The sequence below is a fragment of the Candidatus Protochlamydia sp. R18 genome, assembly GCF_000648255.1.
GTDB lineage: Bacteria > Chlamydiota > Chlamydiia > Chlamydiales > Parachlamydiaceae > Protochlamydia > Protochlamydia amoebophila.
In genome coordinates this window covers 1-57671 of sequence record NZ_BASL01000795.1, presented here as the reverse complement: position 1 = coordinate 57671, position 57671 = coordinate 1, and the positions used below count along the sequence as shown (strand labels likewise).

Genomic DNA, 57671 nt, shown 5'->3' with positions numbered 1-57671 from the left:
CAGAACTGCCAGAAATTTTTTAATTAATCGATTAGCTGGGATTGTTGCTTATCCTCATCAACCTAAAAAGCCATCGATAAACTTGACAGAGCAACATCGCCTATTGTTAATAATTGCTTAAAACCCAAAATTCAATTTTGTATTGTTAAACCGATTATGGTTCTTTCAAGCTTTCAGCCAGCTTAGCGCCATGAGGAGTGATTGAAATGTCAGACACATTTTTCTTTTTAATAAAATTGGCTTGAGCAAGCAAATTACAAATCGTATCCACAGCAGTTTTTTGAAGTCCCGCTAATTTTCCAATCTGATAACGATCTATAGGATCTTCTATTTCTTCTTGTTTTAAAGCTTCTTCATAAAGACGCATCATAAACATTTCATCTTTTGTTCTTGCGCGATTGGACATTTTTATTTCCTTATTGTTTTTTTAATCTGGTACCTTGAGGAGTGTCTTCAATCAAATAGCCTCTTTGATGAATGAAATCACGTAATTCATCGGAAAGTGTCCAGTTCTTCTCTTGTCTCGCCTGTTGCCTTTTAGCAAAAGCTTCTTGTAAATCTTCTGGAATGCTTTCTTCTCTTTTATCAAATGTCAATACGCCTAAAATAGTATCAAATTTTTTCATAAGATTTATCACTGTCTCGGCTTCTTTTTGACTGACCTGATTGACATCACATAAACAATTGATTTCACGTACAAAATCAAAAATAGCAGCTAAAGCGGAAGAAATATTCAAGTCATCTGCGAGAGCTTCGGCAAATCGTATTAAAGCATCATTGACAAGTAAGTCAACCTGACCGTCTGATTGAAGTGTTTGAATATTATAAATTCTTTGAATAAAGTCATTAAGGCGTTGCAATGAACTTTTGACTGACTCAACACCTTGAAATGTAAAATTTAATTGCGTTTTATAATGTGTTTGAAGAAGTAAATAGCGGACTTGAATACCTGTAAAACCTTTATTTAACAAATCACGCAATGTGTAAAAATTTCCTAAACTCTTGGACATCTTTTTTTGATCAACGACAAGATGTTCTGCATGCATCCATAAATTTACAAATTTTTTACCGGAGCAGGCTTCAGATTGGGCAATTTCATTTTCATGGTGAGGAAACATATTGTCTATTCCTCCCACATGAATATCTATCGTTTCTCCAAGTAGGTGCATGGCCATTGCTGAACATTCTAAATGCCAACCCGGGCGACCTAAACCAAATGGACTCTCCCAATAAATTTGACCATCACGCTCAGGATCATAACTTTTCCACAACACAAAGTCTGCGACATGTTCTTTTTCGTATTCATCAGCAGCCACTCGTTCAGAGGCTCCTGCTTGTAAGTCTTCTAAATGCAAGTGAGATAAACAACCATAGCGAGGGAATTGGTTAATGGCATAATAAATGCTCCCATCCCCTCCTTTATAAGCGACTTTTTTATCTAAAAGAACTTTAATCATCTCAATCATAGCTGGAATATAATCAGTAGCAGCTGGATAATACTCTGCTGATTGGATATTTAAAGTTTTTAAATCTTCAAAAAAAGCATCCTTATAAGGCTTCGTATACTCATCAAGAGTAATACCCTTAGCAATAGCTCCTCGAATTGTTTTGTCATCCACATCGGTAAGATTCATAACCTGTGTAATAGAAAACCCAAAAAATTGAATTGTTCTTCTTAGTAAATCTTCAAAGATGTAAGTTCGAAAATTTCCAATGTGTGCATAGTGATAGACGGTTGGTCCACATGTGTAAAGTTGTATATGGTTGCCTTTTATTGGTTTAAGCTCTTGCTTTTGACGCTCAGCCGTATTATAAAGCCTGAGGGGAATATTTTTTAGGGCATGTTCATTCATAAAGGTATCCTATCGATCAGTAATGTCTTTATAACTTAAGTTGCGAATTTATCTAGTTGTAAAACCAATCTCTATTCAACAGCATTTTCTAAAATTTACTTTTATTTTTTAACCAAGTCAAATTTCAAAAGGAATTGTTAGAGGATAATTTCCAGCAGAATCTCATTTATATCAGCGATGTCAAATAACCTTTGCGCACGTAGACTATTTAGCATGCGTTTCTAAATTTTTTTTTAATTCACGATAATTAATTTTCCCTGTTCCCATCAAAGGAATTTCAGGTAATTGAATTACTTTAAAAACTTTAACTAAATTACTAAATCCTGCTTCTCGCAAAGCTTTATTAGCTTCATCGACAGAAGCTTCAAAACTGGTGAAAACAAATATTTTGGCTTTTTCTCCCGCCTCTTCTTCCGGGATGACAGCTAAGATGGGTCTTTCTTCTTGTTCATTTTTAACTTTCTCTCCAATTGTATGGTGTAAAGCTTCTTCAATTGCTGTTAAACTAACCATTTCCCCACCAATTTTAACGAATCTTTTTAAACGTCCACATATGATTAAATTTCCTTCTGAATCCAGGTAGCCTAAATCTCCTGTTGAATACCAAACCTCCTGATTAACTGTAATAAAAGGGGAAGAGATCCCTTTATTAAGATAGCCCGAGAAAATATTGGGCCCTTTTGCTAATACAAGGCCTTGTTCTCCTTGAGGTAAAGGTTGATGTTGATCAAGGCTAACAACACAAAGAGAGACTTGTTTCATAGGCTTTCCAACACCATAAGCTGGATTTCCTGTGGTATTAGCAGTTAAGATAGGAGAGCATTCAGTAATTCCATAACCTTCAATTAAACGACAATGATCAAGCTGTCCAACCATTTGAAATAATTCTTTTGGGGCTTTTTCTGCTCCCGTTATACATATGCGAAGAGTTTTAAGTTGGTCAGGATTCGCGTTTTTAAAAATTCCCCTCAAAAATGTCGGTGCCCCGCAAAGAATTGTAACAGCCCATTTCTCAATAGCTTTCGCAAGCCCTCTTCCATCAGTAGGATCGGCATAATAAGCAACTCTTAATCCGCCTAGTAAAGGTAATAAACCACTTGCTGTGAATCCATAAGCATGAAATGGAGGTAACATCCCTAATAACACGTCATCTTGAAAAATTTCGACAGATTCAATAGCATCTCTTTGGTTATTTAAAATATTTTCATGCGTTAAGGGGACTCCTTTAGGCAAACTTTCAGTCCCGCTAGTGAATAACAAAACGGCCTTCGAATCTTTTGTTAAACTCTGAATATCAAATATTGATAAAAGTGTTTTTGTTTTCAGTTTTGAACGAATAAATGCTTTTAATTTATCTTTCCAAGAAAATTCTCGACGGGCATCTTCTAAGGTAATAATGAGTTCTTCTATCTCTGTTAAATCAACATTATCCAAACGATCCAAAAATGCCCAAGAAGAAAGCACAACCTGAATATTTGATAAAGATCGAACAGACTCCAAATGACGGGCTCCTGCTGTCCAATTGATTAAAAGAGGAACCTTTCCAGCTAACTGGCAAGCTAAGATCGTAAAATAAGTCACAACACTTGAAGGAAGTAAAATTCCGATATACTCTCCAGGAAGCTTCTTAATGTAATCAGTTAATAATAACACGCGTAGTTTAGCCTGTGCATAGGTCACGACTCCAGAGCGCAGGTCTCCACAGGCAACAGTATGCCCCATTCTTGCACAATTATTTAAAAAAACTTCAGGAATTGTTTCTCCCTCAGGAAATGTCGCACGTTTATGAGGGAACGATGAAGCGAACCAACGAGTTAAATCACTTTCTTCCTCTTCCACCTCTTCTTCAAAAGTAATTTGCTTAGATGCAAGGGCCATCACTTTACCAACAGTTGTTAATTCGCTGACAGGTACTCCAGTTAAATCAAAATCATTATCAAGAAAAGCAATAAGTTCAGCAACATCGAGTGAATCTAACCCTAAATCACTACTTAAATTCATCTCAGGTTTAATGAGAGAAGGATCCATATTTGTTATTTCTGATAACTTTTGTTTCACTTTAATTTGAATGTCTGTAGAGATAGCTGCTAAATCAATTTGTGCATTAGATTTATTCTCAATATGAATTGTGGGCAATTCTTCTCTCCACATGCTATACGAAACCAGATAAAGATCTTCCCCCTCCTCTTTGTTCTGCTTTAGTCGACTTGGCTGATTATACCAATTTTCTAAATAGCGGTTGAGTTCTAAGCGTGAAGCTTGATAGGGAAAATCAGCTGGGGCAGGCATAAATTCAATGATCACTTCTCGTCGAGGAGTAAAGAAAATTAAATTTTTAAAAGCAATTTTGACTCCCTCAAAAATTGTTTTGAACATAGGAGGAGATTTCCCAATTAAGGCTCTCGAAAAGCTACTTCCCCATAATCCAGTTGTTCGGACAAGCACAATATTCGCTTCAGGAACAGCTTGAATAATACGATGAACACCTGATGCCGCAATAATTTCTTTGGCCTGGTTTTTAACTTTACCTGCTGGGTAGATAAGGAAATTTTCTTTCTTCCTTAAATCTTTAATGACTGTTTCTATGACTTGATCAACTTTTTTTTTCTTCAAGCTGTTGCTTGAAGAAACAAAATTTGGAATAGGTATAGCTCGCATGAATTTCATAAAGCCATGCACGATAGGAGTATAATACATATACTCAACGATCAGGGGGCGAATGAGGTATTTTTTCCAAATAGCTAAAGTAACCAATGTGGGATCAACAAAAACAGTGGGGTGGTTCGGTAAAAAAAGAACACCACCTGGTTTATTTAAAACTTTAGGGTTTACGTTTTCAATTCCTTTAATCGTAACTCTATAACGAAACCATAGAGTAAATCGCATAAAATAAAGTAATACTAAGCCTAGTAGATGTCTCACTGGAATTCTCCTCATTTATCTATTGCACTTACAAGTAAATTTAAAAATTCGTTGTTACGTCTTCAACATTTGAATCTAAATATTAACCAATTTAGCTCAAATCCTATTTTTTGAATTCTCTTATATCTAGCAATCAATTGATAAGTTAGATTTTGTGTAGCAAATGATAGCATTTTCTAGAAATAAAATCATAAATTCAAAGAGTTCTTCATCAAAACAAGTCGGATTTTATATAAACGAGGCTAAAAAAATTAAAATGTGTGTTGAAAAAACTAATGAATGCATTTCAGATACCTAGTAATTGGTTGAATGGATCATCCAAACATTCTACTTAATCAAGATTGAGAAGTTTTAAAACGGAATGGCAAAGCTTTTTTCCTTCAGGAAAAGAAATTTTTTCACACGCCTCAGAAAGCAAAATCCACTGACTCGACCGAATTTCTGACCATTGAATAACAACTTCTCCCTCTACTAAAGCAGCAAAATACGCAACAGTTTTATCAATGCGTTGTTTATTAAAGGTAAAAATATAATGTTCCAAAAAAACTTCTTCGGATAAATAGCTTGTGATTTTCAAACCTGTTTCTTCGAACAATTCTCTTTCAGCGGCTTGTTTTGGGGACTCATTGGCATCTGCATGCCCTTTAGGAAAAGACCAATGCCCCGCTTGCTGCTGAATGAGCAATACGTACCATTTATCTTCTTTTCTTTGAATGGGAATAATTCCGTAAGAATAATCTTTTTTTAAGGGCATTTTAGCGTCTAGGGTTCATAAGGAGCAAAAATAACAGAAGCATTATGACCTCCAAAGCCAAACGAATTAGAAATCGCACGTTTCACGATAAATCGTTGCGCCTCGGATGAAACATCAAATTCTAAATTAGGTTCTGGGTTTTCTAAATTAATGGTTGGATGAATTTGATGTTCAAGAATCGCTTTAATTGTCGCAATTGCTTCCACCCCACCTGCAGCGCCTAACAAGTGACCTATCATCGATTTTGTTGCGTTCATTTTGATCGAAGAAGGGTTTTTAAAAACTTTTTTTAGGGCATTAACCTCAGCCATATCTCCCGCAGGAGTAGAAGTGGCATGAGCATTAATATAATTAATCTCTTCGGGTTGGATACCTGCATCCTGTAAAGCTCTGCGAATACATAAAGCAACACCCTCTCCGTCTGAACGTGGCTCTGTCATATGATAAGCATCACACGACAATCCGCCTCCTAAATACTCAGCCAAAATAGGTGCTTCTCGAGCTAAGGCGTGATCTAAACTTTCCATCACAAGAACGCCAGCTCCTTCACCAAGGACGAAACCATCTCTTCCCTGATCCCAAGGGCGAGAAGCTTTAGCTGGATTTTCGTTTCGTTGAGAAAGGGCTTTACATGCGCAAAAACCTGCTAATCCCATCGGCATCACAGCCGCTTCTACACCTCCACACAGCATCAAATCAGCCTCTCCATTTCTGATGTGTTGAGCAGCAGAAATAATCGAATTATTTGCGGTAGCACAAGCTGTTGAAATAGAATAGTTAGGGCCCATAAAACCAATATCTATTCCCAGCAACGCTCCACACATATTTGTCAAAATAAAAGGAACAAAAAAAGGAGATACTTTTCGAGGACCTTTTTCAACTAATGTTTGCACTCCATCAGCAAACATTGTCATTCCTCCCATTCCAGAACCAATCAAAATACCGCACCGTTCTTTTTGAAGACATTTTAAGTTTTCTTCATTTAAATTAGCTGATTCTAGTGATTTTTTTCCTGCTACCATCGTATAAGCAATCGATTTATCCACTCGACGAGCCTGCTTTTTGTCTAAATACTCACCAGCTTCAAAATTGGGGATAATTCCAGCAAATCGCGTTGGATAATCTTCACATGGGAATTCTGTGATAGGTTGAATACCACTTTGACCGGCTAAAAGATTTTGATAAAAAGCATCAACATCGTTTCCAAAACATGAAACAATACCCATTCCTGTAATGACAATTCGTTTTTTGCTCATTTTCCTCAATCCTTTTAGATTGGTTTAAAAAGGTTAACTACTACTTTTCTCACAAACGGCAATCGTTTTCTTTTATGAATGCATAAACATGTTAAGCTCTTTTAAACTCTGGTCGTGACGTATCAATAGAAACATCTACAATTTTTCCCCCTTTCCATAATTCTTCAAGAGCATATTTTTCGCGCAGATCTGGAACAAACAAATGAATCACAAAGTCAGTATAATCTAAAACGATCCAATCACCTTCTCTTTCTCCTTCTATGTGATAAGGATGATGCTGGTGTTTAGCTAATTGATCAACAATTGTTTGACTAATCGCTCTGACGTGACGATCAACAGTTCCTTCAGCAATGATGAAATAATCGGTCATAGTACAGATGCCTTTGACATCTAAAACTAAAATATTGAAACCTTTTTTATCATAGATAGCTTGAGCAACTTCAGTTAATGTTTTTAAGTAAAAATCTTTCATTGTATTTTAACGATTAAATGTTAATAGGCTAGAAAAAATGACATTCTAACACAGTTCTAAAGATAAATACCACTTATTTAACCAAAACGCTTGGGGTATTTGCTTGGAAATTATTCAGCTCGGTTGCAAATCTTTTTAAATTTTTTGCAAAAGAATTTAATTTAATAGTTTCAAACATTACAAAAAATATAAAAAATAATTAGTTTACAAGCCTAAGATCCTGCTGATCAAATGATTTAGTCAAAACTCCATAAATTTCTGACAAATCAATAGCAACCTCATTTGATTAATCATTTTTATTAAATCATAAATAATAATTCTCGATATTTTGGAAAGGGCCACAAAGCATCATCACAGATCACCTCAAGGTCATCTACAATGGCTCGAAATTGTTCCATTTTAACAATAATTTTTTCACCAAAAACTCTAGCTTTTTCTTGAACTGTTAATAAAGTAAGTTGCTCTTTGAGCATTTCGAGCTCTTTGCAACACTTTATACTTTCTTCAATCTTATCATTAATCTCTTTAATCCAAGCATTTTGTTCTATTGAATGAAATTGATGAGAAGAAAGGGTTTGTTTGCATCTGAGATAACTTGTTGCGATTGTTGTTTGGTAATTAAAAACAGCAGGAAGAATTTGTGTTTTAAACATATCGAGCATTAAATTAACTTCAATAGTCATATTTAAGGTATACGTTTCTAATAAAGCCTCTTGACGACTTGCAAGCTCTTGAGAAGTTAAAATCTGATCAAATAAATGGATGGTTTTAGGATGAGTCAATGTTAAAAAAGCTTCAGAAGAGCATTTAAAATTAGGTAAACCTCTTTTTTGAGCTTCTTTAATCCAATCCTCATGGTAATTATCGCCAGTAAAACGAATCGCTTTTGCAATTTTTAAATATTTTTGTAATACAGGAAAAATAGCTTTTGATATCGCTTCGGTATTCCCTTTTGTTTGATCAGTATGAAATTCAATTTCATCTAAAATAAGGTGAAGACTTTCTGCCACAGCTAAATTAAGAACCGTCACTGGAAATGCGGGATTAGAAGAAGATCCAACAGCTCGAAATTCAAACTTATTTCCTGTAAAAGCAAATGGAGATGTTCGATTACGGTCTGTATTGTCTTTAGAAAGGTCTGGCAAAATAGTCCCTAAATCATAGCAATTTTTTGCAGAAATAAATGTAGAATTTCCTTTTTCCTCAATCTCATTTAAAAGAGTTTCTAACTCTTCTCCTAAATAAATAGACATAATAACTGGAGGCGCTTCATGACCTCCTAATCGATAATCATTTGAAGCGGATCCAATCGCAGCTCTTAATAAAGTCGAATGTTGATAAACACCATACAGAATGGCTGTCATTAATATGAGGAAATGAAGATTATTATGAGGGGTATCTGTCAAATCTAACAAATTAACACCTTTATCTGTTGACAAAGACCAATTAGAGTGCTTACCCGAACCATTAATTGCCATAAAAGGCTTCTCATGTAAAAGACAAGTTAATCCTTGCTTTTGCGCTACTTGCCTCATCAGTTCCATTAATAAAATATTATGATCAATGGCAACAGTTGATTTTTCAAATATAGGTGCTACTTCATGTTGAGCCGGAGCAACCTCATTATGCCTTGTTTTAACAGGAATTCCTAATTCAATAGCGGTATCTTCAAAGGCACGCATATAAGTTAAAATACGATCTTTAACAGAGCCAAAATAATGATCTTGTAGTTCTTGACTCTTCGGCGATGGAGCTCCAAATACAGTTTTACCAAGTAAAATGAGATCCGGCCTTAAATTGCGTAGTTTTCGGTCTATCACAAAGTATTCTTGCTCTAGCCCAAGTGTTGAATACACATACTCTGCCTCAAGTCCAGTTAATTGAAGCAGCCTCAAAGCCGCTTGATCAATTTTTCTTTCTGATCGTAAAAGAGGAATTTTTGAATCTAACACATCTCCTGTCCAAGAGAAAAAAACAGAGGGGATGCAAAGAGTTACCCCATCCCCCGCTTTCCAAAGGAAAATAGGAGAAGTTGGATCCCATCCCGTATAACCTCTTGCTTCATAAGTACTCCTTAATCCTCCGGAAGGAAATGAAGAAGCATCTGGCTCCCCTTGTATGAGTTGTTTACCATTAAATTTTTCCATAACACCATCCGCAGAATTCCATTCAATAAATGCATCATGTTTTTCAGCGCTTGCTCCTGTTAAAGGTTGAAACCAATGACAGAAGTGTGTCGCTCCATGACTCATTGCCCATTCTTTCACAACAATAGCAATGCTATCTGCATATTCTGCTTTAATTTTCTCGCGTCCGTTGATGGCATTTGATACGTTTTTGTAAATCTCTTCAGAAAGCATTTTTTGCATAACTGTTCTAGAAAATACATATTTCCCAAAATTTTGAGAATTCACAGTTTTTTTTCTTTTTGGAGGTTCGCTTATCTCACTCATTTCTTTCAAAATTTGCTTTCTCACAGTTAACCTTTATAACTAATCTAAGGGAAACATTTTCCCAATAATTTGGATGGAGACGATTCTTGTTTTCAACGCAGGTTATTTGCTCAAAATAATAAGAAAGAAGAAAAATTGATAGATAAATTCAATATTTAAATGATAAAAATGTTAAATAGATTTTAGAATATTTAACAAAATTTTGGTGGAAAGAATAAAATGGTCTAAACTAGTTGCATGAATGGACTATAAAATTTCCCAGCCTCTTTCCTGACAGATTTTTCTTAAATAACTATCAGGGACAACTCCTACAGCTTTTCCTGATAATTCTAGAATAGGTAAATCTAAATAGCTATCAGAATAAGCTGTAATAGCAGTATAGTCAATTTGCATTTGATTAATTAAAGATACAACATAATTAGCTTTATTTAATCCATCTAAAATAGAAGAAAGGTATTCTAATTTCCCTTCCTGATCTGGAGCATAAACACTTGCCCGCCAATTTTTAACATCTAATTTTTCAGCAATCGGCTGTACCAAAAAATCAGGAGATGCAGATAAGATAAGTGTGTAATCCCCTCTTTGTTTGGCTTCTTGCAGCCTTTGCAAAGCTGGCTCATAAAAAAGTTTGATCAATTCTAAATCTAAAAAATTTTTAACGTGTTTTTGAAGCTCTTTTAAGTAAAGACCTTTAAACAATTTCTGAAAAATTTTCTCGTGAAGTTTTTGCATCGACATTCCTAAGAATTTATGCCGAGCATAGTAAAACAGGCAATGTGAAAGAGTAAAAAAAGAAATGAATTTCTGCTGATAAAGATACGTACCAAATCGATAACTACTATTGACAGTAAGCAGTGTGTGATCTAAGTCAAATACACAAAGTTTCATCTTTTTTGGTCTTTATCAATTGTTAATTTTAATAATTGATGTTTAATGAATAGATTTTACACAATCTTCGTGACTCCAGCTTACACAGAAATTTATGATCGTTTAATTTTAGATTGTAGTTCAACAATTTTCTTTTCGATTTCTACAATTCCTTGGGTAGCTCTTTCAAAACGTTCCTTTTCTTCATGGATTTGAGAAGTAAACAGCATTGCTTTTTCAAAATCGAGATTAGAAGATCCGGAAGCTTTACGCAAGATTTCAAGTTGTTTTTTTATTTCTTGCCGGCGCTCTTTTCTCTGCCTAAGAACATCTTGCAGCTGCTTTAATGCATAACGATCATCATCTGAAATGGCCAACATAGCTTTTTCATTTTTTTCAGTAATGATATCTCGAAGTGGTCTCAAAATACGTTCAATATCTATTTTCTCACTTTTCGTCAATGAAGACTCTTGCAATTGTGCTAACAATTGGTCTCTATCAGAAGTTAATTTCATTAGTTCATACGATTCTGCTTGACTAACTAAATTATCGGCCAATTCTTTAAAAGTATTGAATTTTTCTTTTTTCTGACGATTACGCTCCTGTTCTTGCTGATAGCGTAGATCTTCTTCATGCTTTGCTTTATCGTGAACGATTTTGCGAATATGACTCAATTCTTCTTTTAATTCTTTTAGCTCATCACGACCAAGCTCTGTTCGCCGCATAAATGTGATAATTTCTTCTAATTTTTTTTGAGCTTCAACTATTGAACCTGTTTGTTCAACGAATGCTTTACAAAGTTGAAGTTGCCCTTTTATTAAATTTGCATTTTGCTTGAATAAAACCTTTTGATGAGCACGTTCTTTTTTACGTTCTTTTTCTTCAATTTTTATTTTATCCCAACATTCACTCAATCGAGTACGTGTTTGCGTGAATGAATTTGTGTTCAAGGTTAATTGTTTAGCTAACCCCTGCAATGCTTTAATTTCTTCTCTTAAAGCATAAAGTGAATCGTGAGAAGATTCTTGATTGAAATGAGCTTGTATAAAGTAGTTAACATCTTCTACAAATAATTGACTGATTTGTTTAATAAGCTCTTTCCGTTTAGGGAAAACCAGGTCTCCCGCTGCAGAAAGGCGTTGAAAGAATTTATTTTTATGGCGCACTCGCATTTCTGTCTTAAGTAATTCTTTACGTAAAGCATTAATGCGAGAAGCTTGGACATTTAGGACATTCAATTGTTTTTGAAAATTAAGATAAATTTGCAGTTTCGATTGAAGAGTTTGTGGAATGATCAGGTTGTCTGGTATAGTTGATTTAGCGACATTTTCATCAAACTGCTGAATGTCATTTTCTAAAGCTTGAATAGCTATTTCAATTTGCTCAACAGCAAAAGCGCTTTGCTCATCTAAAATTTCTTTCAATTGACGAGCTTCTTTAGAAAGTTCACTATAGCGATTCCAAAGCTGCCCTCTAAGAGCAGGTGAAATATTTTCTTTAAATAAAGGAAGGCAAAGCCGTCTAGCTTCCCAAAAATTGCGAAAATGGGGAGTCCCCCCTTGAGCTAATGTACTTTCCATAAAATCAATTGCGGATTGAAGCTTCAAATCTTGGCTAACTTGCTCCTCAAAATTTTTTCGAAAAGCCGCTAATTGAGGATCTTCAGATTCATCCATTTTTTCTGTTTTACGAGAAAATTCTTCTGATGGTTCTGGAATTTCCTCTTCTCGTTTCATGCTTGATTCCTCAACTAATTGTTGTAAGTTTTCATTCAAAGAGTCTGTTTGAATTTGTGATAAGATGTTTTTTTCTTTCGATTGTTTTTGTAAACTCATGTTTCAGACTCATTCATGAAGATATTTTTAAGATTTTGTGTGATAAGTAAGGCCGGATATTTAACTGATAATGCGTGCATTTGCGTTTATCTTAGCTATAATGTGAGTTGTTTCGATAAAACTTTAAAATTCGATTTAATCAGTTAATCATATTGCCGTATAATTAAGCTTTGCGTTTTCTTCTCCTTAACAATCCGGCAGGAGGTGCAGAAGATAACTCAAAACTTAGATTGATAGTCTTGCAATGCTTTTTACCAAATTCATTGATTCCACATTGGCAGCACTAAATTTTCAGTGAAATGATAGTGTATTGGTATTTTAAAAGTAAATCAAATTCAGTAAACTAATACAATACATGGTTAACAAAAGAGAAAGGATTTTTTTAACTTAAATGATTTAAAAATTTCAGCTTCAAACTTTAAATGATTGATAAGAGTTATTGAATCAGAGATACCAACTCATACAAATGAAAACAAAAATTAGATTACCTTTTACCTTTAAAATAAATTAAAGCAGTTCATAGTCTTTCATGATCATATCAAAAACAACTTCTGGATCATGCATATCGACATCCAACCAACGAAACAATGGTTCTTTTCGAAACCATGTAAATTGACGTTTAGCATAATGCCTTGTCGCTTGCTTGAAAGATCGAATAAATTCTTGGTATTGTGATGCTGTTTGCTCAGTCTTTAGAAAATTAAGCGCTTGTCTATAACCAATTGCCTGTGAAGCTGATGAGTTACCTCGAATACCTAAAGAATCTAGGCGTCGCACTTCATCCATAAATCCTTCCTCAAGCATCTTATCGCAACGTTTATCAATACGTTCATATAATTTTTCTTTTGGTCGATGAAGAAACCAACATCTAAAATCATAGTTTTGGGGTTTCCTTCTACCTTTCCAAGATAACTTGCTCACCTTTTTGTTGGTTAGCATCATAATTTCTAAAGCTCTCACAATTTTTTGTTTATCATTCTTTGTGATTGTTTTAGCATATTGAGGATCTAATTGAGAAAGTCTTTCATAAAGTATTTCTGATCCCAATCGTTCAATTTCATCTTCAAACGATTTTCTTACCTCAGGAACTGAAGGAGGGCCACTGGGGGGACCATATAAAAGAGCGTGTAAATAAAAGCCCGACCCTCCAGCAATAATCGGAACATTTCCTTGGTCTAAAATTTTTTGACAAGCCTGTCTAGCTTCATAATAAAAATCTACGACATTAAAACTTTCTTGAATATCTCTAATATCTATTAGATGATGGGGAACAAAAAGTCGTTCTTCTTTAGTTGCCTTAGCAGTTCCAATATCCATCCCTCGATAAACTTGCATCGAATCAGCTGAGATGATTTCTCCATCCATAGTTTGAGCTAAATTCAATGCTAAAGCTGATTTTCCACAACATGTAGGTCCTGCAATAACTATTATTCTTTTCTTATTTTTTTGAAAATTAGAAGGAAATTTTTTCTGAACTTGTAATGCAAAATTTAAAACAATACGTTTGATTTCATCAGTTTCACAAGAAAAGTTGCCAATCACATCACCCATCCAACGATTAGTCTGTTTTGAAACTTCGACAGCAATTCATTATCGAATAAAATTGTAATTAAATTTTTATTTAACAAATGAAAATTTAAATTGAAATTCCGAGGCATATCAATTCCAAAAAAATTGTAGAGCTGTTGAATCAAAATTTTTTTAAAGCCTCTTCTTCACTTTGAACTAATTCAAGAACATGATCAAATCCAGACATTTTTAATACGTCCATGACATTGACAGTCACTAAACAAAGAACTAATTTACCTGATAAAGTTTTTAATTTTTTGGTAATGGAAAGAAGCATACGCATGCCGGCACTACTTAAATAATCAATACCTGAAAAATCTAACAAAAGGTTATGCTGGCCATTATTAATATAATCAAAAACTTTACGTTCTGCACTAGGAGAAGAAATAGCGTCTAACCGACCTTGCATTCTTAAGACAAGCACATCACCTTTTAATTCTTCTTTGACGCTTACGAGACCTTCAATATTGCTCATAAACTCCTCGAATTTCGCTTTTAGTTTTAGACACGCTTAAATGATTGCTTAAAAACCAAGTTATTAATTCACTTGCCTATATCTTTAAATTAACGTGTTTTAAGTGAAATTGCAACAAAATTATAAGTATTTATATGTCAGTTTTTTCTTACCATAGGTTTATTAATTTACAAGGATGTAAAGAACATAATTTAAAAAACTTGTCTGTTCAATTACCTAAGCATGCCATTACTGTGATCACAGGAGTAAGCGGATCTGGAAAATCTTCTTTAGCATTTGATACTTTATTTGCCGAAGGACAACGTCGCTATCTAGAATACCTTTCCCCTCAAGTGCGCCCCTGGATCAAGCAAATGCCTAAGCCTGATGTTGATTTGATCGAAGGATTGTCTCCTACCTTAGCGATTGGACAGCATAGACAACCCCTTTACTTTTATGGGACTGTGGCGACCTATACAGATCTTTACGATTTTTTATCGCTCTTATATGCAAAAATTGGGGATCAATATAGCCCAGCCACCGGCAAAAAATTGTCCCGTTTCACGCGTCAAGAAATGATTGATTGGATTTTAAAAAATTATTCCGTGGGCTCTCGCTTACAATTAATAGCTCCTATCAAATTGATCAAAGAAAACGGACACCAAGCCATTACACGTCTGCAACAAATGGGCTTTATACGGATGCGAATCAATGAGCAAGAATGGTGCGGAGAAAATCCTTTTCCAATCAACAAAGCCATTTCAAATTTAGAAGTTGTTGTAGATCGTTTAGAAATTAGAGAAGGCATACGTGATCGTTTGGCCCCATCTGTGGAAACTGCTTTAGATTTGAGTCAAGGTATTTTAAAAATCCAAGAAGGAAAGGAAGGCAATACTCATTATCTAACAGAGATTTATGTATGTCCAGAAACAGGATTTTCTTTTGCACCTTTAGAAGCTGGGGACTTTAATTTTAATTCTCCAAAAGGAGCTTGTGCAGCTTGCAATGGACTGGGTGGGCGAGAACAAGTCAATCCTTCTCAAGTTATTTTTGATGAAAACGAACCTTTATTAGATCAAATTCAGGTGATTTTAGATCATCTTCCCAAAAAGGCAGCTTATTCTTTCAAGTCTCTTTTAAAAGCTTTATGGAAAATTTTAAATCTTTCGGAAGAAAATTTTATCAAAGACATTTCGCAGATGATTTTAAATAAAATTTTATTTGGTCATTCCCAAGAAATTGTTTTTAACGTTCAGATAAATGAAGAATCAGAACAATTAAAAGCGAAATGGAAAGGCCTTATTCCTGTTTTAAACGAAGCCTTGGAAGTGAAAAAAAACAAAGGGTCTTTAAGCGAACTTTCTTTTATTGATTGGCAAACCTGTTCATCTTGTTTAGGAGGAAGACTTAAACCAGAAAGTCTAGCTTGTCTTATCCAAGAAAATAACATCTATCAACTTTGCTCATTAACCGTAGCTGAGTGTTTAATAAAGATTAAAGCATGGTTATTTACCGAAAAACAAGAGGCCATTGTTAAAGAAATTCTTCCTCATATTCAATCTCGATTAGAATTTCTCGACCAAGTAGGATTGGGATACTTGACATTAACTAGAGAAGGGAAAACACTCAGTGATGGAGAAGCTCATCGAATTCAATTAGCATCTCAAATTGGAGCCAAATTATCCGGAATTATCTACATACTAGATGAACCCTCATTAGGACTGCATCGACAAGATATCCAACATTTGCATAAAGTCATTCATGAACTAAAAGCCTTGGGTAATACCGTTGTAATTGTTGAACATGAAAAAAGCTTAATTCAACAAGCTGATTATATTTTGGAACTCGGTCCAGGAGCTGGAAGCTTAGGAGGGCAAATTTGTTTTCAAGGAACTATTACAGACCTTCTTAATGACTCAAACAGTCTAACCGGAAAATGGCTTAGTGGTAAACTTTCATTACCTATCCCTCCAAGAAGAAAAATTCAACAAGATTGGTTAGAAATTCGTGGAGCGACTTTAAATAATTTAAATGATTTCTCTACAAACATTCCATTAGGCTGCTTTGTAGGTTTTTGTGGAGTGTCCGGATCGGGAAAATCTACCCTTGTTTTAGATATCATTGGACAACAGCTAAAAAATTTTCTAGCAAGAGGAATAATCCCTCATTTTTTAAATAAGTATCAAACAATCAAACGTTTAATCAGCCATGAAAAACAAACAGATCGCTTGTCGGCACGCTCGATTCCAGCTACCTATATAGGTATAATGACTCCACTCAGACAACTTTTTGCCGAAACTCGTCTTGCTAAAGCAAGAGGCTATACAGCTTCTCGTTTTAGTTTAAATAAGCGAGGTGGAAGATGTGAAGCTTGTGAAGGGCTGGGTTATATTGAAGTGAATATGCATCTTATGCCAGATTTTTTTATGCCTTGTGATATTTGCCAAGGGTTACGCTATAACTATGAAACGTTACAGATTACATGGGAAAATAAAAATATTGCTGATATTCTACGTCTGTCCGCTTTAGAATCTTTTCAGTTGTTTAAACATATTCCCTCTCTAGCACCCACCTTAGAACTGATGACTGAGCTTGGTTTAGATTATTTACAGTTGGGACAACCCTTCAATACTTTATCCGGAGGAGAAATTCAGCGATTGAAATTGATTGCTGATTTAGCAGGCAAAACACAAGAAAAAACATTATATATTTTGGATGAACCCTCGTCCGGACTTCATTTACAAGACATTGAAAAACTCGTTAAAATTCTTCATAAACTAGTGGGAAAAGGACATACAGTTTTTGTGATTGAACATCATTTAGACATCCTTTACCAAGCAGACTGGCTCATTGAATTAGGTCCAGAAGGAGGGCCAAAAGGAGGAAGGCTCATTTTTGAGGGCCCTTCAACTAAGATGATCAAAGCCCATACACCAACTGGAAAAGTTTTCTCTCAGTTTAATCAATGATAAATAACCTCCTATGATCTCTCAAACATTTTAAAGTTCTTTAGTTTATTACACTAATTTCTTCTGTTTTTTTGTTTAAATAACTCATAGTATTTTTTTGTAACCAATCGATATATTTTTTATTTCTCCTTCACTTTTAAACAAAGTAATTTCGGATACTTCATATTTACAGTTTTTATTCAATGATTTCTCTAACCTTGTCATCATTTTTTAGACGCGTTTTAAATACAATTTTACTTTCTTAAACCATTTCTAATTATTGCCCACACATCACGTAAACAGATTCAATTCAGGGAATTTATCTGTGCACAAGCCACATAACATTTTGGCACCAGATAACGAAAAATTCGTCGAGCCTCATTCTTAGCTTCTACTTGTCCAATGAACTTCCTGCAATTCTTTTTATAAAATTGAAAGTAAATTCGTAAAAAAAAATTTTTTTTGTCTCAATTTTTTATTTTTCATCTTGGGAATAAAAAGCAAGATGAGGAATTCGTAAATCGATAATTGTCATTCCATTATTTATTTTACTTTTAACATTTAAAACTTTATCTAACGAAAAAAAATTCACAATATTTTGTTTATAATGCTCTGGATTCAATCTCAAAAGGGTTTCTGCCGAGATATGTCGAGATAAAAAGTCTTTCCGATCTTCCAATTTAACAACTATTTGGCGCTGTCCATAGCTGTCAGCATAAGCCTCAGCCACATCTATTTGTTTGACTGCAATCTCCCTGGTTGCCACTTCTTTAAATATTTTTAATACATTTCGAGCTAACTGTAAACGATCTAAATTTTGCAAAGCCACCCCCCATTTCCCTTCATGCTCACTTAATCCTAAATAAAAGGTAGGGATAGATTTGGGAGTAAAAAAAGGACGAAAAGGAAATAAAATTCCATCTTCATCAATTGCCGTATTAGAATAATCTCCAACATAAGCAATAGGGCTTCTCATTTCATATTGAATATATAAAGTACCAGGGCGTATTTTCTTAATAGAAACTTTTTTAATTAAAGGGCTTTTTAAAAGCTTTTTTTCTCCTTCAAAGCTATCAAACTGGTAAAGATTTGCAGGCTGATCTAAAGATAATTCTAAAAGTTCTGCTAAATATCCCGTTTTCAAACTTTCTTGGTGAGGAGTCTCTTGAACAATAGCGACAATTTGATACTGTCCGCCATGCAATCTTTTTTCCTTGGCCGACTGATAATACAACCATCCCATCAATGCCGATCCTGAAATTAGTAAAGAAGAAAGTAAAATCCATAAACAGGCTCGTTTAAAAGGAATTTCTGGGTTAGGGTAAGATTTAGAAACCATAGATTTTCTGATTAAAAGAGGTTATTTTCAAGCGTAACAAAGTTAAAAGCGCTTTCCATTTTCAAGCAAGCTTAGTGTTTCGCTAGCCACTTTTGTGACATCTCCAGCCCCGAGAGTCACAATGACATCGAGAGGTTGAATAAATTCGCTAAGTTTATGTCCTAACGCCGTTCGAGGAACATATTTGACTGGAACACTAGAGTTCTCAGAAATTTCCTGGATAATTTGTTGTTGAGATATTCCCTCAATAGGCGTTTCCCCTGCCCCATAAACATCTGTTACAAACACTTCATCGGCATTATTAAAAATTTTTCCATACATTCCTAAACAATCCTTTATACGAGAAAAGCGATGAGGTTGAAAAACAGCAATCAGCCTTTTCGATTTAATAGCTTTTCGAATTCCCTCTAAGGTGGTTTGAATTTCTGTTGGATGGTGTGCATAATCATCTAAAAAAATAGTGTTTTCAAACTCACCCTTATACTCACATCGCCTTAATACCCCACAAAATCTTTCAAATGTGTGCCTAATCGAAGCTTCAGAAATATTTAAAGACATTGCTAATCCAAATACTGCAGCACCGTTGAGAAGATTATGTCGGCCAATTAAATTTAATTTAATGGATGAATACTTTTTTCCATTGCCTTCTAAATCAAATTCAAGATTGAAATCTTTCTGAAAAACATTAGAAATTCTCCAATTGCAATGCTCTCCAAAGCCATAACTTTGCCCAATACCATTGAGAAATTTTAAACGAGTGTCATCTCCACACCAAAAAAGGTGGTTTGGGGAAGAAATTTGGGAAGTAAACTGCTGAAAAGATTGTATTAATACATCTTCAGAATTTTCATAGGAGTTTAAATGATCGTTATCGATATTGGTCACAATAGCTCCGTAGGGAAAATACTTTAAGAAGCTTCGATCACTTTCGTCGGCCTCAAAAACAAATAAATCACCTAAACCATGTTTTGCATTACTTTGAAATTGAGGGATTACCCCACCAACGGCAAAAGAAGGATCGCAATTTGCTTCTAAAAGAGTTGTTGCTAAAAGAGAGGATGTTGTCGTTTTACCATGAGTTCCAGTAACAGCTAATGATTTTTTTTGTCTTGTTAAAAGGGCTAATAATTCAGCACGATGAAGTAAAGAACATTGCAAATTTTTTGCTGCAAGGTATTCAGGATTATCAGTTTTTATATCACTACTGTAAATCACAGTAGACCCTGAAGTAATATAAGAAGGAGAATGTCCTTTATAAATAGTCGCACCAGATTTAATTAATTCTTCAATAGTGTAGTTAAAAGCAATATCACTACCTGACACACTCAGATTTTGTTGAAGTAGAATTCGCGCAAGCCCGCTCATTCCTATTCCACCGATTCCAATGAAATGATAATGCCCTCTCATGGTTTTTTCCTTTTCTGTGGTGCTTTATGTAAACTTTTTAATTCGCTTGTGTCTAAAACAAGCTCGCAAAGCGTTGTACGATCTGGCCTACATTTATAAGAATGGATAGCACTTTTCCTTTTTTCTAATGCTATAGGGTCAATTAACAGTTGAATAGATTTAAGAACAATTTCTGGTTTAGCTTTCTCTTCAACAATTTTTATTCCACCCTTAACAATATCAACAAAAAAATCAGCATTTTTGTCTTGATGATGATCTGTTGCGTGAGGATAAGGAATTAAAATCCCTGGCACTTCAAATTCCATTGCTTCAGCAATTGTCGAAGCTCCTGAGCGACCTATAAATACTTCTGCTGCACGCCATGCTAAATGCATATTTTTTTCAAATGCTTTGACAGAGGCTTTTACTTGGTAATTAGCATAAAAAATTTTAAGGTCATCTGCTTCTTGTATACTTCCTGTAATATGAATGATTTGAATAGGTGTATTCTTCCATGTATTGGCTAAATTTCTCATCAATCTGTTAATGGCTAAAGCTCCCTGAGATCCACCAAAAACTAAAAGTGTAGAGTTATTTTTACTTAATCCAAAATAAGATAATGCCTCTATTTTATCAATTTGATCAAGCTGATACCCTTCTCTTAAAGGCATCCCTACTTCTATCGTATTTCCTTTCAACAAAGTGGCTGTAAAAGGAAAATGAATCCCTACTCGCCAAGCCATCGAAGCAAGCCATTTGTTAGCTTTTCCTGGAATACTATTTGCTTCATGCAAAACAATTGGAATACGGAGAATTTTTGCTGCAAGTAAGGGAGGCACTGTATAGTAACTTCCAAATCCAACAACGACATCTGGTTTAAATTTTCTAATAATTCGAATACTTTGCCAAACGCCTCTTAAAAGATTAAAAACACCTTTTAATAATTTAAAAGGATTTTTAGAAAAGAGTGGACTTGCAGAAATTTCTTGAAAAGGGAAAATGGAGCGATCAAAATATTTATTTGTTGAAAGGCCCCCCGCAACAAACAAAATAGAGGAAGAAAAGGTTTTTTTGATGAGTTCTTGTGCTAATCCTTGAGCAGGAAAAATATGCCCCCCCGTCCCACCAGCTGTGATCATAAACCGTTTAGACATACTTGACTCCTCTGATGAGCAATATTTAATAACAGTCCGAGACCTGCGATATTAGCCATTAATGAAGTCCCACCTTGGCTAAAAAAAGGAAGATTTAATCCTGTACTTGGCAATAAACCAGACACAACTCCAAGATTCATAAAAGCTTGAAAACAGATTAAAAAAGTAATGGCCGTCGCAAAATAAAAACCTCTTCTGTCTGAAGAAATATGAGCAATATAAAATCCCACATAACCAATCATCATATAAAGAATCACTAAAGCTGTTACACCTATAAAGCCAAACTCTTCCGCGTAAATAGCCGCAATATAATCATTTTGTGCTTCGGGAAGATAACTTAATTTCTGCAAACTATTCCCAGGCCCTCTTCCTAACAATTGCCCAGAACCTGCAGCTATTTTTGCTTGATAAGGTTGATGGCCTTTACCTCTCAAATCTAATTCCGGATGAAGATAAACTTTTAATCTTGCTGATACGTAAGGAAGATGATAAGCGGAAATTGCACCAATCACCATAAAACACATTAGTGGAAGAGCCCAATATTTAAATCGAATTTTTGTCATCACACACATGACTATGACAACAAGGCCTATCACACCCGCCGTCCCATTATTAGGTTCTATTAAGATAAGGAAAATAGGGGTTCCTACTTGAGCGATCAATTTAAGAAAGTCTTTTAATCCTAGCGATTCCCCCTCTATATTTTCCATTCGATAGATAAAATAAGCCGGAACAATGTATTTAACAAATTCGGAAGGTTGAAAAAAAAATCCTGCCACACCAATCCATCTCCTTGATCCATTAACTTCTTTACCCAAACCTGGAATAAGTGTCAGAACAAGTAAAAAACAGAAAAAAACTAACAAATAGGGACTAAAACTAATGACCTTCTGATACCCCAAATGCCATACACAACCAGCTAAGATTAATCCTATCAAACAATAAAAAATTTGTTTTAATAAGGCCTGATGGGTACTTTTATTAAGTGCAAGATCTAAAACTTCTGCTGAAGTGGTATTAAAAATCATAACTAGCCCCATCGCGAAGATCGAAGCCACACAAAATAATAGTAACGACCGATAAAATGTCATGAACAACTACTTAACGCGAATGCGATCCCCAATCTTCAAATTTCTAGCCTTTTCTTCATCTAATTGATTTAGCCTTAAAATATCCTCATATTTCACATTAAATTGTTTAGCAATTTTCCAAGGATTATCTCCGCTTTTAACAATATAATAAACAGCTTCGGATGAGTTTTGATTATTTTCTATTTGCTCTAAATCCTTTTTAAATATTTCACTTTTTGCTGCAATTGCCCCTTGAACTTGATTCAAAGGAATTTTTAAAACTTGACCTATTGACAACTTTTCGTTGGGAAGGTTATTTGCTTTCTTAATCGCATTAATCGTTGTCCCATTAGCACGAGCAATCTTTTCTAATACATCTCCTTTTTTAACGGTTATTTCAACAAAATTACCTTTAAAATTAGGTGAAGATTCAGATATTGGCTCATCATCTTCAGAAGAACTCGCCTGAACAACGATAGATTCAGGATTATAAGAATCAGAAGGATCAATTTTTAATGAATAAGAAGGTTGAGAATAATACTTTAAAACATTATCAACTTCGTCCACAATAACTGGACCGGTCGCGACAAGATGATTAGCCGGATCAGTTAAAGGAATTTCTTTAGCCTCCGCTAAAGAAGAATTGAATTCGCTTTGCTCCAGCACTTTTTCAGTATCATAAATGATAGCTGTCGCAAATAAAATCGCTAACAAACCAGCATTGATAACGACAGCAATCAGTATCGTATCCTTTCTTGTCATTTTATTTATCCTCTCTACTTTTTTTATTTCTCTTATTTATAGAAGTTTTACAAGCCTTTTAAACTCTTCTCCACGATGGATATAATCTTTAAACATATCAAAACTTGCACAACCGGGAGAGAGTAAAACAACGTCTCCTTCCTTAGCATCCTGATAAGCTTGCTTGACAGCGTCATCTAAATTTGCTTCGATTTGCACTCTAATATGCAGTGATAATTCTTTTTGAATTTTATTTGCCGCTTGCCCTATGGCATAAACTTTTTTTACATGACCTTTAAAAACATTTAACCAAGCCACATAAGAAGCCCCTTTATCCACTCCTCCAGCGATCAAAAATATAGGACGATTGATCGATTGTACAGCTCGCATAACTGCATCAATATTCGTTCCTTTGCTATCATCGTAGAAATGAATCCCATTCTTTTCTAAAACAAACTCGACACGATGAGAGGGCTTTTGAAAAGTCTTTAGAGCCTGTAAAAATTGCTGAGGTTTAATTCCTCGTCGTGCGCAAATGGCATAAGCAGCTAAGAGATTTTCTAGATCGTGATTTTCTTTCCCTTGCCATTCTAGCGGTAACTCAAACTGCTGCATTCCCTCTAAGAAGACCGAGCGTAAATCCGTATAAGTATGGCAAGAAGGTAAATAACCATACGTCGAATGAGGAAAATTTAAAAGATGCTGGTATTCGACGGCAGCTTTCCTCTCGACAAATAATTTTCCCGACTTTTTTAAACATTTTCCAATTTGAAATTTCGATTTTGCATAGTTTTCCATTGTCTCATAGCGCTCTAAATGATCAGGAGTGATATTCAAAACAACAGCTTCGTCCAAAACCTGTTGTTGAAAAGTGTCAAGCTGATAGGAGCTAAGCTCCAAAACGGCAATTTCTTGAAGATCGAGTGTTAAAATTTCTCTTGTTAAGGGAGCCCCTACATTACCTAAAGCTTTAGCTTTTAATCCATTTGCATTCAAAATATGTGTAATTAATAAAGTGACCGTTGTTTTGCCATTAGTTCCTGTCACACCAATAATCGAATGGCAAGACGCGCGGCATCCCAATTCAATTTCTCCAATTACCTCTTTTTTATGTTCGTGCGCTTTTTTAATTAAAGGGTGATTCGAAGGAATTCCAGGAGAAACGACGATTAAATCAAATGTTTTTAAATCAATGGTTTCACAATCTGCCTGAATTACCAATCCCTTTGCTTTCAGTTCTAAAATTTCAGGATGATTTTCCAATTGAAGATAATCTCGATCCACCCCTAAAACTTTTACTCCAGATGTTTGCAAGAAAGAAGCCGCGGCTCTTCCACTTATCCCTAATCCAATGATGAGCGCTTTTTTTCCAAAATAATTTTCTATCGGCATCTGTTATCAATCCTTTATTGAAATTTTAAAGAGGCAATGCCAATAATTGCAAAGAGTAAACTCATGATCCAAAATCGAATCACAACTTTAGTTTCGGGCCATCCTTTATATTCGAAATGATGATGCAAAGGCGCACAAAGGAAAATCCTTTTTTTATTTCTAAGTCGATAGCTAGCCACTTGAAGAATAACGGAAAGTGCTTCGGCAACAAAAATCCCTCCAACAATCCCTAAAAGAAACTCTCTGCGCAACAGCACTGCTGAAACGCCTAAAATTCCCCCTAATGTCAAAGAACCTGTATCTCCCATAAAGACTTGTGCAGGATAACTATTATACCATAAAAATCCTAAGCTTGCTCCGATTAAGGCGCAAAGATAAATGGCTATTTCTCCACTTCCTTCGATGTAAAGGATGTTGAGATAACGAGCAATATCCACATGATTGGAAACAAAAGCGATCAAGCAAAGGGATCCTGCCGCTGTAACCAAACAACCAGCCAACAATCCATCTAAGCCATCGGTCAAATTAGCGGCATTTGAAGATCCTGTGATCACAAAAAAAATGAAAAAAGCCATGAGAATAAGAGAAATACCTCCAAACGTAACAACAGGCTCTTTAAAAAAGGGAATGTAGAGTCTCGAAGCGTATTCTTTCAAACTAATGCTTTTAGTTTGGGAAGGCATCTCTTGTAAAGTTTCAGAATTTTTAACAACAATCTGCTCTTTAATTACGGGAGGTTGAAACCATGTCCACTTCTCAAACATTTCATTAACTGGACTCAATAAAAAATAAGAAGCAATTGCAGCGGATAAAACAAATTGAAAAAATAATTTTCCTCGTGCTGACATCCCTTTGGTATTTTTATATTTCAATTTGAGATAATCGTCTCTTCCTCCAATCAAACCTAAAAATACAGTTGTGACAAACAAAATGAGCGTGAAAATATGTGTTAAATCCATCCATAAAACTAATGAAATCAACATAGAAGAAAGAATAAGAATTCCTCCCATTGTGGGAGTGTTTTGTTTCTTCTCATGTAATTGTCCCAACAAGGGGCAATCTTCTTTTCGAATTGATTGACCGATTTTTAACTCATAAAGTTTACGGATAAAATAAGGCCCTAAAAAAATACTCAATAGAAGAGAAGTAATTGCGGCAAGAATCATTCTTGTAGAATAATAACTAAAGACGCTTGGAACTTTTAGAGTCCAAACCCTTTCCAAGTAATCAATTACAAACAAAATCATAAATAAAGCTCTTTAGTTATTTTTTACAGTTCTTCTAATATTTTCCACAACTCTTTGGATCTAGACCCTTTCAATAAAACAACATCGGCGGGTTTTAAGTTTTTTTTTAAAGTTGAAATTAGCTCAGAACGTTCCATAAATAATTCAACAGGTCGATTTGCTTTTTTCCAAACCTCAACAATAGGTAAACACTCAGCACCAAAACAGTACATTTTATCCACATAATTTAAAGCAAACTCACCAACACGTTGGTGACATTCATCTGAAAAATGTCCAAGCTCCATCATACTACCTAAAACAGCAATTTTATAACCTTTTCCCGTTGCATTTGGCAGCGTTTCTAAGGCAGATTTGACCGATAGTTCCGAAGCATTATAAGAATCGTTTAAAAAATAAATACCCTCTTTTTGAACGAATTGTAGGCGCCTCTCGGGTAATTTAAGAAAAGGGATAGCTTGTTTAATTTCATTCCAAGTTAGCTCGAAATACCTCGCAACAGCAATCGCAGCAAGTAAATTGTGAAGATTGTGTTTACCGGGCAAACACATTTTACCAAGAGAAATACTCTGTCCTTCTGTTTTTAATCTAACTTCTTCATTAACAGTTTCTAAATGATAATCAGCACTAGAGCTTACTGTCGAAAAGGATATTTTTTTGCATTCTCCTATTTGAGCAATTGTTTCATAAGCTTCTATCTCTCGATCAACCACACCTAATCGAGTATGCGAATGAGAGAATATTTCTGCTTTTGTTAATGCGATATCTTTTAATGTTTCAAAGCGACAAGCATGGACTAAAGCAGCTGTTGTCAATACAGACACTTCTGGATGAGCAATATTAACTAATGTACTCAGCTGCCCAGGTTCTGTCATTCCCATTTCTAAAACTAAGATATCTTCCGTCCCAGTCGTATGATTTAATACAGTTAAAGGAAGACCTACCTGTGAATTGCTATTTCCCTGGGAAGCAGCGGTGACATATCTCTGCTCTAAAAGTGTTTTAATAAACTCTTTTGTGGTTGTTTTCCCTATCGAACCTGTTACAGCTACAATACGGCTCGTTTTTTCAAGACATTTTTGAGCTAGCATTTGGAGAGCTAGTAAAGGATTTTCTGTTCGAAATAAATGCATCCCAAATACAGGCCCTTGATAATTTTGATCGACGATTGCCGCTAAGGCTCCTTTTTGCTTCACTTCATTCAAATAGGCGTGCCCATCGACATGCTCTCCCCTTAAAGCGACAAAAACCTCATTTTTTTTTGTTAGCCGACTATCTACACAAAATCCTTCAACCACACCTTCTACTTCAGGCAAAGAAGAGTTCAAGATTTTAGCAATCTGTTTTAAAGTCATTATTCTCATTGATGCTAATCCTATTTAAAAAACCTTAGTCCGGCTTTATCTTTATTAGCTTCTTCTCTTATCCCAAATAAAGCATGGATTGGATAAGAAATCGCAGATTTGTGAACATAATGAGGCAAAACAATGTAAACGGAATGAAATATTGGAGTCGTCATTTCATGAAATGCCAAGGTAAAAATAAGGCAAATAACTCTACTTGGAATCTTTTTCACTATTGAAATAAAATTTGGCACTGACCGGTCAGACATTTCACCTGCCGCTTTTCGAAATGCTGCGATAGTTAGTTCAAATTTTGTTTTACTTATATGATATAAAACAACGGTTTATTTCAATTATATCCATCTATATTGGATCAAAACTTAAGAAAAGTCAAAGGTTTCATGGGTTTTATATAAAACCATCGAAATTTCTTATCATGCTAATATTTGAATGAACAGAAAACAAAACCTTCTTACTTTGCCATTGACTCGCTTGAAATCCCTAAATCGTTTATGATGATTCTTTTCGCGAAAAATCTTTGGAGAAAAAAATGAAAATTAAAGAATTTAATTGGGGACCGACACTCTTCTTAACGATTTATCAGACTCTTCTTATCCTTTCTTTACCCTTTTACTTCTACTTTACTCCCCCTTCTTTAGGAATGATTGGAGTATCAATCATTTTACTTTACTTAACTGGTTTAAGTATTACAGCTGGTTATCACCGATTTTATTCACATCGAAGCTATCGAACAAATTCTTTTGTGGAAATACTTCTCTTATTTTTTGGTTCAATGGCTGGTCAGGGAAGTGCTCTAAGATGGTCATTTGATCATCGCTTGCATCATACCCACGTCGATACAGATTGTGACCCTTATTCTATAAAAAAGGGGTTTTGGTATGCTCATTGCCTATGGATTTTAGAAAAGCCTAAAAAAATTGAAGCTAAAGTTGTGCCCGATTTAATAAAAAATCGTCTTGTTCAATTTCAACATAAATATGATTTCCTTTGTATGCTCATAAGTAATGGAATTGCTTTTTTAGTTGTCGGTTGGTTTTTAGATGATTATATGGGAGCTTTTTTTCTAGCTTGTTGGACACGTTTATTTCTTCTTCATCACTTTACGTGGTTTATCAATTCACTTGCTCACACTTGGGGCGATCGCCCATTTTGCCAAGAGCAATCAGCGGTCAACAATTATATTTTGGCCCTATTAACTTTTGGTGAAGGTTATCATAACTATCACCATACTTTCTGTAATGATTACCGAAATGGAATTCGCTGGTTTCATTTTGACCCCACAAAATGGCTCATTTGGACACTTAGCAAATGTGGTTTGACTAAAGAGCTGAAACGGATGGATTCTTATACCATTCAAAAAAGAATGGTTCTTGAAAGAAAAAGGTTATTACTAGGTCGTGTTTGCAATTTATGGTATGTAAAAAAAGATGAACTTGAAAAGCTTGTTCGCGAACTAGCTGAAAAATTAGTCGTAGAATTTGCTGAATTTAACCAATTGCGAGTTAACTACCGGCTTGCTCGAAAAGAAGGGCGAGAACCAGATCAATTAAAGGTTTTTAAACAAAAATTGTCTATCCTCAGAAAAAATCTTAAAAGCAATTGGCGGTTATGGAAACAACTCTCTCGTCATATTTTAAAACTCAAACCTTTTGAATCCTTTCCCTGCCCTACTTAATTCAAGAACATAACTATCCCACCTTGATGGGCCCTTACGTTTCTCTCTCAAATCCTATTCCTTTTAAAATAAACTTCTTTGTTGCTAGTTTTCTAAACTGGCATATTCCTTGCATCTCTTAGTATACCATTCAATACAAAAATTAATAATTAAAATTTAAAAAATTAATAATTACTTAATTTTAATTAATTATAATTAAATTAAATAAACTAAAATGGTTAATACTATGAATATAAATACTGAATTTAATAAAAGTATTCATTCTGTTAGTTTTAAACCATCAACGCAAGATATTAATCATGCTAGTAGCAGAATTAATGTTCATATGGGGCATGCCTATCAACTATTAAAACAGTTAGAAAATCAAAATGGTCACAATCCGCAAGTAGCTGAAATTTATGAAAAAGCTTCTACTGAATTATTTCAAGTTCATGAAAATCTTGCTAACGCTTTAAATCCTGCAAACGGAAACACCTTATCGAAAAAAGAGATCAAAGATTTAAATAAAGCCATCAAAACATCTGAAAAACAAATCGCTCAAATTATTCAAAAAGCTCACATCGAAGCTGTTGTTCAATTAGGTGGCGAAAAATTTAGATCGGAATTAACAGCTCTTTCAAAAGGAGGGTTTGAAGCCAAACTCATTCGTTTTTTTGCCTTGATTTCTTCAACGAAAAATGCGGCTGTCGAGGCTTTTAAACAAGCGACAAGTGCGATGGATCAAGCAAGTCGAACAATGCCAACAGAACTTCAAGATATAAAAACAACAGATTTATCCTCTGTTCAAAAAGATCAGCTAGAACAAATGAAAGCTTTTACAGATGGGATAAGCGACGTTAAGCGTCGAGCAGGTGTGGTTGGACTCAATGGAATTTATCGGGTGAAATTGAATTTTTCAGAGGAAAAGATCCAAAAACAAGTCAAATCTTTCTCAGCTCAAAATATAAGCCAACAAGTCAGAACGACAATGACTCGTACTGTTTCTTTTGAAAAAGAAGGGCAAGATTTTCTATTTACTAGTACCCAAACACCACTGAATGCAGAATTTGATAAGGCTTTAAAAACGAATGGCTCAGCGCGCGTGTTCGAAAAAATTTTTGGTAAAACTGGGGGGATCTCAAGTGCGAATCGACAAGAAACGCATTTGATTAATGGATGGGAATCTAACTTAAAAAACTCGGAGGACAAAATCGTTTATCAGGCATTGAGACACGCTATTACTTCTGACAAATATGAAACCAATGCAACAATTAGAAAAGAAAACTCCAAGCAAGCAGCTGGTGAACTCTTAAAAGCCGCTGTGTTACAACATTTATCAGATATAAAAATGTCTTTAGAAGATGCCCAAGAACAGGGAATTAATCTTAATTTCAATTCGGTTAGTCTTGTCACACCAGATGATTTGCGTGCCATTGGTTCAAAAGGCGCTAATGAGAAAAACATGTTGAATGATCAAATTTCTGCTTTACAAAGTTATGCGGAACAAAATAAATCTATTGATATCGATGGGTATGCAATTGGTGTTAACTTAAACATCAATACATTTAATTTTGGAGTGAACGCAGGAGCTGTTAAAATAGGTTTTGGAACAATTAATCAATCCTTAGAAAATAAAAAAGCTTTTCAAGGTTTAAAAGCCCAAGCAGAAGCTTTGATCAACAATGAAAAAATTGGATTGCTCGAAGAACGAGCTAAATTACAAAGTCTTTTAGATGACATCACTTTTCTCATGGAATCTCCCAAAGCTTATTTAGATGGAGATAATCAATATGAGATTGGCGCAAAAATTATCAATCTCAGTAATGGTATGGATAACATTCAAAAAGGAACTAAATGTGCTTTTAACTGCATGAGTGGAAAAGACCGCACGGGAATGATGGATGGTGTTGCAAAAGCCTTTGCCATTATGAATGAAATCAATGGAAAATTTCCGTCTCACGAAGAACTAAAATCTGATCCAGAAGTCAGAAAACAATTTCAAGAGATTTTTGTTCCTATCATGAAGGAGATGGGAGGCTTAGATATTACTCGAATCAATACTGGAGCCACTGGTTACAAAGTAGGAAAAGAAGCGAAATTGGCAGGCTTACCTGAAGAAGATTTTTTGGAAATGATGGGTCTTTCTAAAACCACTTCTAGTTAGCCGAAAAATCCAGATTTAAAAATTTTTATTTTTCAAAACCGAATCTTTCAAAAACAACCACTTAGAAAGCATTTTTTCCTTTTTATAAAAACGCACTTGACGAAATGATGTTTATTTGTGTATACCCTTAGTTTTTCTAGGTGGTGGCATAGCCAAGTGGTAAGGCAGAAGCCTGCAAAGCTTCCATCCCCCAGTTCGAATCTGGGTGCCACCTAATTATTTCTAATATCTTTGCTCTATTTCTCCTTCATATCCCTTTTTTAAACGCTCATTTAAAATTAGAAAAATTGTTGTATGTTATATCTAGTTGCGACTCCCATCGGGCATTTATCAGACATAACTTTTAGAGCTATTGAGACACTTAAACTCTGTGATTATATCTTATGTGAAGACACACGGCATAGTCTTAGACTTCTTCAACATTACGATATACACAAACCTCTTAAAAGTTATCATAAGTTTAACGAAACCGAAAAGTCTCAATCAATTTTGGATGATCTCCATGCTGGTAAAAATATTTGTTTGATCTCGGATGCAGGCACACCAGGAATTTCTGATCCAGGAACGCAATTAGTCCAACTTTGCATATCCAATCAAATTCCTGTCACAGCGATCCCAGGTCCATGCGCAGCGATCCAAGCTTTAACTTGCTCAGGACTTCCAACAGACCATTTTCAATTTATTGGCTTTCTTCCCCGCAAAGAAGGAGAGCTAAAAAAATTTCTACTTTCACTTTTTACCTATACAGGGACAACTATCTGCTATGAATCTCCTCATCGTTTAATCGATACTTTAAAACTATTTCACAGTTTACAACCTCATAGACAATTAGTTGTGGCAAGAGAATTGACAAAAAAGTTTGAAGAATTTGTCAGAGGAACAGCAGAAGAAATCTTCAAGAAATGGAAAGATAAAGAGCCACGTGGTGAAATTGTCTTGATGATTGAACCTTTTTCTCAAACACAAGTCGATTGGAATCAATGGTCTCCCGAAGAGCATGTTTCTTGGATGCAAGCGACATATTCACTTTCTCGCAAAGAAGCCATAAAAATGGTGGCCGATTTGCGCCAAGTATCTAAAAGAGACATCTACAATCTTTTTCACAATTGACAATTCAAGCTTGAGGTATTTTTAATCCTTGCATAAATTATTATTTAGGTCTATTGACTATAAACAACTCTTCAAAATATCCTCCTTTTATTATATTTGAAAAGAAGTTAAACTTAAGTCTAATCTCAGCTTAGAGATTCAATCTAGTATCAAAATGACTTTAACAATGTTCTATCCCTCATAAACTAAAGCTCGGCTTACTTAAGTTAATCGCTAACCAGAGATTCCTATGAAAGAATCGCAATCTAAATCTTATGATCAATTTCTTCACCCTTACGTTTTTATTCTAAAAGAAGGGAAAAAAATTCAAGATGATTTTCTCGATTATTCTTTGTTACTGCTACAAGTTAACTTAGCGGATGTGATTCCTTCTCCCAAACACGTATTTAAATCTAGCAAATCAACAACTCAGTTGCTAAAAAAGTAATTTCTCTCTTGCAAAATTCTCTTTTTTTCCCTAGCATCATTTCTCAATGATTAAACTTTTTTGCGTCATTTAAATGACTTGCAAGGTGAGAAATTGAAATCTTACTTTGAGCGAAAATTCGATAGATAAGAAATTTTAAAGAGGAGCTCATATGTCAATACCTAAAGAAATTATTTTTGAAGAGGAAGCACGGGAATTTCTTTTAAAGGGAATCAAGAAATTAGCCGACGTTGTTGCCTTCACCCTTGGCCCTAAAGGAAGAAATGTAGGTCTTGAAAAAAGTTGGGGAGCTCCCACAATCACAAACGACGGCGCAAGCATCATTCGAGATATCCAACTCGAAGACAAATACGAAAATATGGGCGTTGCAATGGCAAAAGAAGTCGTCCAAAAAATTAAAGAAAAGTGTGGAGATGGGACAACAAGTGGAGCTCTACTTTTAAGATCTTTAGTGGAAGCCGGTATAAAAAATATTTCTTCTGGAGCAAGTCCAATCGGAATTAAAAGAGGGATGGATAAAGCTGTTGAAGTTGTTGTAAAAGCGATTGAAAAGGCAGCTATTCCAGTTAAAACAAAACAAGAAACAAGAAACGTTGCTGTTGTTTCCGCTTCCGGTAATCAAGAAATTGGCGAATTAATTGCAGAAGCGATGGAAAAAGTGAGTAATTCCGGCGCTATTACAATCGAAGAAGGAAAGGGTACCGAAACATGTATAGAAGTTGTCAAAGGGATGAAATTTGATCGTGGTTATGTCAGTCCTTACCTTTGCACGAACCTCGAAAAAATGATTGTTGAAATGGATCATGCTCAAATCCTCCTCGTTGATAAAAAAATTTCTAGTATTCATGAATTACTTCCTGTGCTTCAAGCTACGGCTGCATCAGGACGCGAACTTTTAATCATTGCCGAAGATATTGACGGAGATGCATTGTCAACACTAGTCGTCAATAAACTTCGTGGTACTCTAAAAGTAGCTGCTGTTAAAGCCCCAGGGTTTGGCGATCGTCGTAAAGCAATGCTTCAAGATATTGCAACGTTAACAGCCGCTACGGTTGTTTCTGAAGAAGTTGGCATTTCTTTAAAAGAAATTCCAGCAACAGCTTTAGGATCAGCAGAAAAAGTAACTGTCACAAAAGAATCAACAACGATTGTTGGTGGAACAGGAGCTCAAGAAGATATCGCTGCAAGAATTAAACAAATTGATGCCGAAATTAACTTGGCACAAAGTTCTTATGATAAAGAAAAATTAGAAGAGCGACGAGCTAAATTGAGTGGTGGCGTTGCTGTTATTCGAGTAGGTGCGGCGACAGAGACTGAAATGAAGCAGAAAAAACAAATGTTTGATGATAGCTTAAATTCAACAAAGGCTGCTTTAGAAGAAGGAATTGTTCCGGGTGGAGGAGTTGCTTTACTAAACGCAAGTAAAATATTGGGCCAACTAAAACTAGAAGGCGATGAAGCGGTAGGAGCTAAAATTGTTTTGCAGGCTTGCGAAACACCTATTAAACAAATTGTGCAAAATACCGGTTTTGATGGAAGCGTCGTCTTAAATGAAGTCCTCAATTCTCCTGCCAATTTCGGATTTAATGCTTTAACTGAAAAAGTCGAAGACTTAATTGCCGCTGGCGTGATTGATCCTGCCAAAGTCATTAAAAATACGCTTACCTACGCAGCATCAACTGCCGGTATTGTGCTTCTTTCTGAAGCATTGATCGCAGATGCGGATGAAGAAGAAGAAGAAAACTCTACTAAATAAGTATAGTCTTGGGAGTTTATAAAATCATTTTTTAGCAAACTCCCAAGACTTTATTCTTAGAACAGAAAATGGTCCAACAAAACTAGCTTCTAATGATAGAAATGTGCTTTTGTTAATTTTTACGGTTGTGTCTGAGAGTTGATTTGTTCTTTAGCGGAATTCTTTGCATTCTCAGTTAACGTCAAAGGTGGCTTGGGACCTAAGCGAGTTGCTTTTAATTCTTCTTGACGATTATTTCGAATGATTTTCCTTTGAATATATCTAAGATGATGTGCTATATCCTTCATAATAAATACCTCCTAAAACTAATCAGTTTTTCAATCTAAAAATTTGATCAAGAGTAGATAATAATCCGTCTACTATCAACGATTTTTATTAAAAAATAATAATCCCCTTTTTAAATTTTCGATAAATTTTAGAGTTAAAAGACTGCTTGCTCATCTAACTCTGCCTGCATTATGTTAACATTTTTCTTTATTTTTTTACTTAAATCTATTACTAGAATTTATAAATATTTTCTCAATATCCTGTTTATAAATGGCTTATTACTTTTCTCTAACTGAAATAAGTGTCGATATCAATCAAACCACTCTGCTGTAGAATGATAAATACAATAGCTATGGGAGCAACCCAACGAATAAAGAAAATCCACGGGTGCCATAACCAACGCATGGTCGTACCAGAAGAAAACTCTTCTTTCGCTAATTCTTTATCTAAAACCCAACCCGTAAAAATAGACACTAATAACCCTCCAATAGGTAAAAACCAAAGAGTAACCAAATCATCAATAGTTTGAAAAAAAGTTTTTCCATAAATGGCGGGCCAGTTTGCAAATAACGTATTTGTATTAGATAATGCGCTAGGAATACCAAATATAAAACAACTAATCGACACAATTAAAACAGCTTTTTGACGTGACCAACCGAGTAAATCAGTAAAATTTGCTGTGACAACTTCGATTAAAGCGACAGCGGAAGTGAGTGCCGTAAACACAAATAACACGAAAAATGCGGTAGAAATAAAAAGAGCTCCCGGCAACTGAGCAAATAAAACCGGTAATGTTTTGAAGACAAGCCCAGGACCAGCTTCGGGTGCAAATCCAAAAGAAAAAATAATAGGGAAAATCATGAGGCCTGCCAATAAAGAAATCAATACAATCATGACACCTATGATCACTGCCGTTTTAGGGATATTGTCCCCTCTTCTCATATAGCTTCCGTAAGTCAACATGATCCCTTGACCTAAACTAAGCGTAAAGAAAGATAGCCCGAGAGCATCAATAGCAGCAGAGGGTTTAAAACGAGATAAATCTGGATAGAAAATAAAATTAACTCCTTCTCGAAATCCTGGAAGGGTGAAAGCATACACACACATACTTAAAAGAATAATTAATAAGCCAATCGTCATAAAGCGGCTCCAATACTCAATCCCTTGACGAATGCCTCGATAAACGACGGCGGCTGTCAATGCCGTGAAGAGAAAGTGCCAGAATAAAGTGATATCAGCTGAAGAAGCAAGGATGTCAAAAACCCCTGAAATTTCTTGGGCTGTCCGATCCTTGTAAAATTGACTGAGAGACATGAAAATGTAATTGAGTCCCCACCCCGCTAAAATACTATAAAAAGACATGATTAAAAAAGAGGAGGCAACTCCTAACCAACCCACAGTTTTCCAAGCAGCAGAGTTATTAGCTAAGCTTGCAAAAATGCCAACAGCTCCACGTTGGGCTTTTCGGCCCAAAATCAATTCCGCAATAAAAACTGGAACTCCAATAAAAAACGTGCATAAAATATAAATAAAAACAAAGAGCCCTCCACCGTTTTCACCTGTGACATAAGGAAATTTCCATAACGTTCCGAGACCAATTGCCGATCCCGCTGCCGCAAGAATAAATCCTAAATGTGAACTCCAGTGCTCTCTTTGTTTTTGCATATTATTTGTCTCCGAATTAATGAATACAATTGATTTGGTACTAGGCGAAAAACGACACCAAACAAATTTTAACTTGCTTGTGTGTTAGACGTAGATGGCGTCAGTGTCAAAAAGAAATGAAATGGTTGAAATAATTTTTTTAGCTGGAGAAAGGATAAAAAAATTTCTTCTTTTGGACATAACAATCTGTTAATCCTTTGAAAACGATTTTATCGATCTCTTATAAAAAAGTTATGCTTCAAATGAGTTAGTTAAACTAAGCATTTGAGGAATTTATCACAACGTACCTAAGTTGACAATAGTTATTTTTTCTTATACTATCTTAAATTATTGAATAAGGATTGCTCATATTATTCTCGCTCTTTATCGAAGCCGCTGTTGTTTTAGAATCGTTTGTATTATCTTTCTCATTTTATTTTTTTGCAGGTATTCGACAAATGGTTAAAAAGAAAGGCTTTTAAACTATGTTAAAAATTATTAAAGAAGAAAATCCTTGGTATGCAGAAGGATTATCATTTGAATGCACTGGGTGCGGTCAATGCTGTACAGGTGCTCCTGGATATATTTGGGTCAACGAAGAAGAAATCAAACAAATCGCTTTTCATTTACATTTATCCATTCAAGAATTTGCAGATCATTATTTACGCTCTATTAATGGACGTTTTTCACTGCTTGAGAGGCCGCAAACTTATGATTGTGTTTTTCTAAAAGATAAAAAATGTCAAATTTATTCCGTCCGTCCTACCCAATGTCGTACCTACCCTTGGTGGCCCCAAAACCTGAAAACAAAAAAAGATTGGAAAGAAGCTGCTAAATGGTGTGAAGGAATTTCGGAAACAGCTCCTGTTGTCTCCGTAGATAAAATTCGTGAGCAATTACAGAGACAACTGCGTGAAAATAACCAGCCATGACAAATAAAGTTTTAGCTATTGGATCTGGTAAAGAGGTGATGGATAAATCAACAGTCGCTGTTAACTTAGCTGTCACCTTTTCCAATTGGGCCTTAAGAGATAAGTTTATTAGGTGCCGATATTGATGGTCCCTCGATTCCCATTATGTTAGATCTCAAAAATTGAGCCCCTGCCTCAAAAAAGCAAAATAACCACATGACTAAGCTTATTCCCTTTACAAAATTTGAAATCAAAATTATTTCAATTGTTTTCCTCTGATTGAAGAAACCCGGATCCGTAATTTGAAGAAGTTCCCTTCTTCCTTCTTCCTTAAAATAAAATGCTTTCAGAATTTTAGGGCGATTTAGATCTTTTATTAATTGATCTTCTTCCAGGCACAGCACAGGCGATTGCTTATTGTCCCTTTCATACGTATTATCCATGACGATCGCTTTTGTTGTAGCAAAAGATGTAGCCATTTTAGTTGCAGTCAAAGCTATTAATGCGTTTGATCAATTAGAAATTCAGTTGTTAGAAAACATCGAAAATATGGCCGAGTTTACAGTTCCAGAAACAAGCCAAATTTATCCTATTTTGGTGAGATAAAAACAGAAAAATTAACAAGTTTCTTTTTTCAAATCTCTCCTTTTTTAGCCACTATTCCTTTAATCCCACTATGCAAAAAATTGATGATGAAGGACGGTCCCCTTGCTTTTTATCCAGGCCATGTCAGTCGAGTCTTCTTAGATTTAGCAAAACAAATTCACCTTCTTATCTAGCCGATTGATATTTACTTTAATCTGTGACGGTAAACTCATTTTTTTTCAAAAAATCATCTCGAATGCAAATTTAAGCCAGGGATAATTTTTTATTGCATGCATTCTCAAGCTCTTTTATGGTGAAATTAAACTTACCTTATTGATTTAAACACTTAAAATGAGAATGATTCCATGGAACTCGCTGAAAAACCCCTTTTTGATTTAGTCACGCAGAAAAATGTTAATCTATGGCTAGAAGGTCAATACGATGTAGCTACAAAAGCAGAAATTAAGCAACTTCTTTTAGAAGACCCTAAACATATTGTTGATGCATTTTTTACGAATCTGACTTTTGGAACGGGAGGACTCAGAGGAATCATGGGAGTTGGAACTAATCGGATGAACTTTTACACTGTCCGAGCCGCTACACAGGGATTAGCCAACTACATCAATAAGCAACCCAATGAAACTCAAAAAAAACGAGCGGTATTTATTGGTTACGACTCTCGTCATCACTCCAGAGAATTTGCTGAAGAGACTGCCAAAGTATTAGCAGCTAATAAAATTCACGTTTATCTGTTTAAAGATATTCGCCCCACCCCCCTTGTTTCTTTTGCTTGCCGTTATAAAAAATGTATAGCAGCTGTCATGATTACAGCTTCTCACAACCCCCCTGAATATAACGGTTATAAAGTTTATTGGTCTGATGGAGGACAATTAGTCCCCCCTCATGACGATGGAGTCATTGCAGAAGCTTCAAAAATTGTCGATCCCAATCAGGTAAAAGTTTGTCATTCCCTTGACGACTTATTAATCGAAGAAATTGACAATGAAATTGATGAAGCCTATTTAAAGGCAATTCGTCCTCTTCAGCATTACCCTGAAATAAATCGAAAGCAAGGCAGTCAACTAAAAATTGCCTATACTAGTTTACACGGAACGGGAATTACGATGGCTCCCCTAGCCTTAAAGGAATGGGGATTTACCAATTATGTTTTTGTTGAACCTCAAGTCATTCCCGATGGTACCTTCCCAACTGTTCGATTTCCCAATCCAGAAGAACCAGCTGCCTTAAAACTCGGTATCGAATTAATGCTACAATCAAAATGTGATCTTTTAATCGCTAATGATCCAGATGCCGACAGAATGGGAATTGTTGTCCTTCACAAAGGAGAAGCTGTTTTATTAAATGGAAATCAAACTTGCGCTCTTCTTCTCGAACACGTCTGTGAGGCTTTAGCTAAACAAAAAAAACTTCCTGAAAAAGCTGCTTTTATTAAAACGATTGGAACCACAGAGCTTTTTCAAGCCATTTGTGATGCCTATGAGAGACCTTGCTTTAATGTATTAACAGGCTTTAAGTATATTGCTGAAAAAATTCATGAATGGGAATTATTCAAAGGGGGACACCAATTTATTTTTGGTGGAGAAGAGTCATACGGATATCTATTAGGGACTCACGCACGCGACAAAGATGCTATTGTTTGTAGCGCACTTATCTCTGAATTAGCTTTAAAAGCTAAATTAGAAGGAAAAACTTTGCTAGATAAACTTCATGACCTTTATCACAAATATGGGATTTATCAAGAAAAATTACTTTCAATTAACTTTGGCGAAACTAAAGAAGGAAAAGAGCAAATGTCTTTGGGAATGCAAAAACTTCGCTCTACACATCTGAAAAATATTTGCGGTATCCCTGTCACGGTGGTTGAAGATTATTTATTATCCACCAAAATTCATTTAGAAACAAATCAAACAGATCCTATTACTCTACCCATTTCAGACGTTCTTTTATACTGGCTCAAGGATGGCACAAAAGTGATGGTTCGTCCTTCAGGAACTGAACCTAAAGTTAAAATTTATTGTGGACTTGTAGAAAAACAATTTACAACGATTGAACAAGGACTTGAAAAAAGTAAAACAAGATGTGATCAATTATTGAATTTTATGAAAACACATCTCATGTCTTAAAAAAACCTTTTTGAGAAGAAAAAATCTGCATGCCTCATTCATCGATCGATTAAACTATTGCTAATCTTTTTCTTCTCAAATTGTTAATAGACATCTATTAGAAATTAAATAAAGCGAAATTCTTTTAAAAAACTCAATGGTAATTTTTTTTATCGTCAGTTTATTGAATTTTTAAAATATATGTAATACTTATGTTAAGTTCTTTCAGTTAAACCATATTAAATAAATCCCAAGTAACAGGTGTTCCCATTGCAATAGATTGATTAATAGTCAATCCTATGATTTTATCAATTTCTTTTGGGGGTAACCCTTTATTGGGCCTAACTGATCGAATGTGGTGCAGCTGTATTTTTTCTCCTTGCTCAAGGTCTTTCACAAAATAGAGAGAAGGACGATGAGAATGCGTGGTTTGTTCGACGGCAAGAGGCCCATAGTGAATCTGACCTAACGCTTCCCAAGCATTTTTTGATTCGTTAACTAAGAGTTTTAACTCTTCCGGCTCTAAAGAAAAAACACTGTCAACTCCTCCTTCTTTTCGAGAAAGAGTTAAATGTTTTTCTATAAGGCAACATCCAAAAGCTAAACTTGCGATAGAAGCACCTATTCCTAAAGTATGATCTGACAATCCTACCAGTACTTGAAAATTTTCGCTCATGTGAAAAATTGTACGTAAATGCATATCTATCGATTTCGCAGGATAGGCAGCTGTACATTTGAGTAAAATTAAATCTTGGCAACCCACTTGTCTGGCTGCATTCACAGCTTCTGTGATTTCTTCTAAATTGGCACCCCCTGTTGATAAAAGCACGGGTTTACCAAGTGAAGCAACTTTTCGAATTAAGGGTAAATCGACGATTTCGGGAGAAGCAATTTTATAACAAGGGACATCTAACGCTTCCAAAAAATCTACTGCACTTTCATCAAAAGGTGTACTAAAAGCAACCAATCCTAAAACTTTGCATTTTTCAAAAATAGGTTGATGCCATTCCCAAGGCATATGAGCTTCTTGGTAAAGATCATAGAGATACCGTCCAGTCCACAAACTCGATTTCTCTTCGATTAAAAATTCAGAACGCCGAACATTTAAGGTAATAGTATCCGGTGTGTAAGTTTGTAATTTAACAGCATGAGCTCCAGCTTGCGCAGCTTCTTCAACAAGTTTTAAGGCCCGTTCAAGTGAACCGTTATGATTGCCGGATAATTCAGCGATAATAAACGGGGGATGCTCAGGTCCAATTTTTTTAGATCCAATTGAAATATCCATGTCGAACCTTAATGAGGCTTAGAACTTTTTTTATTGGGATAAGGGCGTCTTTTTCGAGGTTTAGCAGTTTCCTGTTTTTCAGGCGGTGGGCATCCAATCCAACGAGGCTCTTGTTTAATCTGTTTTAGAATAGCATTTAAATATGGTAGCTCCCTAGAAGTCACCAAAGAAATAACTACTCCAGTTTTCCCATATCGCCCTGTTCTTCCAGATCGATGCACATAAACATCAGATTCATGAGAAAGTTGGTAAATAAAAACATGGCTCACTTTAGAAAAATCCAAACCTCTGGCAACAATATCCGTTGCGACGAGCAGCCGAATCTTACCTGTCCGAAACTTATTTGTCACAATAGTGCGAATATCTTGATTTAATCCCGCATGTAAAAAATCTACTCCATCTAAATGAGACTGTAAAGTACGACACACTTTTTCTACTTGAAACCGCGACTGACAGAAAATAATAGCTTGCGTGGGATTATTCTCTTTAATGAGTTTGATAAGCTCATGGTCTCTTTGATGTGCTAAGCAATAAACAAAGCAATGCTCTAATAGATGGGGGCTTGCTTGTTCTAAGATTAAATTCACCTCTTGAGGGTCTTTCATGTGATGCTTAGCTAAACGTTGAATCGCAGCTGGCATCGTTGCTGAAAACAATAATGTTTGATGAGAGTGGTTTAAGCATTGAATAATAAAAACAAGATCATCATAAAACCCCATGCTTAACATTTCATCAGCTTCATCTAGTATCAAGGTTTCCACATGAGACAAATCAATTTGTCGTGAATAAATAAAGTCAATTAAACGTCCAGGAGTGGCTACTAAGACTTGTACACCATGTTTAAGTTTAGATTGCTGCAAAGCTGAATCTTCTCCCCCAAAAATTGCGAACGCTTTAACTCCTTTATATTTCCCAATTTTTTGTGTTTCTGTTGCATATTGTAAAGCTAATTCTCTTGTTGGGACAATGATCAGGGCTTGAATATCTGTCAGTTCCGTATTTACACGATTACAAATCGGGATAGCACAAGTGGCTGTTTTTCCAGAACCTGTTTGTGAAAGAGCGATGAGATCTTGTTTTTTTTGGATCAGTGGAATAGCCTCTGTTTGAATTCGAGAAGGCTCTTTAAAATTCATTTTATCTAGTGCTTTTAAAATCAAAGGATCTAAATTAAAAGTTATAAATCCATTGGGCTCTTGAGGAAGCAATTCTACATCTATTTGTTCTTGCATGAGGGTAATCTAATGACGTTGCGCGGAGCAATACGTTCCGCAATGTTGTTTTTAATGATAGCAGTGACGATTTTTTTCGGAATCAAATAAGAAAGCCAGGTTAATAACCGGTATTTCCAATCAATAATTGTTAAAGGAGTTAAGCTTTCAATTTGTTTCCAAATTACACGAGCTACAAATTTGGAAGACATGACCGCAGTAAATTTTCTTGTACGCGTCATTCCAGCATTTTGGCTAAATTCTGTTTTAACCATTCCTGGACACGCAACCAACACGCGAATTCCAAGCGGTTTTAATTCTTCATCTAAACTTTGTGAAAACTGGTTGATAAATGCTTTAGTGGCAGCATAAACAGCCATATTAGGCGCTACCTGAAAAGAAATAGCTGAGGATACATTTAAAATAACGCCTTGCTTAACCTGAGAAATTAAAGCTCTTGCTCCTTCCAAACTAAGTTGCAAAACTGCATTGACATTTACATCAACAATATGCTTTTGCTGTACAGTAGAATACGAAAGAGCTTCTCCATATAGACCAAAACCCGCATTATTAATAATAATATCGGGACAATGCTTATGAATTAAGTCAATGATTGTTTTAACACCTTCTTCCTGAGAAAGGTCGGCTGCCACTGCTTGAACAATCAAAGAACCAAATGTGTCCGTCAGTTTTTTTAATTCTTCTTGATTTCTACCCGTAATGAGTAATTTTAGTTCTTTTTGAGCCGCTAGATGAACAAGAGCTTGCCCAATTCCAGCTGTTGCGCCCGTAATAAGGACCAAACGTTGTTTCATCATCAAGCTCCCGCTTCTCGACACGCTAAAAGTTTTTTTTCTGGCGCAGGGTATTTAATGCGTGAATGACCTGCTGCTAATAAAGTTTTCACTAAAGCTTTTTTCACTGTATAGAGTTCTTCAAATGTCAACAAACATTGATCAAATTGTCCATCATCAGCTTTTTCTCGAACTAAACGATCAACTAATCCCATCAAAGAGTCTTCATTTACTTTATCAAGTGAACGAGAAGCCGCTTCAAAAGAGTCAGCAATCATAATAATCCCTGATTCTTTACTTCTAGGTGTAGGGCCTGCATAGCGAAATTCTCTCTCATCCACTAAATTCTTATCCCCACCCATTTTTTCAACTTGCTTGCGATAAAAATAATAAACAAGCGTTGTTCCATGGTGTTCTTTAATAATATCAATAATCGGCTCTGGAAGTCCCGCTTCTCTTGCCAATGAAACTCCTTCTGGGACATGCGCCATAATGACTTGAGCAGATTCTTGAGGTGTGAGAAGTTGATGAATATTTACTTCACCAAATTGGTTTTCTGTAAAATATTGAGAAGTCGCCATTTTACCCACATCATGATAGAGAGTTGCCACACGGCAAAATAGCCCATTTGCCCCTATAGAAAGAGCCGCTGCCTCTGCTAAATTTCCCACAACAACCGAATGTTGATAGGTTCCTGGAGCTTCGATTGTCAACCTTCTCAATAAATCATTATTTGGATTCATATATTCCATCAATGTCACATCGGTCATAATCCTGAATCCAGATTCCAGTAAAGGAAGTAATCCGACGCCTAAAACAGCCGTGAAGAGCATAAAGAAACAAGCACTCAGAATATCTGCTACCATAGAAAAATGACCAATGCTGTTGTGATACAAATGCGAGGCTAAAATGGCAATTACGCAACAGATCCAAGCATTTAAACAAACAACAAAAATTTCCTTTCTTCGTCTAAGTGAATGGACACTCAAAATAGCAACTAAACCGGCCGTTAAATTTAAAAGAAGAAATCCTTCCCAGTCAAATGCCAAGGAAATTGAAGACACCACAGAAAGAAAACCTGCTGAAAATGTAGCAACCGCTGGATTAATTAAACTACAGATCAAGATCGCTGCCAGCGGAATAAAAAGTGGGTAACGAATTGTATCAATTAAGTTATTTTTGGAATTTAAAAGAAAAAACTCGGTAAATTTTGATAAAATGAGTGTTAAAACTAAAATCGTCACTAACAGAAATATTTTTCGATTGGATTTTAAAATACGAGGCTGGTTCGTTTGAAAGTAAGATAGGAAAATTCCTATAAATAAGACTGTAAAAATCAAAGAGCCCAACATCGTAAAAGGATTAGAAAGATTACGGCGAGTTCCCAACGCACTTTTCATCGATTGAAGCATGGCTATATGTCTGGATGTGACTTTTTCACCTTGATCAATGATCCGATTTCCCGCATTCACATGCGTATATTTATCAGGGACAAAACTCTGAATTTTTTTTCTCAATTGTCTTTGAGCTGGAATATCTTCTTCGATGTGCCAATGGCTATGTTTAAAAAATTCAATCGTTAAAGCAGATACGAGGGGTTCATACTGGCTGAGAGGTAAATCTTTGGCTTGAATCTTTTCCCAAATAGATTCAGGAAGGACAGTTTGGTCTATAAGAGTATTTGGGGTATATATCTGATATTGATTGGTAGGAATTCCTAAAGATTTCATATGGTCCAAAGTCCGCGCATCGGTAAAACGCATTTCAACAAGAGCTTGCTCTATTTTCTCTGTTGCTTGGTAAAGTTCATCAAACTGCCCGTTTTCTGTGTGCTTATGCCAAGCTTGGTTATATAGTAAAAAGTTTTCAAATTCGATTCGCTTTCGACGAATATCATTTTGAGAAAGTCGATAAATTTTTCCAACATCTCTGATGGAGTCTTGCTTCAAAATGACAGTCGCTTCTTCATCAGGGAAATCGAAATTCACTTGAGAGACAATATAACGAGGAGCAATACTGCCAAGTTCCAGCATCTCTACTCGAACTTCTCGGAAATGCAAAAATGAAAACAAACTAAAAGCAAACAAGCAAATAATCAAATAACGGATGATCTTGCTTTTATCAAAAAAACCTTGCTCACCAGAAAACTTTAATTCTTGCTGATTCTCAAAAATACTGTTTCTATCAGGCATTTTTGTTAAAACCTACACTAATTTTCATAGCTTTACCATAACACATCCTTGAATTGGCATATAGTAAAAACCCGACTTCGTCATTCGAATTCCCTTAAATAGGAAACTCAAAAAATGAATTTATGTGTCAATTTTTATGGAATCCGCTATATATAAAAGGATTTAAAAACTGGAATAACGACTATCGATTCAATAAACTCCAGATTGAAGCAAAGTCTTAAAAAATCCTAAATGCTTTCATCATGCCAAATTCCTTTTCGAAAACAACGACTATTTTTCTTCCTCTTTTAGCGGTTCTTTTATTTACTCTCTGGTCTACTCCAATCGATTTAGCGGTCTCTCAATATTTTTATCGCCAAGGTGAATTTGATTCCTCTCCTATCACACTTTGGATTTATCATTATGCAATTTTTCCTGCTTGGATTGTTGTAGGATTAGCAATTTGTGGAAGCGTAGCCTCAATTTTCTTGCCTCGATTGAAATTCTTTCGGCCCGCTTTTCTTTATTTGATTCTTGTACTGGCAATCGGATCGGGAATTTTTGTGCATGCCATTTTTAAAGACCATTGGGGAAGACCACGGCCCAAACAAATCATTGAATTCGGGGGTGCTCAACCATTTTTACCTTATTACAAGCCTCGCTTCAATCATTCATTTGAACCTTCTAAATCCTTTCCTTGCGGACACTGCTCTGTCGGATTTTATTTTTTTAGTTTTTTATGGCTAGGTAAGCATTATCGAAGCTATTTTCTTTACATTCTTGGTTTATTTTTAACAATAAGCTTGGGAGGTGCTCTCAGTTATGCTCGCTTAGTACAAGGAGGACACTTTTTTTCTGATGTGGTTTTTTCTGCATTAATTATGTGGTTGACATCGATTGGGTGTTATCAAATGATCTTTAAAAGCGGCTATTCACCATGAAAGGATTGACACCCAAACAACAAGCTATTTTGCAATTTATTCAACAATTTATCGATACTCATCAATATTCACCAAGTTACAGAGAGATTATGAAACACTTTTCTCTTGCTTCCCCAGCTTCCGTTCATAAACATATTCAATCTTTGCAACGCAAAGGAGTGCTAGCAGCCGAAAAAAAATGCAGTCGTTCTCTCATCCCTACTCATCCTCCCGCTTCACTAACTTTTTCAGCTGAAGTGTTACTCCCTCTTATTGGCAATATCATGGCTGGCTATCCCATTGAGATGTTTATGCGACCCCAAACCATTGCTGTTCCATCCACTTTTGTACATCATTTAAATAATACTTATATCTTACGCGTTCAGGGTAATAGCCTGTCAGAAGAGCTCATTCAAGACGGAGACCTTTTGGTTGTTGAAGCAAGATCTACTGTTCAGCCAGGAGAAATTATCATCGGCGCAATTAATCATCATGACACCGTTGTTAAACGTTATTATCCTGAAGGGCAATACATTCGTTTAGAAAGCATTCATATCAATCATTCCTCTTTAACACTCCGTCACGATCACCTAGCTATACAAGGGGTATTAACAAATCTCATACGTTTTTATTGTTAATTAAATTTCTAAATTCTCATGGATCAAAAAACCATTCAAATTGAAATTTAATTCAAATATTATTTGCAAGCATTGTGCAATTTATTGTCGAATAATGTCTTTGATAACATTCTAAATAAATCATTTTGTGAAAAAACAAAGTGGGAAAAATCCCCTTTCACTCTTCAACCTCATCCAATTCCTCTGGTTCCGGCTCAAATTCTTCTAAAGTTTTAGACCGTCTTCCTGCTACAACACGAAACATTGCTAAGGTCAAAGCCAATAAAATATATCCCCAGGAAAGAACCGTACATGCTAAGGCAAAATGATGAAGAATACCATAGAAGACCAAAACAGCTGCAAGTACTGTGAAAAACACAAGACGAAAAGAAGAAACTTTTATTTCTAAACTTTTGACACTAGGGAATTTCCAGCGACTCACCATGCAATATCCTAATAGCATCAACATCACAGATAAAATCCAGGTTTGGCTATGGATAGGAAATTGTTTTACCCACTCAAAATTGGGATTAAACAAGAAAAAATTAAGAGAAACTGCCGCTGCCGCTGCTGCAGGAATTGGAAGTCCTGTAAAATGCTTCTTATGCGCAACAGCCAATTCAACATTATTTTTTGTAGCTAATGCTGCCACATTAAATCTCACTAGACGAAGAACTCCACAAAGTGAAAAGACAATTGCAGACATGGTAACTAAAAAAGATAATTTTGTACTGGGATCAACAGAAAGGCTTTTTAAAATAATTACAGAAGGGGCCACCCCAAAAGAAATGGCATCAGCTAATGTGTCAAATACTACCCCAAAATCACTTTCCGCTTTGATAACGCGAGCGACTGCTCCATCCATCAAATCGGCAAACGCAGCTAAAAGCAATATAGCTGTCACAGCGGTTAAAATTTGTGGGGTCACTTCTCCTATCCCCGTCATATTCATTTTAAAGATGACAAAGAGTCCGCAAGAAAGACCAAAAGCGGTAATGACATTAGGTAAAAAATAAATTTTCTTCCGTTGAAGAGAATGCATATCGGTTAATCACTCCAAAAGTTAAATGAGAGAATTTGTAAATAACATACCTGACAATCTTATTTTAAACCAAACCTTGAAGAATTCTTTAATCAACAATATAATTTTTATTTGACTTTTTATGCTATTTAATTAACCTGAGCAAAAGTAGTTATTCAATATAAATTAACTAAAGGAGGTCTTATGTTAAGGTGGGCTATAACCTTTTTAATTATTGCGATTATTGCAGCCATATTTGGTTTCGGTGGAATCGCAGCCACAGCCACTGGTATCGCACAAATTTTGTTTTACATTTTTATTGTCTTATTCTTAATTTCACTTCTATTTAGTTTACTTGGTCGTAAAGGGCCTACTCCGCCTATTTAAATCATTCATTTCATCTGTGGCAATGATTAAATGAATTATCCTTCGAGTTTGAAAGTTTTCTTTATGAAAGATTAACTTTTAAACTCAGGATGCAGCAGAAAGACTTTAATCCCATTTCAGCTCAAATTTCGATTTATCAATGCTAATTGATTGAATTTGCGGGAGAAATAAAGTAAAAAAATGGTAAGATTTATTAAACTTTTTCCCCATTGAAAAGTCTAGAAGTCTGACGAATTTTACAAAAAATTCATTCTTCTCTAAAAAATAAGTATAAAGTTAACCATCCTTCATTTTGTTTACATACCGCTTATTTTGACAAATAAGACAAAATGAACTTTTAGCAGATAGCAAAAATATGCTTATCTAAAATTTTTATAAGTGAATTCTTTTGTTTTTTAAAATTGTAAGGTTATTTATTCATGATCTCTAAACACTCTCGACTTAACGCTGTAGGTCAAATTTATCATCAATTTGAACTGGTTAAAGCTGTAGAAATTCCAGAACTTCAATGTTTTCTTAGAGAGCTTGTGCACCAACCCACAGGTGCGATGATTATGCATATTGAAAATGAAGATCCAGAAAACTTATTTTGCTTATCCTTTAAAACCTTACCAGAAGATTCAAGCGGAGTTGCTCATATCTTAGAACATACCGTTTTATGTGGATCCGAAAAATTTCCCGTTAAAGATCCTTTTTTTGCCATGAATCGAAGAAGTTTAAATACCTTCATGAACGCTTTAACAGGGGCTGATTTTACCTGTTATCCAGCCGCCTCTCAAGTTCATAAAGATTTTTATAACTTATTGGAAGTGTATTTAGATGCCGTCTTTCATCCTCATTTAAATGAATTAAGCTTTTTGCAAGAAGGACATCGGCTTGAATTTGCAATTCCTAATGATCCCTCTTCTCCTTTAGAACATAAAGGGATTGTTTTTAATGAAATGAAAGGAGCTCTTTCTTCTTCAAGTGCCAGATTAATTGAAGCAATTAATGCTAACCTTTTTCCAGATATTACTTATGGTGTCAACTCTGGAGGGGATCCTGAGGCCATCACTAAATTGACCTACGCACAACTCAAAGAATTTTACCAAAAGTTTTATCATCCAAGCCGTTGCCTGTTCTTTTTTTATGGAAATATGCCATTAGAAGAACATTTAGATTTTATTGCCAAACATACTCTTAATCAAGCCACACGAGCTACTCCTCTTCCTCCTATTCCCCTTCAACCCCGATTTCTCCAACCAAAATCTGTGAAACTTTCTTATCCCATTGCTTCTGAAGAAGAAACGACAAATAAAACTATGTTGGCCTTTGCTTGGTTGACTTGCCATATTTTGGAACAAGAAGAAACACTTGCTTTAAATATCCTTGAACTCATTTTAATGGATAATGACGCCTCCCTCCTTAAAAAAGTCTTGTTGCAATCTGGATGGTGTAAGCAAGCCAACTCGTTTATTGATGTAGAAGTGAATGAAATCCCTTGGGGAATTATCCTTAAAGGCTGTCAAGAAGACAAAGCAGAAGATCTTCAAAAACTCATTAAAGACAAGTTGCAAGAAATCATTAAAAATGGGATCCCTATTCAGATGATTGAAAATGCCATTCATCAACTTGAGTTTTATCGTAGCGAAATTACTGGAGATCATGCCCCTTTTGGCTTGTCTTTATTTATGCGTTCTGGACTTTTAAAACAGCATGGCGTTGATCCTGAACAAGGATTAAGAATTCACTCTCTTTTTGATCAGGTACGCAAACGTACTTTGTCTGATCCTTTCTATTTTACAAAGCTCATTCAGAAACATCTAATTGATAATCCCCATTTCGTTCAGATTGTTATGGCACCTGACCAAACATTAGAAATGAGAGAAAATGAAAAAGAAAAAAAACATTTGGAAATAATTAAAAACTCACTGTCGGAAAAACTCACTCAGGAGTTAATTCATAAAGCTGAATTGCTTGCCTCTTTTCAAAAAATGCAAGAAGAAGAAAGCTTGGATGTTTTACCAAAAGTTTGTATTCAAGACATCCCCTTAGCGGCGAGGAACTATTCTTTAAAAGAAGAAAAGATAGGGGCACTAACAGTTTTTCATCACGCTGTCTTTACAAATGATATTGTCTATGCGGACCTCGTCTATGATTTACCAACCTTATCAGAAAAAGATCTTCCTTATTTGCGCCTTCTAACCGTTGTTTTAACACAAATTGGCTGTGGAAAAAGAAGCTACGCAGAAAACTTGGAATACATCCAAGGAAATACAGGAGGGATTGCAGCAGGAATTAGCCTAAATTTACAAGCAGAAGATGAGGCTTGTTTTTCCCCAACATTTCATTTACGTGGAAAAGCTTTATATCGAAAATCCTCTAAGCTCTTCACACTTATGCATGAAACAATGGCATCAGCTAAAATCGATAGCTTAGAGAGATTAAAAGAAATTCTTTTCAAGCATTTCACTGCGATGGAAAGTCGTTTAAGTCAAAGTGGTTTAAAATATGCCATTAATTTAGCTGCGAGTGGTTTAAACATCGCTTCTAAAGTTGCCAATGATTTGTATGGACTCAACTATTATGTAAAAATTCGAGAACTCGTTAAAGACTTTGACAAACAAGGCCCTTATATTTTAGCTAAACTTCAAGATCTCCAAGAAAAAGTGACTTGTTTGGATAACCCTCATTTAGTGTTAAGTTGTGATTCTACCTTTTATGATGAACTGAAAGGTCATGGATTTTATGAGTTAAAAGATATTGATACGCGTCCATTTCATCCTTGGCACAGTCATTTTCCCTTATTAGACGTTCCCTCTCAAGGAAAAATCATTGCCTCTCCTGTTGCATTTATTGGCCAAGTATTTCCAACCGTCTCTTACGTCCACCCAGATGCTCCTGCCCTCAGTATTGCGGCGTTTTTATTTGACAATTTAACCCTTCACACAAAAATTCGGGAACAAGGAGGAGCATATGGAGGCGGGGCTGTTAGTAATCCTCTTTCAGGGAATTTTTATTTTTACTCCTACCGAGATCCGAACATTTTTACGACCCTCAAAGCTTTTGAACAAGCTGTGGAAGTTGTTTTAAAAGGAGAGTTTGATGAAGCAGATTTAGAAGAAGCTAAATTTGAGATGATACAAACTTTGGATACTCCAATTTCTCCAGGCAGTCAAGCAGAACTGGCCTATGGCTGGTTAAGAGAAGGTAAAACATTAGCTATTCGCCAAGCATTCCGTACTAAACTATTAAATTTGACCAAAGAAAATGTGATTGAAGCTGTTCAAAGGATTATTGCTCCGCAAATGGATAAAGGCTCAACAGTCGTCTTTGCCGGCAAAGAATTGCTAGAAAGGCAGAATGAAGAATTAAAAAAAGACGGGCTTTCACCACTAGTTATTGAAGGAATTTAAATTTTAAAATCATCGATGCTGATTTTAGCATCGATGAAAACACTTCTAGAGACCTTCAACTGTTTCTAGAGACAAATTTTAAATTGGTAAATATTGATCAACAAGGTCCGTACTTTTTTGCTTACGCACATTTACACTTAAAATGAGTTTTTCTAATTTTTCTAGAAATTTTCAAGTTTGTTTAGCCCTTTTAAAATCATTTCAACCATCATAAAACTCACAATTACTGTTTCTGTTCATCTAATACTCACAACTAGATCTTGTTTATCGGCATATTCCAGTCTAACTATTTTGCTTTGCACAAGTATCTCTTTTAACTCTTTTAATTGTTTAATTCGCATTGAACTTAATCATCCTTGATCATGCTGTAAATGGTTTTGGTTCTGACAGGGTTATGGAGTGAGCAATAAATCTAGCACCTTGAAAGCAACAAAATTAGCATGAATACATGAATTAAAAAACCTGGAATGGAACTTAATATCCATGAATAAGCTTACCTCTTAACGAGCCAGTAAAATCGATGAAATCAGTATCTAGGAAGCTTTGCGTAAAAAAACAAGGAATTTGCATTTTAAAGGACTTTTCCTCAAAACTTACCGTTTGGTTTTTGCTTCTAAAGCTTTAAAAAATGCTTCTAATTTAGTTTTATCTCTCACTAGTATTTTTAATAAGTTTAAAGATCTTGTATTTAAACTCTATCGGCCTCTAGTTATTTTTTAAGAATTTTTAATTGATAAGTCATTTTTCTTTATTTAATTAAATATTTTGTTTTATTAATATTGAAATAATATTTCCTTATATATTATGCTATTGTAGCATATATAAATTTTAAAAATAATTTAATTAGTTTGTGGTTAATTTTGAATATTCATAAGCCGATATTTAATTCTAGTAATTTCGTTGTCAATACAGACACTCATTCTTACTACCAATCGAACTATCGTTTAAAATTTTCTGAACGAGTTCATTTATTGTGCAAAACAATTTTTCAGTCCTTTCTCAACTTATTCTTTAATTATCTCCAAAAAGAGCAGCTTCAGTCTCAATGGAGAGAAAGTTTTTGGGGGCAAAAAGAAATTATCGTTTCTAATTTTACCACAACTCATTCAGAATCTGGGATGTCTTTATCAAACCCAAGCCAAACTTCATGCTTTGCCACTCCTTTCTCCATATTGAGCTTCCAGGATAATACTTACCTAAAAATTTCAAGTTCCCAAAAAACTTTGTTAATGGAAAAATCACCCTATTTTAAAATTCTTTGGTCGGGAAATTTTCGGGAAACCCTCCAAGATCCCCTCGCTTTGAAGCAAAAAGAGTTTACTCATCTACTCAATTGTTTGATAAATGCTAATTTTAAAGTTCCTTTGCAAAAAATCCCTTCTTTGATTCAACTAGCAGATTACTATCAACTGACAGAAATTGTAAAAAATTTAGAAAAACAGTTGATTGCTGAGTGTAAATTAAAGAAATATGAGCTGTTTAACTCTAGAGAAGACAGTCTATTAGGGTTAAAAAAACTTTTAAATTTTGCACACCAATACCAATTAAACACTTTAAAAAATTATTTAGAACTCACAGTTGTAAGTTCATTATTAAATCGGACATCTCATTTAACGGAATTTGAAAAAATTTTAAATCACTTTCCAAATGAAATAGAAGAACTCAATTTTTCAAAAAATGCTTCTTTAACTGATGCCCATCTCTTAGCGTTAAAAAATTGTAAAAATTTAAAAGTGCTTCATCTCCAAGAGTGCCGCAATCTCACGGATGCAGGATTAGCATATTTGACACCCTTAACGGCTTTACAACATTTAAATCTGGCTGGATGCAAATTTGCTAATGCAGGATTAGTGCATTTGACACCCTTAACGGCTTTGACCTATTTGAATCTGAGCCATTGTAGAAATATTACGGATGCTGGATTAGCGCATTTGACACCCTTAACGGCTTTGACCTATTTGAATCTGAGTTCGTGTAATAATCTCACTGACGCTGGATTAGCGCATTTGACACCTTTATTGACTTTAACGCATTTGAACCTGAGTTCGTGTAATAATCTCACTGACGCTGGATTGGCGCATTTGACACCTTTATTGACTTTAACGCATTTGAACCTGAGTTCGTGTAATAATCTCACTGACGCTGGATTGGCGCATTTGACACCTTTATTGACTTTAACGCATTTGAACCTGAGTTGGTGCTATAATTTCACAGATGCAGGATTAGCGCATTTAACTCCCTTAGTGGCTTTGCAGGATTTGAATCTGGGCCATTGTAGAAATATCACGGATGCTGGATTAGCGCATTTGACACCTTTAATAGCTTTAACGCATTTGAATTTAAGTTGGTGCTATAATTTCACAGATGCTGGATTGGCGCATTTAGCTCCCTTAGTGGCTTTGCAGCATTTAAATCTGAACGGATGCTGGCAACTCACCGATGCTGGATTAGCACATTTGGCACCTTTAGTGGCTTTAGCGCATTTAGATCTGAGTTCCTGCAATCATCTCACTGACGCTGGATTGGCGCATTTAACGCCTTTAGTCGCTTTGCAGCACTTAGATTTGAGCTATGGTAGAAATCTTACTGACGCTGGATTGGCGCATTTGGCACCTTTAGTGGCTTTAACGCATTTGAACCTGAGTTCGTGTAATCACCTTACTGATGCCGGATTAACACATTTGACACCCTTATTGGCTTTGCAGGATTTGAATTTGAACTATTGCGAAAATTTCACTGACGCTGGATTGGCGCATTTTAAATCCTTAGCAACTTTCCCAAATTTGAATCTAATTTGGTACCAACATTGCATCAATCTAGAGGATTAATGCATTTGATGTACTTAGTAAGCATAATATATTTGAATCTGAATTGGTGCAAAAATTCTGAATAACGCTGAATATAAAAATTTGTTAGTTTCTCAAATTTAATAAAACTACAGATAAAAAATCTTTATCAGAGAATGTTTATTTTTGCATAAAAATTGCTTTATACAATAACTGAATTCGTTCAGAAAAACAAAAATCTCTATAAAAGACCTTAAAATAATAAAAGGATAACTGCCAACAAAAGCACTTACTATCATCATGCAATAGTTAACATTTTACTTTTTTCATCCTGTGTTTTAGTCAAAAAAACTATTTAATTAACTTAGATAACAAACTGATTAACAAGGGCAAATAATGAATCGAAGCTCCTTCTAAAGAAAACATAACTCCTTCTCTTAACATGTTTGGCCATGTAAAAAATCCAGGTTTGCTCAACAAATTTGATAAATTACTTTCCAAATTACGTCGTTCGTCGTCATTAAATCCAAACGTTGTCGTACAATCTTTAACCCAATCTTGAAGTTCATTTAAATCATTTAAATTTATTAGGCTAAGACGCGTAATAAGCTCTTTGATTTCTTCTCTGGATTGAATTTTGTTGCTCATTTTTTGTAATTCTTCTTGAGATATAAGTTTACTGTCAATCTCTCCTAGTTTATTTTCAAGCTCTTGATAATCTATTTTTTGTCTTGATACTGTTTGCTGAGATTGAGTTAGCTCATGTTGAGTTTGGTTTAATTTTCTTGTTGTTTGAGCATGCTCTGCTTTTACTTGAGCTAAGCTCTGGCTTGTTTGTATATGTCCTGCTCGTTCTTTAAGCAAGTTCCGTCTTGTTTGCGTATGTACTGCTTGTCTTTCAGCCAACTTCTGTTTTGCTTGATTGCGATCTTTTCTAATTAAAATGCCTACCTGAGTAAGTTTTTCGCATTTAAGCTTTTCATTAGCAATTAACCTTGTTTTTTCAGAAATTTCTAACTTACTACTTCTTTTCAACTCGGAATAATGACTTTGTGCTTCATTTAAATCTTGCTTCAGTCTATTTATTTCTTCTTGATGTGCTTTCTCTTGATTTTCAAGTTCAGATTTTTCCTTGCGTAAATCTTCTAATAGCGTGTTTAAGCCATCTCTTTCATTGACAAGTTCGGCATTTTCATTGACAAGCCTTGTATTTCTCTCGGAAAATTCTTGTTTTTCTTTTTCATATTTTTCAAGTGTTCTTTGAATACCTGCTATTTGCCTAACTTTTTCATTTAACGTTTCTTGAACTTTTTGAAATTCTTTTTGAAGCAAACTTATTTGTTGCTCATGGTTAAGCATTGTCTTTTTAAATTTACCATTATCCTGACTAAGAGCCGTGATTTTTTGAGTAAGATCAACTTTAACTTTCTGAAGACTATGAACCGGGTCAGTAACTAATAAAATTTGCCCGCAAACTGTTTCAACTTTGTTTATCAATTCTCTATTTCTTGTTTCTGTTGTTTTTAGAGATTCAAATAAAATCCTTATTTCTTCTATTTCTCTTGTTGAAAAAGTACCCACAGATTTGGTTTCCATAATATCACCTCATGAAATTGTTTGAAGTTAACTTAAAAAAATTAATTATTTATAAATATCCTTCTATATTTACTTTAAAAGGTATCGATATAATCCATGTAAAAACTTTTCAAAAATTTTAATCAACTATTTTCTTTATTTATGTTAAAGGATATTGATATAAACTATATAAAAACTTTTTAAAATTTTTAATCAGCTATTTTCATTTTTTAAATTTTTCATTTATCCATTTTCATAAATTCAAGTAAGTTATTTTCTAATCTTTAATTCAAGAAAATTATTCTTAAATTTTTGGAATAAAATAACCATAAATCAATAGGAATTTTGTTTTTTATATCGATTAAATTTAAATGATGATTATATTATCGAGTGGTATAAGAGGTTTTTTTATTTAATAAATAAAAAGTGAAATATCAAGTATTGATCGATCAACTAGTTTATTCAATCGTTAGAGAATTAAGGAAAGCACACAAATAATTGCTAAAACAAGAAAGAAATGTTCAAGCAATACCCGAAAAGCCCAATAATAGACTTCAAAGATACAAATTACAAGATGGAACTAAGCTTATGCTAAGGTTTGGCATTTCAAGTAAAACACAACACTCGATAATCGATTAGAATCGAAACATATTTTTTAAAAAATTTTTCTTAACTACTTAATTTAAAAAAGTATTTATTTAAGAATTTTAAAATATAACAATCTACCTCTTCAAATTTTGGAAAAGTTGAAAAATTTGGCGCGCATGAATGACTCTTTTTGCAAAGAAACGGAAACTCTGATCCTTGATCTATTACGAAAACATTTTCTCTACAATTAATCTAAAATAGGCTTGGGTAATTTTTCCTGTTAAAGTTTAAAGATTTTTTAAACTTTATCAGATTCTAATTATTTTTTAAGAATTTTCAATTGATAAAGTTATTTTTATTTAAAAATATATTTCATTTCATTACTATTGCAGTGATATTTATTTGTATATTTTTTTATTTAAAAATATATTTCATTTCATTACTATTGCAGTGATATTTATTTGTATATTTTTTTATTCAAAAATCTATATAATTTAAAAATTATTTAACTAATTTGGAAGGTAATTTTGAATATTGATAATCCAAGAGTTAATCCTAGTAATCTCCTCGTTAATGCAGACACCCATTCCTATCCTCGATCGAACAATTATTTAAAATTTTCTGAACGAATTAGTTTGCTGTGTAAAACAATTTTTCAGGGCTTCCTCAACCTATTCCTTAATTATATCGAAAAAGAGCAGCTTCAGTCTCAATGGAGAGAGATTTTTTGGGGGCAAAAAGAAATTACGATTCCCAAATTTATTGCAAGTCGCCTCCCATCATCTAGTATATTTTTAACAAGTTCGAGTCAAGCTCTAAGTGATGCTTCTCCTTTTTCAGCAAGACCCTACAATCAGGAAACTATTGATAAATTTGAGGATGAAAACGAGCTTTTATTAAATTCTTTAGCTAGCCCAGAAGAATTAAATGCTTTAAAGGACACTTCCCCAAAGAAAATTGAGTCATCCACAATTCAACAATCTTCGGATCTTTTCTCTTCATCCCAGGAATTTAAACTGAGATTCCAGGATGGAACTTCGCTAAACATTTCGTATTCTCAACTAGCTTTGTTAAGGGAAAAATCGCCTTATTTTAAAAGTCTTTGGTCAGAAAATTTTCGAGAAACCCTTCAAGATCCTCTCGCTTTGACGCAAAAAGAGTTTACTCATCTGCTCGATTGCCTGGAATATTCTATTTCTTTTGTTCC

41 protein-coding genes, 1 tRNA gene and 3 pseudogenes (1 of these 45 running past the window's edge) are annotated in these 57671 nt (G+C 34.9%); 18 read left to right on the top strand and 27 right to left on the bottom strand.

Annotated features, from left to right (window positions below):
- Positions 1–27: pseudogene (locus TY19_RS13195) on the top strand (transposase); it begins 409 nt to the left of the window's first position.
- Positions 28–154: 127 nt separating this feature from the next.
- Here the strand turns inward: TY19_RS13195 and TY19_RS11410 are convergent.
- The 11 genes from TY19_RS11410 to TY19_RS11360 all read right to left on the bottom strand — a co-directional run bounded on the left by TY19_RS11410 (position 155) and on the right by TY19_RS11360 (position 14456).
- Positions 155–406 carry a hypothetical protein gene (locus TY19_RS11410; RefSeq protein WP_042282683.1) on the bottom strand — a complete coding sequence of 84 codons (252 nt, stop codon included), beginning with the start codon at positions 404–406 and terminating at the stop codon, positions 155–157.
- A gap of 10 nt (positions 407–416) precedes the next feature.
- Positions 417–1853, bottom strand: coding sequence for a cysteine--tRNA ligase (cysS, locus tag TY19_RS11405; RefSeq protein ID WP_042282682.1), 1437 nt, complete (start codon positions 1851–1853; stop codon positions 417–419).
- A 204-nt stretch (positions 1854–2057) separates the two neighbouring features.
- Positions 2058–4775 carry an AMP-binding protein gene (locus TY19_RS11400; protein WP_042282681.1) on the bottom strand — a complete coding sequence of 906 codons (2718 nt, stop codon included), beginning with the start codon at positions 4773–4775 and terminating at the stop codon, positions 2058–2060.
- Between the two features lie 331 nt (positions 4776–5106).
- Positions 5107–5529: a bis(5'-nucleosyl)-tetraphosphatase gene (locus tag TY19_RS11395; protein WP_039359462.1), complete on the bottom strand. Its 423-nt coding sequence runs from the start codon at positions 5527–5529 to the stop codon at positions 5107–5109.
- 8 nt (positions 5530–5537) lie between these two features.
- The gene (gene fabF, locus TY19_RS11390; RefSeq protein ID WP_042282680.1) at positions 5538–6785 is read right to left on the bottom strand and encodes a beta-ketoacyl-ACP synthase II; all 1248 of its coding nucleotides are present in this window, start codon (positions 6783–6785) and stop codon (positions 5538–5540) included.
- Positions 6786–6876: 91 nt separating this feature from the next.
- A complete protein-coding gene (gene rsfS / locus TY19_RS11385; protein WP_011175789.1) occupies positions 6877–7257 on the bottom strand; it encodes a ribosome silencing factor in 381 nt (126 codons plus the stop codon).
- 299 nt (positions 7258–7556) lie between these two features.
- Entirely contained in the window at positions 7557–9734 is a 2178-nt protein-coding gene (locus TY19_RS11380) for a glutamine synthetase III family protein (protein ID WP_052354940.1), read from the bottom strand.
- Positions 9735–9956: 222 nt separating this feature from the next.
- A complete protein-coding gene (locus TY19_RS12025; RefSeq protein WP_079979329.1) occupies positions 9957–10598 on the bottom strand; it encodes an HAD family hydrolase in 642 nt (213 codons plus the stop codon).
- A 92-nt stretch (positions 10599–10690) separates the two neighbouring features.
- Positions 10691–12412, bottom strand: a complete 1722-nt coding sequence (locus TY19_RS11370) for a hypothetical protein (RefSeq protein ID WP_042282679.1) — start codon at positions 12410–12412, stop codon at positions 10691–10693.
- A 507-nt stretch (positions 12413–12919) separates the two neighbouring features.
- On the bottom strand, positions 12920–13954 hold the full coding sequence (miaA, locus tag TY19_RS11365; RefSeq protein WP_039359474.1) for a tRNA (adenosine(37)-N6)-dimethylallyltransferase MiaA: 1035 nt from the start codon (positions 13952–13954) through the stop codon (positions 12920–12922).
- 148 nt (positions 13955–14102) lie between these two features.
- A complete protein-coding gene (locus tag TY19_RS11360; protein WP_011175794.1) occupies positions 14103–14456 on the bottom strand; it encodes an STAS domain-containing protein in 354 nt (117 codons plus the stop codon).
- Positions 14457–14590: 134 nt separating this feature from the next.
- Between TY19_RS11360 and uvrA the strand changes: the two genes are divergently transcribed.
- Entirely contained in the window at positions 14591–17404 is a 2814-nt protein-coding gene (gene uvrA / locus TY19_RS11355) for an excinuclease ABC subunit UvrA (RefSeq protein WP_042282678.1), read from the top strand.
- Positions 17405–17858: 454 nt separating this feature from the next.
- On the opposite strand, the gene TY19_RS11350 is transcribed toward uvrA, so the two are convergent.
- The 8 genes from TY19_RS11350 to TY19_RS11315 are packed head-to-tail and all read right to left on the bottom strand — an operon-like array spanning position 17859 to position 27073.
- A complete protein-coding gene (locus TY19_RS11350) occupies positions 17859–18722 on the bottom strand; it encodes a cell division protein FtsQ/DivIB (RefSeq protein ID WP_042282677.1) in 864 nt (287 codons plus the stop codon).
- Between the two features lie 42 nt (positions 18723–18764).
- Positions 18765–20129: a UDP-N-acetylmuramate--L-alanine ligase gene (gene murC / locus TY19_RS11345; RefSeq protein WP_052236444.1), complete on the bottom strand. Its 1365-nt coding sequence runs from the start codon at positions 20127–20129 to the stop codon at positions 18765–18767.
- The gene (murG, locus tag TY19_RS11340) at positions 20126–21262 is read right to left on the bottom strand and encodes an undecaprenyldiphospho-muramoylpentapeptide beta-N-acetylglucosaminyltransferase (RefSeq protein WP_052354939.1); all 1137 of its coding nucleotides are present in this window, start codon (positions 21260–21262) and stop codon (positions 20126–20128) included. Before murG ends, murC begins: the two co-directional genes overlap by 4 nt.
- Entirely contained in the window at positions 21244–22353 is a 1110-nt protein-coding gene (ftsW, locus tag TY19_RS11335; RefSeq protein WP_042282676.1) for a putative lipid II flippase FtsW, read from the bottom strand. The genes murG and ftsW overlap by 19 nt, the downstream gene beginning before the upstream one ends.
- Positions 22354–22359: 6 nt before the next feature.
- Positions 22360–23094, bottom strand: coding sequence for a LysM peptidoglycan-binding domain-containing protein (locus TY19_RS11330; protein ID WP_042282675.1), 735 nt, complete (start codon positions 23092–23094; stop codon positions 22360–22362).
- Positions 23095–23130: 36 nt separating this feature from the next.
- Complete coding sequence (gene murD, locus TY19_RS11325; protein ID WP_042282674.1) at positions 23131–24465, bottom strand: UDP-N-acetylmuramoyl-L-alanine--D-glutamate ligase; 1335 nt, start codon at positions 24463–24465, stop codon at positions 23131–23133.
- A gap of 14 nt (positions 24466–24479) precedes the next feature.
- On the bottom strand, positions 24480–25712 hold the full coding sequence (gene mraY, locus TY19_RS11320) for a phospho-N-acetylmuramoyl-pentapeptide-transferase (RefSeq protein WP_042282673.1): 1233 nt from the start codon (positions 25710–25712) through the stop codon (positions 24480–24482).
- A 23-nt stretch (positions 25713–25735) separates the two neighbouring features.
- Complete coding sequence (locus TY19_RS11315) at positions 25736–27073, bottom strand: UDP-N-acetylmuramoyl-tripeptide--D-alanyl-D-alanine ligase (protein ID WP_042282672.1); 1338 nt, start codon at positions 27071–27073, stop codon at positions 25736–25738.
- A gap of 529 nt (positions 27074–27602) precedes the next feature.
- Between TY19_RS11315 and TY19_RS11305 the strand changes: the two genes are divergently transcribed.
- From TY19_RS11305 to groL, 6 genes are all read left to right on the top strand, one after another.
- A complete protein-coding gene (locus TY19_RS11305) occupies positions 27603–28748 on the top strand; it encodes an acyl-CoA desaturase (RefSeq protein ID WP_042282671.1) in 1146 nt (381 codons plus the stop codon).
- A 226-nt stretch (positions 28749–28974) separates the two neighbouring features.
- Positions 28975–30891: a type III secretion system effector inositol phosphate phosphatase gene (locus TY19_RS11300; RefSeq protein WP_042282670.1), complete on the top strand. Its 1917-nt coding sequence runs from the start codon at positions 28975–28977 to the stop codon at positions 30889–30891.
- A gap of 142 nt (positions 30892–31033) precedes the next feature.
- Positions 31034–31105 (top strand) — tRNA-Cys (locus tag TY19_RS11295).
- A gap of 80 nt (positions 31106–31185) precedes the next feature.
- A complete protein-coding gene (gene rsmI, locus TY19_RS11290) occupies positions 31186–32001 on the top strand; it encodes a 16S rRNA (cytidine(1402)-2'-O)-methyltransferase (RefSeq protein WP_042282669.1) in 816 nt (271 codons plus the stop codon).
- 229 nt (positions 32002–32230) lie between these two features.
- Entirely contained in the window at positions 32231–32428 is a 198-nt protein-coding gene (locus TY19_RS11285) for a hypothetical protein (RefSeq protein ID WP_011175808.1), read from the top strand.
- 151 nt (positions 32429–32579) lie between these two features.
- Positions 32580–34184, top strand: coding sequence for a chaperonin GroEL (gene groL / locus TY19_RS11280; RefSeq protein WP_042282668.1), 1605 nt, complete (start codon positions 32580–32582; stop codon positions 34182–34184).
- Between the two features lie 119 nt (positions 34185–34303).
- Here the strand turns inward: groL and TY19_RS16325 are convergent, their stop codons facing one another.
- Positions 34304–34471 carry a hypothetical protein gene (locus tag TY19_RS16325; protein WP_158383201.1) on the bottom strand — a complete coding sequence of 56 codons (168 nt, stop codon included), beginning with the start codon at positions 34469–34471 and terminating at the stop codon, positions 34304–34306.
- Positions 34472–34739: 268 nt separating this feature from the next.
- A complete protein-coding gene (locus TY19_RS11275; RefSeq protein ID WP_042282667.1) occupies positions 34740–36116 on the bottom strand; it encodes a sodium-dependent transporter in 1377 nt (458 codons plus the stop codon).
- A gap of 464 nt (positions 36117–36580) precedes the next feature.
- On the opposite strand from TY19_RS11275, the gene TY19_RS11270 reads away from it, so the two are divergent.
- The 4 genes and pseudogenes from TY19_RS11270 (at position 36581) to TY19_RS11260 (ending at position 39735) form a co-directional block, all read left to right on the top strand.
- The gene (locus TY19_RS11270; protein ID WP_042282666.1) at positions 36581–37027 is read left to right on the top strand and encodes a YkgJ family cysteine cluster protein; all 447 of its coding nucleotides are present in this window, start codon (positions 36581–36583) and stop codon (positions 37025–37027) included.
- The gene (locus tag TY19_RS19725) at positions 37024–37152 is read left to right on the top strand and encodes an Mrp/NBP35 family ATP-binding protein (protein WP_162472053.1); all 129 of its coding nucleotides are present in this window, start codon (positions 37024–37026) and stop codon (positions 37150–37152) included. Before TY19_RS11270 ends, TY19_RS19725 begins: the two co-directional genes overlap by 4 nt.
- Positions 37153–37420: 268 nt before the next feature.
- Positions 37421–37612: pseudogene (locus TY19_RS15320) on the top strand (ATP-binding protein); the annotation flags it as partial.
- Positions 37613–37956: 344 nt separating this feature from the next.
- A complete protein-coding gene (locus TY19_RS11260) occupies positions 37957–39735 on the top strand; it encodes a phospho-sugar mutase (RefSeq protein WP_042282663.1) in 1779 nt (592 codons plus the stop codon).
- A gap of 208 nt (positions 39736–39943) precedes the next feature.
- On the opposite strand, the gene pseI is transcribed toward TY19_RS11260, so the two are convergent.
- The 4 genes from pseI to TY19_RS11240 are packed head-to-tail and all read right to left on the bottom strand — an operon-like array spanning position 39944 to position 45196.
- Positions 39944–40999, bottom strand: coding sequence for a pseudaminic acid synthase (gene pseI / locus TY19_RS11255; protein WP_042282661.1), 1056 nt, complete (start codon positions 40997–40999; stop codon positions 39944–39946).
- 8 nt (positions 41000–41007) lie between these two features.
- Positions 41008–42231 carry a DEAD/DEAH box helicase gene (locus tag TY19_RS11250; protein ID WP_042282659.1) on the bottom strand — a complete coding sequence of 408 codons (1224 nt, stop codon included), beginning with the start codon at positions 42229–42231 and terminating at the stop codon, positions 41008–41010.
- The gene (locus TY19_RS11245; RefSeq protein ID WP_042282657.1) at positions 42216–43028 is read right to left on the bottom strand and encodes an SDR family NAD(P)-dependent oxidoreductase; all 813 of its coding nucleotides are present in this window, start codon (positions 43026–43028) and stop codon (positions 42216–42218) included. The genes TY19_RS11250 and TY19_RS11245 overlap by 16 nt, the downstream gene beginning before the upstream one ends.
- A complete protein-coding gene (locus TY19_RS11240; RefSeq protein WP_042282655.1) occupies positions 43028–45196 on the bottom strand; it encodes an HD family phosphohydrolase in 2169 nt (722 codons plus the stop codon). Before TY19_RS11240 ends, TY19_RS11245 begins: the two co-directional genes overlap by 1 nt.
- Before the next feature lie 242 nt (positions 45197–45438).
- Between TY19_RS11240 and TY19_RS11235 the strand changes: the two genes are divergently transcribed.
- Positions 45439–46116: a phosphatase PAP2 family protein gene (locus TY19_RS11235; RefSeq protein WP_042282654.1), complete on the top strand. Its 678-nt coding sequence runs from the start codon at positions 45439–45441 to the stop codon at positions 46114–46116.
- Entirely contained in the window at positions 46113–46733 is a 621-nt protein-coding gene (gene lexA / locus TY19_RS11230; RefSeq protein ID WP_042282652.1) for a transcriptional repressor LexA, read from the top strand. Before TY19_RS11235 ends, lexA begins: the two co-directional genes overlap by 4 nt.
- Positions 46734–46890: 157 nt before the next feature.
- Here lexA and TY19_RS11225 read toward each other — a convergent pair whose 3' ends face one another.
- Positions 46891–47754: a CDP-alcohol phosphatidyltransferase family protein gene (locus TY19_RS11225; protein WP_042282650.1), complete on the bottom strand. Its 864-nt coding sequence runs from the start codon at positions 47752–47754 to the stop codon at positions 46891–46893.
- 183 nt (positions 47755–47937) lie between these two features.
- On the opposite strand from TY19_RS11225, the gene TY19_RS11220 reads away from it, so the two are divergent.
- The 3 genes from TY19_RS11220 to TY19_RS12020 all read left to right on the top strand — a co-directional run bounded on the left by TY19_RS11220 (position 47938) and on the right by TY19_RS12020 (position 54343).
- A complete protein-coding gene (locus TY19_RS11220; RefSeq protein WP_039359540.1) occupies positions 47938–48120 on the top strand; it encodes a DUF1328 family protein in 183 nt (60 codons plus the stop codon).
- Between the two features lie 419 nt (positions 48121–48539).
- The gene (locus tag TY19_RS11215; protein ID WP_042282647.1) at positions 48540–51515 is read left to right on the top strand and encodes an insulinase family protein; all 2976 of its coding nucleotides are present in this window, start codon (positions 48540–48542) and stop codon (positions 51513–51515) included.
- Positions 51516–52375: 860 nt separating this feature from the next.
- Positions 52376–54343, top strand: a complete 1968-nt coding sequence (locus TY19_RS12020) for a leucine-rich repeat domain-containing protein (RefSeq protein WP_052354938.1) — start codon at positions 52376–52378, stop codon at positions 54341–54343.
- Positions 54344–54652: 309 nt separating this feature from the next.
- Here TY19_RS12020 and TY19_RS11205 read toward each other — a convergent pair whose 3' ends face one another.
- Positions 54653–55897, bottom strand: coding sequence for a hypothetical protein (locus TY19_RS11205; protein ID WP_042282645.1), 1245 nt, complete (start codon positions 55895–55897; stop codon positions 54653–54655).
- 1094 nt (positions 55898–56991) lie between these two features.
- Between TY19_RS11205 and TY19_RS11200 the strand changes: the two are divergent.
- Positions 56992–57671: pseudogene (locus TY19_RS11200) on the top strand (hypothetical protein); the annotation flags it as partial.

Excerpts from the sequence above, each read along its gene's own strand:
- TY19_RS11205 (WP_042282645.1), bottom strand. The coding sequence starts at position 55,897 with ATGGAAACCAAATCTGTGGGTACTTTTTCAACAAGAGAAATAGAAGAA.
- murC (WP_052236444.1), bottom strand. The coding sequence starts at position 20,129 with ATGAGAGGGCATTATCATTTCATTGGAATCGGTGGAATAGGAATGAGC.
- pseI (WP_042282661.1), bottom strand. The coding sequence starts at position 40,999 with ATGGATATTTCAATTGGATCTAAAAAAATTGGACCTGAGCATCCCCCG.
- TY19_RS12025 (WP_079979329.1), bottom strand. The coding sequence starts at position 10,598 with ATGAAACTTTGTGTATTTGACTTAGATCACACACTGCTTACTGTCAAT.
- ftsW (WP_042282676.1), bottom strand. The coding sequence starts at position 22,353 with ATGACATTTTATCGGTCGTTACTATTATTTTGTGTGGCTTCGATCTTC.
- TY19_RS11395 (WP_039359462.1), bottom strand. The coding sequence starts at position 5,529 with ATGCCCTTAAAAAAAGATTATTCTTACGGAATTATTCCCATTCAAAGA.
- TY19_RS11225 (WP_042282650.1), bottom strand. The coding sequence starts at position 47,754 with ATGCATTCTCTTCAACGGAAGAAAATTTATTTTTTACCTAATGTCATT.
- murD (WP_042282674.1), bottom strand. The coding sequence starts at position 24,465 with ATGCCGATAGAAAATTATTTTGGAAAAAAAGCGCTCATCATTGGATTA.
- cysS (WP_042282682.1), bottom strand. The coding sequence starts at position 1,853 with ATGAATGAACATGCCCTAAAAAATATTCCCCTCAGGCTTTATAATACG.
- TY19_RS11350 (WP_042282677.1), bottom strand. The coding sequence starts at position 18,722 with ATGGTTTCTAAATCTTACCCTAACCCAGAAATTCCTTTTAAACGAGCC.
- TY19_RS11330 (WP_042282675.1), bottom strand. The coding sequence starts at position 23,094 with ATGACAAGAAAGGATACGATACTGATTGCTGTCGTTATCAATGCTGGT.
- TY19_RS11370 (WP_042282679.1), bottom strand. The coding sequence starts at position 12,412 with ATGAGTTTACAAAAACAATCGAAAGAAAAAAACATCTTATCACAAATT.
- mraY (WP_042282673.1), bottom strand. The coding sequence starts at position 25,712 with ATGATTTTGTTTGTAATTGATTACTTGGAAAGGGTTTGGACTCTAAAA.
- TY19_RS11235 (WP_042282654.1), top strand. The coding sequence starts at position 45,439 with ATGCCAAATTCCTTTTCGAAAACAACGACTATTTTTCTTCCTCTTTTA.
- TY19_RS11220 (WP_039359540.1), top strand. The coding sequence starts at position 47,938 with ATGTTAAGGTGGGCTATAACCTTTTTAATTATTGCGATTATTGCAGCC.
- fabF (WP_042282680.1), bottom strand. The coding sequence starts at position 6,785 with ATGAGCAAAAAACGAATTGTCATTACAGGAATGGGTATTGTTTCATGT.
- TY19_RS11240 (WP_042282655.1), bottom strand. The coding sequence starts at position 45,196 with ATGCCTGATAGAAACAGTATTTTTGAGAATCAGCAAGAATTAAAGTTT.
- TY19_RS11250 (WP_042282659.1), bottom strand. The coding sequence starts at position 42,231 with ATGCAAGAACAAATAGATGTAGAATTGCTTCCTCAAGAGCCCAATGGA.
- groL (WP_042282668.1), top strand. The coding sequence starts at position 32,580 with ATGTCAATACCTAAAGAAATTATTTTTGAAGAGGAAGCACGGGAATTT.
- TY19_RS11410 (WP_042282683.1), bottom strand. The coding sequence starts at position 406 with ATGTCCAATCGCGCAAGAACAAAAGATGAAATGTTTATGATGCGTCTT.
- TY19_RS16325 (WP_158383201.1), bottom strand. The coding sequence starts at position 34,471 with ATGAAGGATATAGCACATCATCTTAGATATATTCAAAGGAAAATCATT.
- uvrA (WP_042282678.1), top strand. The coding sequence starts at position 14,591 with ATGTCAGTTTTTTCTTACCATAGGTTTATTAATTTACAAGGATGTAAA.
- TY19_RS11275 (WP_042282667.1), bottom strand. The coding sequence starts at position 36,116 with ATGCAAAAACAAAGAGAGCACTGGAGTTCACATTTAGGATTTATTCTT.
- TY19_RS11300 (WP_042282670.1), top strand. The coding sequence starts at position 28,975 with ATGAATATAAATACTGAATTTAATAAAAGTATTCATTCTGTTAGTTTT.
- TY19_RS11245 (WP_042282657.1), bottom strand. The coding sequence starts at position 43,028 with ATGATGAAACAACGTTTGGTCCTTATTACGGGCGCAACAGCTGGAATT.
- murG (WP_052354939.1), bottom strand. The coding sequence starts at position 21,262 with ATGTCTAAACGGTTTATGATCACAGCTGGTGGGACGGGGGGGCATATT.
- lexA (WP_042282652.1), top strand. The coding sequence starts at position 46,113 with ATGAAAGGATTGACACCCAAACAACAAGCTATTTTGCAATTTATTCAA.
- rsfS (WP_011175789.1), bottom strand. The coding sequence starts at position 7,257 with ATGAAAGATTTTTACTTAAAAACATTAACTGAAGTTGCTCAAGCTATC.
- TY19_RS11315 (WP_042282672.1), bottom strand. The coding sequence starts at position 27,073 with ATGAGAATAATGACTTTAAAACAGATTGCTAAAATCTTGAACTCTTCT.
- TY19_RS11360 (WP_011175794.1), bottom strand. The coding sequence starts at position 14,456 with ATGAGCAATATTGAAGGTCTCGTAAGCGTCAAAGAAGAATTAAAAGGT.
- TY19_RS11305 (WP_042282671.1), top strand. The coding sequence starts at position 27,603 with ATGAAAATTAAAGAATTTAATTGGGGACCGACACTCTTCTTAACGATT.
- TY19_RS19725 (WP_162472053.1), top strand. The coding sequence starts at position 37,024 with ATGACAAATAAAGTTTTAGCTATTGGATCTGGTAAAGAGGTGATGGAT.
- TY19_RS11285 (WP_011175808.1), top strand. The coding sequence starts at position 32,231 with ATGAAAGAATCGCAATCTAAATCTTATGATCAATTTCTTCACCCTTAC.
- rsmI (WP_042282669.1), top strand. The coding sequence starts at position 31,186 with ATGTTATATCTAGTTGCGACTCCCATCGGGCATTTATCAGACATAACT.
- TY19_RS11270 (WP_042282666.1), top strand. The coding sequence starts at position 36,581 with ATGTTAAAAATTATTAAAGAAGAAAATCCTTGGTATGCAGAAGGATTA.
- TY19_RS11260 (WP_042282663.1), top strand. The coding sequence starts at position 37,957 with ATGGAACTCGCTGAAAAACCCCTTTTTGATTTAGTCACGCAGAAAAAT.
- TY19_RS11215 (WP_042282647.1), top strand. The coding sequence starts at position 48,540 with ATGATCTCTAAACACTCTCGACTTAACGCTGTAGGTCAAATTTATCAT.